Origin of the sequence: Micromonospora luteifusca, assembly GCF_016907275.1 — a bacterium.
Classification (GTDB): domain Bacteria; phylum Actinomycetota; class Actinomycetes; order Mycobacteriales; family Micromonosporaceae; genus Micromonospora; species Micromonospora luteifusca.
In genome coordinates, this window is the sequence record NZ_JAFBBP010000001.1 from 2,531,677 (window position 1) to 2,587,560 (window position 55,884).

The window sequence follows — 55,884 nt, forward strand, 5'->3', positions numbered from 1 at the left end:
CAAGGAGGCCGTCGGGCAGGCCTTCGACGCGTTCCAGGCGGCGGTGGGCAGCTACGCGGACGCCTTCGGCGGCGACGACATCGGGATGTTGCTCGGCGTCGCCCACCAGGCCTGTGTGGACGGGCTGACCGAGTGCCTCAGCACCAACCTCACCGAGCTGGAAAACTACGCCGCTGGCCTGCACTCGATGGCGGAGGGTTACCGGGCCGTCGAGGAGGGCGTCACCGACATCTTCCAATCAATTCTCGGCAAGCTCGGCGGCTGAGCCCGCCGCACGGGGAAAGGAGTCGCCGTGGGCCTGACGCTTCCGGGTGAGCTCGTGTCGTTGCTCTCGATGATCGGTTACGACTGGCCGGAGTCGGACGAGACCGCCCTGTTCCAGCTTGCCGGCGAGTGGACCGGCATGGCCGACCGGATCAACGGTTCGGTCGCCCAGTTGGAGTCGGCCGCGCGGACGGTGCTGGACACCAACCGGGGCGAGAGCTTCACCGCGTTCGCCGAAGAGTGGAACGACGGGGAGTCGGCTCCGCGCAACATCGCCGACGCCACCGACCCGACGAACATCATCGCCATCGGGCTGATGGCCGGGGCGGGCATCGTGCTGGCGTTGAAGATCCAGGTGATCGTGCAGCTCATTCTGCTGGCGATCCAGATCGCGCAGGCGATCGCGACCGCGGTGGTCACCTTCGGGGCGTCGCTGCTGGAGATCCCGATCTTCAAGATGATCACCGGGATGATCGTCGACCAGCTGATCGGCATGGCGGTGGACGCGGTGCTCAATGGCGGGTAAGAAGCGCGATGCCCCGACGCGGCAGGCCAAGGCGAAGGGCGCGCGAATCGTCTCGGCGTTCCTGGACAACGCGGAGGTCTTCCGGACCGCCAAGACCACCGGCGCCAAGGTCAACGAGCCGGCGGTGCTGCGGCTGAAATACCGGCCGGACTTCGACAAGAGGGACTTCGACCGCAAGGCGAGGGATCTGGTCCGGCTCGGTCAGGAGGGCAAGCTGTCCAAGGCGAAGTCGGACCGGACGAGCAACTCGGTCTACGACCGCAAGACCGGCAAGACCCGCAGCCGGACGAACGTGTTCCGCGAGCGGGTGCTCCGGCAGCTGACCAAGAACAAGAAGCTGACCCAGCAGCACGGCACCCGGGAGACCAACAAGTACCTGGCCAACAAGTCCCTGGTGGATCGCCTCTACGCGGGCCAGCGGGGCGGGATCACCGCCCGCGGCCAGGGCGTCGACCCGGACCACATCCAGGAGCTGCAGATGGACGGGGAGGATGCATACGATAATCTCAGGCTGATGGACTCCTGGACCAACCGCCAGATCGGCAGCGACATCTCCGTCGCGCTGCGGGACGTCCCCGAGGGCCACCCGATCATCGTGAAGTGGATTGACGAGTGAGCAGCCCCGACGCCACCGGCGTGCTGGCCGAGATCCGGGACAAGCTGGCGCTGCTCACGCGCCTGGAGGCCGAGCACGGCTTCGGCGTCGTCATCGAGGGGCCGGCTCCGCTGGAGCCCCTTCCCGACCTGCCTGGCGTCGCGGAGGTCTACGGTCTCGTCGGCCGGGTGGAGGGCGACAACTTCCGGTTCAAGCCCCCCAAGGAGATCACCAGCCCGGCGGCCTGGAGCGCCTACACCGTCGACCCGGACGATCCGATGGGCAGCCCGTTGGCCATCGGCCACGAGGTGTGGAGCGTTCCGCGAGGCCTACGCGGCGAGATCGAGGGCGGCGCCTCGATCTTCCTGGACACCGAGGACCTCGAGGTCTACTGGATGGAGCCGGACGCCTACATCTTCCAGTACGAGCACCCGGACGAGGACGTCGAATACACAGTCCTCGCCCCCGACCTCGCCACGTTCTTCAACGAGCGGGTGTTCGGTCCGGGCTACCCCGACCTGGTCGCGACCGTCCTCGGCCCCGGGGTCCGCGATGAGCGGCTCCGCAAGGGCCGGCATGCCGGAGAGTACGCCGACAACTGGCGGCGCCTGCTGATCACCGCTGGCCTGTCGTCCTGACCGACCCGACTCCTGTGACCACGAAGGATCGTCATGGCCGCTGATCCCCGGTTCCGTGCCCTGTGGCACGAGGACGAGCTCATCCCGTACCCGCGTGAGGCGTGGCTGGAGGGGGGCTTCGGCCCTGACCTGCTCCCCGCCGGCGACGAGATCCCGCTCGACGTGGCGGTCGTCTACACCGCCTTCCTCGAAGACGACATCGAGCTGTACGACACCATGCAGCTGACCACCGAGGACGGTTCGCTGGACATCCGGCTGATCGTGGTGGGCGCGGTCGCCGACAACCCCAACCTGCTCTACGTGCTGGACCCGCGCACCGGCGAGATCCTCCAGTTCGATCTGAACCAGAAGGACGTCCAGGGCGTCAACAGCAGCTTCCGCACGTTCGTCGAGTTCCTCTACCAGTTCGCGCTCTTCGTCGAGGCGGACGAGGGCAAGGCGGGCCGGGCGGAGCGGGCCGAGACGCTGCGGACGGTGCTGGAGAGCATCGATCCGGCCGCGTTCGCCCCGGACGCCTGGTGGCCGCTGGTGATCAGCCAGCTGAGGTGACCGCCCGGCAGGCCCGGATCGCCCGCAGCGTGGTGTGCACATCGAACTGGTGACCGTCGTCGCTGTCCCAGCCGCCGTCGCTGCGCTGGGTCCTGGTGAGCCGCTCGCGAGCCGAGACCAGCAACCAGTGCTCCTCGCCCACGTCGACCCGGCGCAGCGTGCCGGCCAGCCAGGCCACGTCCGCCGGGGACAACTGCGGGATCCGCTCGGCGAGCACCCCCTGGATCAGCGCCGACTCGTAGTACATCTCCTGCCGGTGCAGCACGGCCGCGCTCAGCCAACCGACGGCCACGAAGGAGGGCCAACTGCCGTCCGGGGCGAGCTGCACGGCGAGCGCCTGCGCGGCGGCCTGCACCACCCCGGCGTACGACCCGCCGACCCGGTGGTCCAGCGGCCCGGCGGCCCGGGCGTCCCGACCGCCCACGCTGAGCCAGAAGCCGGCGTTGGCGGTGAGGTAGAGGCGGGCCTCCGGGTCGCCCGGCCGGGCCCACTCCGGGGCGAGGTCGGCCAGCGCCGGGTCCTCGTCCCAGCCGCCGTCGGGCAGTTGGCGGGCGGCGAGCCAGTCCAGTGCGTGCCGGGCCGCCGGGCGGCCGAGGGCACCGAGGTCGTCCAGCTCGGCCAGGCGGAAGCAGGTCGCGTCGACGGAGCCGACGGCACCGTCGAGGACGGCCGGCCAGCCACCGTCGGGCGTCTGCCCGGCCTCGGCGGCGTCGAGCACCTCGTCGGGCACCGCGGCGCCGGTGCGCAGCCAGGAGAGACGCGCGCGGTCGACCGCGTCCCCGTGCGCTACGACGAAGCCGATAGCGGCGTCCATGTCCACCACGGCGGTCACGCTACCTGCGTAAAGGTCGTCGCGCCTCGGGGAATCGGCCGAGGCCGGGGCGGGTGAGTGGCCCGCCGCCGGCCCCGGTCGTCGCTCAGTACGCCGGCAGCGACGGGTCGATCTGCTTGATCCAGGAGAGCACGCCGCCCTGCAGGTGCACGGAGTCCCGGAAACCGGCCGCCTTGAGGGCGGCGAGCGCCTCCGCCGAACGGACCCCGGACTTGCAGTGCAGCACGATCTGCCGGTCCTGCGGCAGCTTCGCGAGGGCCTCCCCGGAGATGATGTCGCCCTTGGGGATCAGGGTGGCGCCGGGGATACGGACGATTTCGTACTCGGCCGGCTCCCGGACGTCGACCAGGAAGATGTCCTTGCCGGCGTCCTGCCACTCCTTCAACTCCAGGGCGGTGATGGTCGAGTCGACCGTCGCCTCCTGGGCTTCCTCGGAGACCGCGCCGCAGAAGTCCTCGTAGTCTTCCAGCAGGTCGGTGACCGTCGGATTCTCGCCGCAGAGCGCGCAGTTCGGGTCCTTACGGACCTTGATCTTGCGGTATTCCATTTCGAGGGCGTCGTAGACCATCAGACGGCCGACCAGCGGCTCACCGATGCCGGTCAGCAGCTTGATCGCCTCGTTCACCTGGATGGAGCCGATCGACGCGCAGAGCACACCGAGCACGCCACCCTCGGCGCAGGAGGGGACCATGCCCGGCGGCGGCGGCTCCGGGTAGAGGCAGCGGTAGCAGGGACCGTGCTCGGCCCAGAACACCGACGCCTGGCCGTCGAAGCGGTAGATCGAGCCCCAGACGTACGGCTTGCCGAGCAGCACCGCCGCATCGTTGACCATGTAACGGGTGGCGAAGTTGTCGGTGCCGTCGACGATCAGGTCGTACTGGGCGAAGATCTCCCGGACGTTCTCCCGGTCCAGCGCGGTGTTGTGGATCTCCACGTTGACCAGGGGGTTGATCTCGCGGATCGACGCGGCGGCGGACTCGGCCTTGGACCGGCCGATGTCGGACACGCCGTGGATGATCTGCCGCTGGAGGTTGGACTCGTCGACGGTGTCGAAATCGATGATGCCGAGCGTGCCGACCCCGGCCGCGGCGAGGTACATCAGGGCGGGCGAGCCGAGGCCACCGGCGCCGACACAGAGCACCCGGGCGTTCTTCAGCCGCTTCTGCCCGGTCACTCCGACGTCCGGGATGATCAGGTGGCGTGAGTAGCGGCGGATCTCGTCAACGGTCAGCTCGGCGGCGGGTTCGACGAGCGGGGGCAACGACACGGTGGACTCCCCGGGATCGGCGGTGTGAACCGCGCCATTGTCGCTCGCGGGAGCCCCACTCGGCCATGAGGGACGACACTGGTCCGCGATGCGGGAGCGGGAATAACCGACGACCCGGTCGATCAGGGGACGATGTCACCCGCATAGCGACGGCCGTCGAGGTAGGGCCAGGCGTTGGCGAGGCAGCCGTTCAGTCCGTACGTCTGCTGTTGCATCACCGGAGCAGCCTCTCCCGGGCCAGGGCAGGCCTCGTGCTCCTCGCCGAACTCGTGGCCCACCTCATGGTTGATCACGTAGGTGCGGTAGGTGTCCAGCGGCGCGCCGTAGTCGGGGACCGCCTCCATCCAGCGGGCCAGGTTGATGATGACCTGGCCGGGCAGGCGGCAGGAGGTGTAGCGCTCGGTGGTCAGCCCACCCTCGGCGCACATCCGCTCGGACGTGACCGGGGTGGCGAGGTAGATGGTGAAGTCGGCGGCGCCGGCATCGGTCACCCGTTGCACCCGCAGTTCGTCGGAGGCGATCCAACTGCGCGGGTCGGTCAGCACCTCGTCCACCTTGGCGGCGAATGCGTCTGCGTCCTGGCCGGTGCCGCGTTCGACAGTGACCCGGTAACGGCGCAGCGGCCCGTCCGTGCCGTGCACGGCTGTCTCGCCGTCGGCCACGGTGAACCGTCCCGCTCCGACCGACGGGTAACTGGTGGGCGCCGGGTGCGCGGGTGCCCCTCCGCCGTGCCCCATCTCGGCCTGGTTTGCGGCAGGAGGCTCGGCTGGCGGCTCGCCGCCCCGGTTCAGCGTCACGACGGTGGCGGCGGCGAGCACGAGCAGGCCGAGCAGCAGACTGCGGCGACGTCGCCGGTGCATCCGGACGATCTCGGGACGCGCACCCCCGTGCACCGGCCGGCCCGACGGGTCGGGCGGCGCGGGTGGGCCGTAAGGGGACGACGGCGTCATGACGTCGAGCGTGCCAGATTATTCGGGCATTTCCCCGTTTTTGCCGCTATTGACGCAAGCCGTCTGACGGAGGGCTAGACGGCCGGCGTGTCGGTGGTCGTTCAGAGGGCAGGGCCGGCGTACCGACGCCCGTCGAGGTACGGCCACGGGTTGACCCGGCACCCGTTGAGGAAGAGCGTCTGCTGCATCATCACCGGTGCCGGCCGGCCGGCACCCGGGCAGCGCTCGTGCCGGTGCCCGAGCTGGTGACCCACCTCGTGGTTGACCACGTACGTCCGGTAGACCGCCAGCGGCACGCCGGCCGAGACGAAGTGCGGCACGGACAGCCGCCACCGATCCAGATTGATGATCACCTGGCCCGGCGCCCGGCAGGACGTGTACGGCCGACCCCCGATGCGGATGTCCACCCCACCATCGGCGCACATCCGACCCGCCGTGCGGGCGGTGGCCAGGTAGACGGTGAAGTCGCGGGGCGCGTCCCCCGGCACCTGCTGCAGCCGCAGTCTGCCGCTGTCGACCCAGCTGCCCGGCCCGGCGAGCGCCACCTGGACCGCCTGCGCGAAGTCCGCGGCGCCCTCGTTGCTGCCCGACTCCACCGCGACCCGGTAACGCCGCAGCTCACCCGCCCGGCCCAGCACCGGGCCGGAACGCGCGTCGTAGCCGAACGTCCCCGTGCCGGCACTCGGGACCGCGCCCGACACCCGCAGCACCGGTGGCGGGCTGGACGGGACCGAGGCGGAGGGCGACGGACTGGCCGACGGCGGCAACGGCGCGGCCACCAGCGGCGGCAACGGCGCGAGCTCCTCGGCGGCCAACTGGTCGGCAGCGGGATGTCCACCCGGCCCCTCGGCGATCACGGTCACCACCGCGCAGACCGCCAACACCACCGCCACCAGTTGGGCGAACAGCGCGAAGCGTCGCTGACGGCGACCGGGGAGGGGGGCTGAGCTGGGCATCCAGCTCAGCCTGCCAGATCAGACCTCCCGACGGTGTCCCCCGTTTCGGCGAGCAGGCCGACCACCGCCCGGGCAACCAGGCGGGGCACCTCCAGCTGCGCCACATGACCGACGCCGTCGAGCATCATCAACCGGCTGTCCCGGATGACCCGGGCGGTCTGCGGCGCGACCCGCACGTCGACCAGACGATCCTGTCGACCGCCCACCACCAGGGTCGGTGCACGCACCGACGCGGCGAGGCGCCACAGCGAACCCGACCCCGGCAGATACGCCCGCAGGAAGCTGGAGACCAGCCCGCGGAACGTCCGGACGTACGCGGCGGCGTAATGCTCCGCCTCGTAGCGCACCCGGATCTCCTCCAGCGCCTCAGCCCGGCGCTGCTCGCAGATCCGGCTGAGGTCGGCGACGCAGGCCTCCAACACCTGCTGGGCCATCACCTCCGGGGCGAGCTGGGTGAGCCGTCGGGCGACCAGCCGTTCACCCCGTGGAATGGCGAGTACCGGCAGCATCCGCCCCTGCAGGGAGCGGCGGAAATCCAGGAACGGCAGCGCCGGGGAGATCAGCGTGAGGGTACGGACCAGGTCGGGCCGGAGCCCGGCGACCTGGACCGCGACCGCGCCGCCCAACGAGTTGCCGAACAGGTGCACGGGGCCCCGACCGGAGTGCTCGATCCAGCGGACGACCAGATCCGCGAAGGCCGGGATGGTGTAGCGGGGGCCCGGCTCGCTGCGGCCGAAACCGGGCAGATCGATGGCCTGACCGTCCAGCCGGTCGGCGAGCAGCCCGGCCAGGTCGGTCCAGTTCTGCGACGACCCACCCAGCCCGTGCACGTACAGCGCCGGCTCCGCACCGGCGGCGGTGGCCGGGGTGTCCCGCACGTACGTGACCAAGCCGTCGAGGCGGACCTCCCGGCCCGGCCACGGCGGCGGGACCCGGTCATCGGGGAGCAGATGGTCCGGCCAGAGGGTGGCGCGTTTCATCAATACAGTCTGCCCCGGCCCACTCAGGACAGCAGCGCCTCCAGCCGACGATTCACCGCCGCGAGCGTCGCCCGGACCACCGCCTGCCGCGGATCACCGGCGACCAGAGCCGAACCGGCGAGCTGCTCGACCCAGCCCTCACAGACGAGCAGCACCACCACGGTGGCCACCTCGCAGTTGCCGAACGGCACCACCGCCGCGTGCTCGACGAAGCAGCGCCCCCGCTCGGCGTTCTCGGCGCCACGCAGCAACTCGTCGACCGCGGCGGCCGCCGCCACCGCGCAGAGCCGCAGCACGTAGCCGTCCACGGCCGGGCCGGTGGCGTACCCGGAGGCGCTGTCGCCGTCGGCCAGCAGCCGGACCTCCACGTTGGCGTCCAGGCCGAAGGTGCTGACCTGCACATGGTCGATGACCACCCGCGGACCCGGCGTGCCGCCGGTGTCCAGCGGTCGGGACGGCGCCGACTCCGTCGTGGTCACCTGACCACCGGAGTACGACGTGCCGAGCGTCGCCGGGCTGCCGGTTGCGGCACCGGCCGGGGCGGCGGAGACCGATCCCGGTTCCTCGACGGTGGCGCGACCCCGGTGCGGCGCGTTCGACCGGCGCCGGCGCGAGGTGTCCGTGCCGGTCCACTGCTCGCGGTCTACCGGTGTGGCCTCCGCCCGACCACCTGACGGACGACCGACCGCCGTCGACTCGGCCGCCCGGACCTCACGGGTACGCGGGTCGGCACCGGCATCGCGCGGGGTTGCGCCCTGGGGCTCCGCGGTACGCCGCTCGGCAGATCGGGGCTCGGCAGATCGGGGCTCGGCCACGCGACGGCGAACCGGCGGGGGTGGCGTGGTGGGCAGGCCGGGCACGTTCTGTGGGGCGGCGGCCAGCCCCATCCGCTCCTGAAGCAGCCGGGCCACCTGTCGGCTCACCTCGGCCGGGTCGGCGCCGTCGGCCAGGTCCAGTCGCAGACTGTGCGCCCCTGCCGGGGTGCGGCGCAGCGCCGCGTCGCGGACACCGGCGACCTCCCGGACGGCGTCCAGGATGGCGTTGACGTCGAACCCCTCGGGGCGCTCCCGCAGTGGGGCTGGCTCGTCGTCACGGCGGAGGTGGGTGGCGATGCGGGCGAGTTCCGGGGTTTCGGCGGGTGGCTCCACGGCTGGCGGCTCCGGCACGACGGGCACGTCCGGTTCCGCGGGGACGCGCTGCGGCAACACCACCGCGCTCAGGTCCGGTTGTCGGACGTCGTCGGCCGGGTCGGTCGGCGGCGTCCGGTCGGTGGCGGATCGGCGAGCCGCGTAGGGGGAGGTGGACGCGGGTGCGGGCCGGTCACGGCGACCGGGCCCGTTCGTGGCGGGAGGCGGGACCGCTCCGCTGGAGGACGCCCTGTCATCGGCGGACGACGCCGTGCTCATCGGCGCGGGTGCGCGCGGTGGATCGACGGGAGACAGCCCGGGCGATTCGGGTGCCGCCGGCCGGAGCCGGAACGGTGCGGCCGGCCGGATCTCGGGCCGTGGCACACCGGGCGTCTCCCCCGCGTCGCCCCCGAGGGGCCGGCTGGCCGACTGGCTTGCCGGCCACGACGGGCGCTCCGCAGAGGCCGCGGGGATGCGGCCCTCGGACCAGTCCGGCCGCTCGGCACGGGAGGCGCTCGCCGCGGTGGTGGACGCACCGCTCACCCAGGAGGGGCGCTCCGCCACCAGGGGCGGGCCTGCCGGAGCAGGTGGCGCGTCGGCCACCGTGAGGGGTGGCCCGGCCGGCGCCGGGGGTGGCGCGGATGGCGCGGCGGGTGGCTCGGCTGGCGGGACAGGCGGCGCGGCTGGCGCGGCAGGTGGCGCGACTGGCGGGACGGACGGCGCGGCAGGTGGCCCGTCGGCTGAGGCCGGGTTGGCGGCCCAGGAGGGGCGCGTCGGCGGGGAACTGGTTGGCGCCGGATCGGAACCCCCAGCCCAGGACGGCCGGACCGACGGGACACTGGTCGACGCCTCGGACCCACCGGCCCACGACGGCCGGACCGGCGGGACACTGGTCGACGCCTCGGACCCACCGGCCCACGACGGCCGGACCGGCGGAACGCTGGTCGACGCCTCGGACCCACCGGCCCACGACGGCCGGACCGGCGGAACGCTGGTCGACGCCTCGGACCCACCGGCCCACGACGGCCGGACCGGCGGAACGCTGGTCGGCTCGGAGTCGGCTCCGCCAGCCCAGGACGGCCGATCGAGGCGGGGTGCGCTGGTCGCCTCTGATCCGGCCCAGGATGGCCGGTCGGCGGGCGGGCCGCTGGTCGGCGTCGGGCCACCGGCCCAGGCGGGGCGCTCGACGACCGGTGGTGTCAGACCTGACGACGACACCGGCGGCCCACTCGTGGGGGACGGGTCCGCGTCGGTTGCCCGCAACGGGCGATCGGCGGGCGGAACGGCTGCCGGTGCGGCCCAGGCAGGACGGTCGGACGGCGGCGCGCTGGTTGGTTCGGCGGGGCGCACCGGCCCGGCATCCGACGGGGACTCACCCCGGGCGAAGTCGTAGGGCTGGGACTGCTCGGCGCGCACCGGCTCGTACGGCTGGTGGGGCTCGGCGTCCCAGCCTGGCGCGGACTCGTCCCGGGCTGCGGCGCCAGCCGGCTCGTCGTCCTGACGGGACCAGGGCGGGGCCCATCCGCCACCCCAGCTCGGCCGGTTCCAGCTCGGCCCCGGCCAGTCCGGCTCGATGGCCGACGATTCTCCGGCACGAGGCGCGTCACCGGCACGGCGGGATTCTCCTGGCCGGGAGCTGTCGGCGGCGCGACCCGGGTCGGTCGCGTCGGAGTGCCCGGACGGTCCCGGACGCTCCGGTGGGAGCGGGTCCCGCCAGTCGCGTGGCCCGGCCGGTGGCTCGTCGGCGGCCAGCCGCTCGCCGGTCGGCGCGTGGAAGCCGGGCGGCACCTCGAAGCCCGACGCGGCGGTGCCGACGGGCGGCACCTGGACGGCCGGCGGCGCCGAGGTGGGCAATCCAGGCTCGCCCCAGCGAGCGCGGTGGGCGGCGGCTGGATCGGCGGTGGAGCGTTTGGCGGGGCCCGTGTCGGGCTCGCCGCCCCCCTGTTCCAGCGGAGGTACGGGACGTTGGGCGGGCACCACCAGCCGGTCGCTGGTCGCCTCGGGCCGGCCCTCCGCGGGCAGCCCGGGCGGCGCGCTCACCGGCGTCAAGCGCCCTGCGGGTGGTTCGAGACCCGGACGCCGGACACCGTTGGTGTCGTCCGGGTGGTGCGTGCCGTTGGTGTGGTGACCGTTGGCGCGGGTCGGCGGATCGAGGTCAGCCGGCTGCCCGACCAGGGGCGGCGGCAGATCGCCATGTCGGGTGGAAGAGGTGCGCCAGCCGGACGCGGGGTCGGGTTGCCAGTGTGGCGCCTCGTCCCGGGCATCCGCACGATCGGCGGCTCGGGGCCACCCACCCGCCGGGGGCGCCCACCCGCTGACGGGACGGCCCGGGTCGTCGTGCTGACCCGCTCCGTCACCGTGCTCTCCCGGGGTGGCGGCTCCGGGTTGCCCTGTTTCACTCACCGCGCGCTCCTTGGTCGCCCTCGCTGAGGCTACCGTGTGCCGAGAGTGGCGATAAGTTACAGCGGCGGGCCATTTCCACGACGGGGGTCGCGGGCTTCGCCCGGTCTGGGGGGAAAATGCCGGCTCGTACGGAGAACTCGGAGGATCCCATGACCGCTGCGGGGAACGGTGCACAGACCGCTGGCCGGCCCACCCGCCTGCCCCGCTCCGCGCGCCGAAAGCAGCTTCTCGCTGCGGCGCAGGAGGTGTTCGTCGCGCAGGGCTACCACGCCGCCGCGATGGACGACATCGCCGAGCGGGCCGGGGTCTCGAAGCCGGTGCTCTATCAACACTTTCCCGGAAAGATGGATCTCTACCTGGCGCTGCTCGACACGCACTGTGACGCCATCGTCGCTAAAGTGCACGACGCGATGCGCGGCACCATCGACAACAAGGAACGGGTCGGCGCCTCGGTGCGGGCCTACTTCGACTTCGTCGATCACGAGAGCGAGGCGTTCCGCCTCGTCTTCGAGTCGGATCTGCGGAACGACCCGGCGGTGCGGCAGCGGGTGGAGCGGGTCGAGCAGGGCTGCATCGCGGCGATCACCGACACCATCATCTCGGACACCGGGGTGAGCCGGGCGCACGCCGAGTTGCTCGCCTCCGGGTTGGTCGGCGCGGCGGAGACGGCCGCGCAGTTCTGGCTGGCCGGTGGCCGACAGGTGCCGAAGGCCGAGGCCGAGGCGTTGGTGGCCGCGCTGTCCTGGCGGGGCATCGCGAGCTTCCCGCTGCAAGGTGAGTCAGCCTGACCACCGACCCCGTGATCGGATAGCCTTCGCAGGGCGGTTCTTTCGCCCCAGTTGAGGAGGCACAGTGGAGGTCAAGATCGGCGTGCAGTACGCGCCGCGTGAGCTGGTACTGGACAGCGCTCAGTCGCCGGCCGAGATCGAGCAGATCGTGACCGACGCCTTCGCCGGCAACGGCGGCACGCTCTCCCTGACCGACGAGAAGGGCCGACGGGTCATCGTTCCGGTCGAGAAGGTCGCCTACGTCGAGATCGCCGAGGCGTCGCCCCGGTCGGTCGGTTTCACCGTCCGCTGACCGGTCCGGCCATCGCGGCAGGTCGGCGTTGACCCACCTGCCGCAGGCCGGCACCGGGGGCCCCGCTCGCCCGGGGTGGTCGCTTCTCCATCCCGACGGCCACCCGCGTGGTGTGCGCGGCAGCGGGCCTCCCGGGCAGCCAGGCACGGCCGGCCCGAGCCGGCCGTGGCGCAGTGCGCGGGGTGCGTGTGGCCCGCTCGGTCCGCACCTCGGCACTTCCAGCACACCGGTGACGCTCGGATGAAGTCGTCGGTTTTCGCGTCACCGCCCTCTGCGATCGTGTGACTCAGATCACAATCGCCGCCCCCGCGTGGCACCTGGCCGGCCGGGAATCGGGACGGGGCCATGCCTGTTCAGGTAGCATGGAGCAGTTGCCGTGGGCGCCGATCTGATCGAAGCTCAGCCCGCGGCGCGCGTGCGGCCCGGTCCGGCTCGGCAGTCTGCCGCCGACCGTGTGGCCCGCGTCACACCGATAGCGCCCTGAGGACATGACGGGCGCACCCACGAGAGGGCACCCCCACATCCACATGAGCGAGCTGACTCAAGATTTGATGGACGGCCAGGAACTGGCCCCCACTGCCCCGGTTCGACCGGAGGCCCCCACGTTCGCCGCACTCGGCGCCCGTGCCGAGACCGTCGAGGCCCTGGCCGCGGCGGGCATCACCCGCGCCTTCGCCATCCAGGAGTACGCAATCCCGATCGCGCTGCGCGGCGTCGACCTGATCGGTCAGGCGCCCACCGGCACCGGCAAGACCCTCGGCTTCGGCGTCCCACTGCTCGACCGGGTCTTCGCGCCGGGCGAGGGCAGCGACGGCGTCCCCCAGGCACTGGTCGTCGTCCCCACCCGTGAGCTGGGCATCCAGGTCGCCAAGGACCTGGCCGCCGCCGGCCGGACGCGAGGCGTCCGGGTGCTGCCGATCTACGGCGGCGTGGCGTACGAGCCGCAGATCGACGCGCTGCGCAAGGGCGTGGAGATCCTGGTCGGCACCCCCGGCCGGCTGATGGACCTGCAGAAGCAGAAGCACCTCCGACTGGACCGGGTGCACGCACTCGTCCTCGACGAGGCCGACCGGATGCTCGACCTGGGCTTCCTCGACGACGTCGAGAAGATCCTGGCAATGCTCCCGGAAGACCGCCAGACGATGCTCTTCTCGGCCACCATGCCGGACCCGATCGTCACCCTGTCGCGGCGTTTCCTGCGTCAGCCGATGACGATCCACGCCGGGCACACCGCCGAGACCGGCCCGTCGCCGCAGACCCAGCAGCTGGTCTACCGCACCCACTCGATGAACAAGGTCGAGGTGGTGGCGCGCATCCTCCAGGCCGAGGGGCGCGGATTGACCATGATCTTCACCCGCACCAAGCGGGCCGCCGACCGGGTTGCCGAGGACCTCGACTTCCGCGGGTTCGCGGTCGCCGCGGTGCACGGTGACCTCGGCCAGGGTGCCCGCGAGCGGGCGCTGCGGGCCTTCCGGGCCGGCAAGATCGACATTCTGGTCGCCACCGACGTGGCGGCCCGAGGGCTGGACGTCACCGGCGTCACCCACGTCATCAACTACGACTGCCCGGAAGACCAGGACACCTACACCCACCGCATCGGCCGTACCGGCCGGGCGGGCGCGACGGGTGTCGCGGTGACCTTCGTCGACTGGGACGACATGCCGCGCTGGCGGATCATCGACAAGACCCTCGGTCTGGAGATGCCCGAGCCGCCGGAGACGTACCACACGTCGCCGCACCTCTACACCGACCTGCACATCTCCACCGAGGTCAGTGGCACGCTGCCTACTGCCGAGCGCACCCGGGCCGGGCTGTCCGCCGAGATCGAAGAGGATCTGGGTGGGACGACCCGCTCCCGTCGGGGCGACAGCGGCCCTCGGGGCGGCCGACGCGGTGAGAGCCGGGGCGAAGGCCGCGGTGAGGGTCGGGGCGAGCGCCGTGGTCGGGGCGACAGCCGTCGTGACCGCTCCGACGCCGGCACGCCGGCCGTCGCCGAGGCGCCCGTCGGCGACGCCGCCGAGGAAGGCACCCGTACCCCGCGCCGCCGGCGTCGCCGCCGGGCCGGCGATGCGGTCGTGGGCGAGCCGACCGCGGTGATCTCCGCCGACGCCGGTCCCGCCGAGCCGGCCGTCGCGTCCGACGGCGAGCCGTCGAAGCCGCGCCGCCGTCGGCGCCGCCGTGGTGGCGGTTCCGACGCGGGTACGCCGGCCGAGGCGACCGCGGACTGACCACCAGCCACACCTGACATCCCCCGCACCGCCTCGCGCGGTACGGGGGATGTTCCCTTCCCACCCCACCTGCCGAAAATGGAACGATGCCGGAACCACTGGACGCCGCCCTGACCGAAGTTCGGGCGTTGCTGCTCGACCCCGCGCTGACCCGAGCGGTCGCCGCCGGACGACGCCGTGGGCGCCATCCCGTGGTGATTCGGGCCGAACTGCGGCCGGTGACGCTCAAGGCCGGCCCGCGGCTGCAGATCGCCACCTCCGACGGCACGCGCCCGTACACCCGCAATGTCGCCCTCGGTCCGGAGACGGTCCAGGCCATCGACGAGCTACTGGCCGAACCGTTCGGCAACTGGCACGTCGAGACGACCGACGCGACGCTGCAACTGCGGGTGACCAAATCCGGCGAGGCGCAGGTGCACCGTGCCGCGACGTCCCGCCCGGCGGCTACGACGGGTGGGAATGACCGGACGAAGGAATACCTGCTCGACCCGGGTGACCCGATCTTCGCCGAGATCGGCGGCTCGGCGGCCAAACGCCGGCAGGTGGACGCGTTCCTGCGTGCCCTGGCCGCGACCCTGCCCGACGAGCTGACCGGTCCGCTGCGGGTGGTCGATCTGGGTTGCGGCAACGCGTACCTGACGTTCGCCGCGTACCGCTATCTGACGAGTCGCGGGCTCGACGTCCAGCTGATCGGTGTGGACGTCCGGGAGGACCAGCGGCGGCGCAACACCGAGCTGGCGCAGCGGCTGGGCTGGGCCGACCAGGTCAGTTTCGTGGCCGGCACGATCGCCGACGCTGTCGTCGACCCCGCCCCCGACCTGGTGCTGGCACTGCACGCCTGCGACACCGCCACCGACGAGGCGCTGGCCCGCGCGGTGCGCTGGGAGGCCCGCTGGGTGCTGGCCGCGCCGTGTTGCCACCACGACCTGGCGAAGCAGCTCCGCGCTCACCCCGCCCCGGCCCCGTACGAGCTGCTGACCCGGCAGGGCATCCTGCGCGAGCGCTTCGCCGACGTGCTCACCGATGCGCTGCGGGCCGGGCTGCTGCGGGTGCACGGATATCGGGCCGAGGTGGTGGAGTTCGTGGACTCCCAGCACACGCCACGTAACCTGCTGATCCGCGCCCGCCGTACCGGCGCGGCGGCAACCGAGCCGCAGCGCGCGGAGTATCGCGAGCTGGTAAACCAGTGGCAGGTCACACCCCGGTTGGAGACGCTGCTGGCCGCCGGCGAGCAGCCGACCGACCAGCAGCCGGCGGCCTAGTCGGCCTCGGGGCTGCGGCTAGCGACGCCTCTCGCCGCGATCCCGACCACTGTTGCGCTCGCCGGCACCACCGTCGAGGACCGTCACCCGGTCGCCACCGCTGCGCTGGCCGGCCCAGTCGGCGTCGCCCTGGGGGGTCGGGAACGGCACCACCTTGCCCGTGCTGTCGGCGTTGCCGGCGGCGGTGAAGGCGTTCCAGGAGATGTCGACCAGCAGCTTCTTCACTTCCGCGTGCCGGATGGCGGCGTTGTGCTGCAGCGCCATCCGGGCGCCGAGCACCACGCCCAGCAGCGTGGTGGTGATGGCGCCGGTGGCTGCGAGCACCTGGAGGCCGGTCGCCGAGTCGGTGCGGAGCACCAGGATCAGCAACCAGATCCAGAACGTGGCAGCGAAGACGCCGGCCTTGGCGACGAAGAAGAGGCTCACCGCACCGGGCTGGTACGGCTGGGGACGGCTCGTTTCGGCCATGGTGCTCCTCGGGGTGGCGGTCGAACACGGCAGGCGAACGGTTCTGGTCGGCATACACCCTGACGGATGCGAAGTCCCGCCGGCGGGACAGTTTGTGCGATCAGTCAGTTGTTTCCGGCCCCGGGGGTACTACCCTCGGAAGGCGTATCGTCCCAGTGCCCGGCAGGGAGGAACAGACACACAGGGATGGGATCCGCCGACACATCACCGCAGATGGCCTTCGCCCGCTTCGTTCGGCGCGCCATCGACGATGCTCGCGACGAACGTGGCTGGACCGTGACCGATCTCGCCGCACACACGGGCGTGGGCCGCTCCACCGTGTTTCGCTGGCTGGCCGGTGACTGGCAGGACTATCCCGAGTTGGCCAAGGTGCGCGGCTTCTGCGCCGCACTGGACCTGCCGGTCGCTGCCGCGTTCCGCGCGCTCGGGCTGCCCGACGCCGGCCCCGCGCCCCGCCGACGCCATGACGACGGCCCGGTCGAGGCGGACGTCCGCGCCATCCTGGATCGGCTGGCCGACCCGACGGTCCCCGCCGAGGAGAAGCACCACATCCGCGATCTGCTCCGCTACCTGGCCCGCCGCCCCATCCGCCGCGCCGGCTGAGTCGACCGGCTCAGGGGACGATGAGGGTGAATTCGGCGGTGTGGACGTCGGCCCCCACCTGGAAGTCGAAGTAGAGGCGGTAGCGGCCGGGGCCCGTGGTGGTCAGCCAGAACTTGACCTGGCCGTCGACCAGCTCCGGCTCCGGGTGCACGTGCAGGTAGCCGAGGTCGCCTTCGCGTAACGCCACCAGGTGCCCGTACGCCCCGAGGTAACGCTCCAGCGGGGCGGCACCGCCAGCGCCGTCGACCCGGAAGGTCAGCGGCACGGTCGCTCCGGCCTGCGGGGTGCCCTGGTAGCCGACGGTGAACCGGTCCACGGTCGTCGAGGTGGCCGGATCCGGCAGCGGGCGCGGCTGGTAGCCGCCCGGTGCGACCAGGTCCGTGCCGAGAGTCACCGCCGTCTGCGCGCCGTTGTCGGCGACGACGGTGAAGTCGGCGTACGCGCGCCAGACACCGGACTGCGGGAGGGTCAACGGCACCGACCAGGTGCCGTCCGTGGCCATGGTCGGGTGCAGATGCTGGTAGCCGGTCAGGTCCCGGCGGACGACGATGAGGTGCATCGGCTTGTCGTGCACGATCGCGAATCGGGTGACCGGCCGACGTTGCACGTCGCGCACCTGGAAGCGGAGTTGACCGGGGCGACCGGCCACGAACTCGGTGCCGAGGGGGGCCAGGGTGAACCCGGCCGAGCTGACCGCCAGACCACCTGGCTCGGTCGGCGCGCCCTGATCGGTGCTCGTGGCGGTGCCGTGGTTGTGCGGCCCGATGCCCGGCGGGTCGGTGTGCCCGGCTGCCACCGAGGGGCTGCCCGTGGCGGCGCCGTTGGTGTTCAACCGGCCGAGGCCGAAACCGAGCAGGACCGCCAGCACCAGCCCACCGACCACCAGCGCCAGCCGGAGTGTGCTCCGATCCGGCGCGGCAGAGACCTCGTCCAGCGCCGCCGGCGCGGCGGGGACCTGGTCAGACGCCGCCAGCACGGCGGAGACCTCGTCAGACACCACCGGCACGGCGGAGGGGTGCTGGTCGGTCATGCCGCCCACGGTACCGCCGCGGTGGGCTTGTCCAGGCCGACGCCCGGACGGCGTGGCGCCCGTCGCATTCGGCGGCGCCCGGGAACTTTCCCGCCCGACCGGACGAGGCTGGGGTCACAGGTGCGAGCAGCACGGCCATCCGACCCTGACCGCCGCGAGCGGCAGCGAGCCAGCAGGCCACCGCGACCGGCAGCGGGTCAACCGGCCACCGCGTGCGGCAGCGAGTCAGCCGGCCACCGCGACCGGCAGGGAGTCAGCCGGCCACCGCGAGGGCGAGTGGGAGCACGTCGGGTGCGCCGGCCCGGCGCAGTGCCCGGGCTACCAGCGTCATCGTCCAGCCCGAGTCGATCAGGTCGTCGACGAGCAGCACCGGACCGTCCAGTCCGGCGAGTGCGTCGGCCAGGTCGGCTGGGACGGTGAAGGTGTCGTGCAGCGCGCGTACCCGTTGGGCGCTGTTGCCGCGCGGCCCGCCGGGGCCGCCCGGACCGGCCGGGGTGACCTCGCCGAGAATCGGCAACCGGCCCACGGCGGCGATCCGCTCGGCGAGCGACCCGACCAGCCGGGGCCGTCGCCGCGAGCCGACCGCGACGACCGCCACCGGCCGGCGCGGCCACGGGTCGTCACCGTGCGCCCACGCCTTCAGCACCTCCACCACCGCACCGGCGACGTCGTCGGGCAGCGGTGCGTCTGGCGCCTCCGGGCCGACGAGATCGCGCAGCCGACCACCCCAGCCCAGGTCGGAGAGGCGCCCGACGGCCCGGCCCGGCAGTGCCTGCTCCCCGGGGGCGATCCGGCCCTTGAGGGGTACGCCCACCGCGTCGAGCCCGGTCGGCCAGAGCTTCTTCGGCGCGATCTCCACGCCGGGGCGGCCCAGGAAGGTCTGCGCGGCGGCGAGCGCGGCCGTCGACACGTCTCCGGAGAAGAGTGGGTCGGCGCACCTGTCGCACCGGCCGCAGTCGGTTGCCCCGGTGTCGTCCAGGCGTTCCCGTAGATACCGCATCCGGCAGTCGGTCGTGGTCGCGTACTCCCGCATGGCCTGTTGCTCGACGGTGCGTGCCTCGGCGACGCGCCGCAACCGGGCATCGTCGTAGACCCAGGGCTCACCGGTGGCGAGCCAACCACCGCGCACCCGGCGGACCGCGCCGTCCACGTCGAGCACCTTGAGCATCAGCTCTAACCGGGCCCGGCGCAGGTCGACGAGAGGTTCGAGGGCCTGGGTGCTGAGCGGGCGGTCGGTGTGCAGGGCGGCCAGCACGGCACGCACCTGCTGCTCCGGCGGGAACGCCAGCGAGGCGAAGTAGCGCCAGATCGCCGCGTCCTCCGCCCCGGGCAGCAGCAGCACCTCCGCGTGCTCGACTGCACGGCCGGCGCGGCCGACCTGCTGGTAGTACGCGATCGGCGAGGGCGGCGCGCCGAGGTGAACGACGAAGCCCAGGTCAGGCTTGTCGAAGCCCATGCCGAGGGCGCTGGTGGCGACCAACGCCTTGATCTTGTTGTCGAGCAGGTCCTGCTCGGCGGCTCGCCGGTCGGCGTCCTCGACCTGACCGGTGTACGAGGCCACCGGGTAGCCCCGGGAGCGCAGGAACTCGGCCGTCTCCCCCGCTGCCGCCACGGTCAGCGTGTAGACGATGCCCGAGCCGGGCAGCTGGTCGAGGTGGTCGGCGAGCCAGGCCAGCCGGTGCGCCGGGCTGGGCAGGTCGAGCACGCCGAGGCGCAGCGACTCGCGGTCCAGGGTGCCGCGCAGGATGAGAGCGTCGCCCAACTGCTCCGCGACGTCCTGGGTGACCCGGGCGTTCGCGGTGGCGGTGGTCGCCAGCACGGGGGTGCGCTCGGGCAGCTCGGCGAGGAACGTCCGCAGGCGTCGGTAGTCGGGCCGGAAGTCGTGCCCCCAGTCGGAGACGCAGTGCGCCTCGTCGACGACCAGCAGCCCGGTGGTCGCGGCCAGCTTCGGCAGCACACCGTCGCGGAAGTCCGGGTTGTTGAGCCGCTCCGGGCTGATCAGCAGCACGTCCACCGCACCGGTCTGGATCTCGGCGGTGATCTCGTCCCACTCGTCGAGGTTCGCCGAGTTGATCGTGCGAGCCCGGATGCCGGCCCGGGCAGCCGCCTCGACCTGGTTGCGCATCAGCGCCAACAGCGGCGAAACGATGACGGTCGGGCCGTGCTCGCCGCGCTCGCGCAGCAGGGCGGTGGCCACGAAGTAGACAGCCGACTTGCCCCAACCGGTCCGTTGCACGCAGAGCACCCGGCGCCGGTCGACGACCAGTGCCTCGATTGCCCGCCACTGATCCTCCCGCAGCCGGGCGTGATCGCCGGCCAGCCGGCGCAGCACCGCCTCGGCCCGCTCCCGTACCGCTGCTCGATCGTGGCTCATCCGGCATTTCTACCAGCCCTCGCCGGTGAACCCCCACGATCAGCGGGGCTCGGCTGGCCCCGCCTCCATCGCGGCGGGGCGGGCGGCGGGCGGGGCGGGCGGCGGTAGGAAGAGCAGGACGCCGCGGAGCGCATCGATAGTCGCGAGCGGCAACGGGCAGCGCGCGGCCAATTCCTCCATCGACGCGTACGGGCCGCGTACCCACCGGTCCATCGCCACCTGCCGGCGTTGCGCTTCGGTGAGCCCGGGCAGTGTGGCGAGCACCTGGTCGGGTACGGCGTTGACGTCGATGAGCCCACCGTCATCGAAGGCGCGGGCCAGATCCGGTCGGCCGATCGCGAACTCGTAACGCGCCGATGGGTAGCGGTGCAGCAGGTTCCGCGCCTGCTGGCGGCGCACCCGGAGCTCCTCTTCGCGCGCCTGGGCCACGAGCCGCCGCCCGGTGAAGCGCCCCCAGACCCATCGGTTGAGCAGGACCACGTGCGCGGCGCCCACCAGCCAGCAGAGACTGAGCACGCCGAGCCAGAAGAACGCCTCGGCCGCCGAGTCCTCCGTCTCGAGATCGTCGGTGGCCATCATGAAGACCAGCACCGTCGCGGTGACGAGATAGCCGAGGGCCGCAAGGCCGAGCCGCCCACTGCGCCGCCGCACCGCGTACGCCAGCATCACCAGCCAGGTCAGCGTGCCGAACGACAGCAGCGGCAGGAGGGTGCCGGCGACGGTGGCCGTGGTGCTCACCCACGTCGGCAGCGGGTGCCGCTCCCGGCGCGGCTGGTCGACCCCGAACGGGGAAGGCGGACCGGCGGGCAGACCGTCCAACGCGGGGTACCGCGGCGAGGGGAGATCCGCGTACGGCGGGACGGCCGCCTGGGGCGGCGGGGGCGGCGCGTGAAGCGGCGGGGCGGCGGCCTGGGGCGGCGGGGGCGGCGCGTGAAGCGGCGGGGCGGCGGCCTGGGGCGGCGGGGGCGACGCGTGGTCCGAGGCGGCTGGTGCAGCGGGGGGTGGGACGGTCGGGTCGGGGGTCGGGGCAGCCGGAGGTGAAGCGGCGGACGGTTGCGCCGGCACCAGGGGCACCCTGCTCACCGCCTGCCGCGCGGCGGAAGCCGAAGCGGGCCATCCCGTTTCCGGGACACCGGCGGTGAGGGTCGGGTCGGCGCGCAGGATCCGCCCGTGCAACTCGCGGAGCGCCTCGCCGGGCCCGATGCCGTATTCCTCCCGGAGCAGGCTGTCGATGTCCCGGTACGCGGCCAACGCCTCGGCCTGCCGTCCGCTGCGGTACAGCGCCAGCATGTACTGGTGGCGCAGCCGCTCCCGGACCGGGAACTCGGCCACCAACTCGACCAACTCGCCGACCAGCTCGCGGTGCCGCCCGCTGTCCAGTTGCAGCTCCGCGCGAGTCTCCAGGGCGACGGCCCGCAACTCCACCAGGCGGTGCCGGGCGGCCTCGAACACTCCCCCGGAGAAGCCGGTGAACGGCTCTCCGCGCCACAGGTCCAGGGCGGCGGTCAGCTCGGCCAGCGCCTGCTCCGTACGGCCGGACGCGTGCCGCTGCCGGGCAGCCTGGACACCCCGGTCGAAACGGACCGCGTCCACCACCTCGGGGTCCACCCGCAGCAGGTAGCCGGCATCGGTCAGGCTCAACACCTGCCCCGGCGTACGCGGCGAGCGGTCCGGCTCCAACACCCGGCGCAACCCGGCGACGTACTTCTGCACCACGTTGGGGCCGTTCGCGGGCGGATCGTCCGGCCAGACCGCCTCGACGATCTGCCCGGTGGCCACCGGACGGCCCGTGGAGAGCAGCAGCACGGCCAACACCGCACGCTGCTTGCCGGGACCGAGGTCGATCTCACGGTCGGCGTACCAGGCCCGCTGAGGCCCGAGAATCTCGAAACGCAGCGTTCCTGACATGCGAATTTCCGCTCCTGACACCCCCGACGATCGCCGGACGGCAGTGCCCGGCAGCCGGACGGCAGCATATCGGCAGCCGTACCGCCGTGCCCGCCGAGAACATGGTCATCGGCACAAGCCACGCAGCGAGAAAGAGAAATGTGATGACACAGGCAACGGGCAGCGCGAGCACCATCCGACGGACGGTCGGCGCGTTCGCCGCCATGCTGGCCACGACCACCCTGCTCGGGGGGTGTGGGCCCAAGAGCGAACCGGCCTCGGCACCCCGGAGCGGCCCGAGCGCCAGCCCGACCGTCGACCCGAAGCAGGCGCTCCTCGACGCCGTCCCGGACGGCACCGAGGGGACGTTCCAGTTCAGTGGCAAGGACTCCTCCAACACGCACAGCGGACGGGTCGACCCGGCTTCGAAGGCGGTCGAGATCAACACCACTGGCGCGCCGGACGACGGCATCACCACGAAGATGTCGTTCCTGCTGATCGGCGAGGAGGTCTGGTTGAAGGCGAAGTTCAGCGGCCAGCCGGGCCTGCCGAAGTTCCCGGACAAGTGGATGAAGCTGGACCGCACGAAGCTGGCCGACAGCGGCACCATCCCGGCCTACGACGGTGCGGACCAGGGCAACGCCGGCCCGCTCATCGAGGCGGCCACCTCCGTCAAGGAGCAGAGCCCCGGCCAGTACGTCGGCGTCATCGACGTGAGCGCTGGCAACGCGGCCCAGGTGCTGGAGGAGGGCGAGGCGGCGGCGCTCGGCGAAGCTGCCAAGACGGTGCCGTTCACCGCGGTCGTCGACGCGGACAAGCACCTGACCTCGCTGACGCTGAAGATCCCGGCCGCCGGCAAGGCGAAGGCGTACGACTACGTCGTCACCTACGCCGACTACGGCACCACCCCGAAGATCAGCGTGCCGGCCGGCGCCGCCGTGACGAACGCCCCGAAGATGGCGTACGAGATGTTGAACGGCTGACCCACGACGCAGGAGGGCGGTGGCCACACGGGGGGCCGCCGCCCTTCAGTCGTTCAGGGCACGAGCATGCGCCCATGGGCTCGTGCCTGCTCAGCGGCCGAGGACCGAGCCTCCGTTGACACCGAGGACCTGGCCGGTGACGTAGCCGGCAGCCGGGCTGGCGAGATAGCGGACGGCCTCGGCGATGTCGTCCGGCAGCCCGGCCCGCCCGACCAGGGTCGCGGCCACCCGCTTCGCGTGCCCCTCGGCGGTCATCCGGTCACCGAAGAACTCGGTTTCCGCGACATAGCCGGGGCTCACCACATTGACCGTGATCTGTTCCGGGCCGAGCTGTGCGGCCAGGTCGTACGCCCAGCCGTGCAGGGCGGCCTTCGCCGCCGAGTACGCCCCAGCGCCGCCGCGCTGGGCGGCGATCGAGCTGACCAGGATCACCCGGCCGCCCGGGCGGCGCAGGGCGGGCCGAAGCGCCTCGGTGAGCAGCACGGCGGTGAGCACGTTGGCGTCCAGGTTGGCCCGCCAGTGCGCGGCGACCCCGGCCAGCGTGCCGGTGTCTCCGCCCAGATAGCCACCGGCGTTGTTGACCACCACGTCGACCGTCCGGCCGTCGACCGCGGCGAGTACGCGGTCGAGCTGCGGCGACTCGGTCAGGTCAGCGGTGACGGCGGTGACGGCGTCGGCCCGACCGCAGTCGAAGGAGATGCGTGCGGCGGCATCCGTCAACACGTCCGCCCGCCGCCCGACGATCAGAACGTCGTACCCGTCCGAAGCGAGCACCCGCGCGACGGCCGCACCAATCCCGGTCCCGCCCCCACTGACAACCGCAACCCGCGAGTCCATCTCCTCGACCTCCCCTGCACAGAACCCCGTCGATCATGAAGTTAGCGACATCCGGCGCGGCGTGTCGCGGCAATAACCCCATGATCGACGGGGGTCGCGGTGGGGGTCGCCGTGGGGGGTCAGCCTGGGGGGGTGCGTTGGGGGCGGAGGGCGCGGGTCAGGTGGGACAGGCGGGGGGCGAGGCTGGTCAGGCCTCCTGGGAAGAAATAGACCGCCAGGATGAAGACCGTGCCCAGGACGAACAGCGGCTGGCTCAGTGGACGGCTCAGGACCGCCGGCAGGTTGTCGACCGCGTCGGAGGTGCCGAAGGCGGTGAGCCGATGGTCCAGGTACATGTAGAGGACACCGCCGAGCACCGGCCCCCACCGGGTGCCCGGCCCGCCGAGCACCACCATCACCAGCAGCGACAGGGTCAGCTCGGACGAGGTGATGTGCGGCGACGCCCCGCCGACGATCAGGACATAGACCACCCCGCCCGTCGACGCCAGCCCGCCGGCCAGGGTGAACGCCACCAGCTTGTAGCGGTAGGGGTCCAACCCGAGGACACCGATCCGCCGCTCGTCGTCGCGCAGCCCGGCGAGCACCCGACCGGTCGGTGACCCGCTCACCCGGTGCACCACGAAGACCACAAGCGTCAGGTACGCCAGCGCCAGCCAGTACAGGTTGACCGTGTTCGTCACCCCCACCAGCCCGGCGGGCAACCCGGACACGTCCAGCGGCAGGCCCTCCTCGCCACCGGTGAGCCCACCGAAGTCGCGTGCGACCAGGATCGCCCCCACCTGCGCGAAGGCCAGCGTGACCATGGCGAAGGCGATGCCCACGGTACGCAGCGCCACCGCACCGAGCAGCGCGGCGAGGATCGTGCCGCCGGTGATGGTCAACAGCGCCGCCTGCCACAGCGGGAGGCCGGCCCGGGTGACCAGGACGTCGGTGCCGTACACGCCGGCCGCGAAGTAGAGCGCGTGCCCGAAGGAGAGCATGCCGGTCCGGCCGAAGAGCAGGTCGTACCCGGCGGCCAGCCCGCCGAAGATCAGGCAGATGGCGAGTAGTTGCAGGGTGCCGGGCGAGTTGACCGGCCCCTCGAAGATCCCCGGCAGGGAGATCGTCGAGTACGGCAGGATCACGAGGACGACCAGCGCGACCAGCGGCAGGAACGGGCGCAAACGCTGCCACCGTCCCCGTTGCGGGGTCAGCTCGGCGGGTACCCGCGCGGGAGGCGCGTCGAGGGTGGAGTTCGTCATGCCGTTGCCACCTTTCCGGCGATGCCCTGCGGGCGCAGCAGCAGCACCACGGCGAGCAGACCGACCACGCAGATGTCGCCCAGCCCGGACGTTCCGTAGTAGTTCACGAACTGCTGCACCAGCCCGACCACGACCGCCGCGTACGCGGAGCCGACCACCGAGCCCATCCCGCCGATCACCACCACGATGAACGCGAAGATCAGCAATGAGCTGCCCTGCCCCGGCGAGACAGTGCCGAAGTAGACCCCGCCGAGCGCACCGGCGAGCGCGGCAGCCGCCCCACCGATCGCGAAGACCAGAGTGAACGCCTTACGTACGTCGATGCCGAGCGCCGTCACCATCTCCCGGTTCTCCACCCCGGCCCGGATCACCAGGCCGTACCGGGTCCAGCGCAGGAACGCCAGGATCGCGCCGAGCACCAGCACCGCCGCGATGATCAGCAGCAGGCCCCCGTTCGGCACCTGCGCGCCGAGGATCCCGGTCACCTGCCGGGTCCAGTCCGGGCGCGGGAACGGTCGGGCGTCCGCACCCCAGGTGGCCTGCAACAACGCCACCCCGGCCAGGGACAGACCGACGGTGACCAGCACCTGCTCGATCGTGCGGGAGTAGAGCGGGCGGATCAGCACCAGCTCGACCAGGATCGCCACCAGCGTGCCGGCGGCCACCCCGAAGGCGACCGCGAGCACGAAGCCGAACCCGTCGGGGCCGGCGCCCGGCAGGTTGCCCGCCGCCCACCAGGTCCCGTACGCGCCCACGCCGAGGAACAGCCCGTGCGCGAAGTTGAGCACGTCGGCCAGACCGAAGACCAGGGACAGACCGGACGCGACCAGGAAGTACAGCGCCGCCAGGCCGAGCCCGGTCAACGCCAACAGGATCACGGTGCCCATCAGTGCGCGTCCTTCCCGGCCACCGAAGCGCGGTCCGACCCGGCCGGGCGGTGCGCCTCGCCGGTGCCCACGCCGAGCAACGACTTGGTCAGCGCGGTTTCCAACAGCAACTCGCGGGCATCGCCGGTCCAGGCCACCTTGCCGGCAGCCAGCACGACCGCATCGCGGGCCAGCCGGCGTACCACTGCCAGGTTCTGCTCCACGAGCAACACCGGCACCGACTCCGCGACCCGTTCCAACACCTCGGCCACCTCGGTCACCACCTTCGGCGCCAACCCCTTGGTCGGCTCGTCGACCAGCAGCAGCCGGTTGTCGTTGAGCAGCACCCGACCGATCGCGAGCATCTGCTGCTGCCCGCCGGAGAGCGAGCCGGCCCGTTGCCGTCCGCGCCGGTCCAGCTCCGGGAAGAGCGCGAAAACCTTGTCGTACGCCGGGCTGGTGCCGCGCCGCTCGGCGAGCCGCAGGTTCTCGGCGACGGTGAGGCCGGCGAACACGCACCGGTCCTCCGGCACGTAGCCGAGCCCACCGCGGACCAGCCGGTGCGTGGGCCGCGCCAACAGGCTCTGCGCGCCCATCCGGATGGTGCCGCGGACCTCCCCGGCGGGCGGGGTGAGGCCGACGATCGCACGCAACGTGGTGGTCTTGCCGACGCCGTTGCGGCCGAGCAGGACGGTCACGCCGGTCGGGGCGACCGTGAAGGACACCCCCTGGAGGATGTGCAACCCGGAGATCCGGACCGACAAATCCTCCACACTGAGGATCGGTTCCATCAGAGCGACTCCCCCAGGTAGGCCTCTTGCACGGTGGGGTTGCCCATCACCGTCTCCGGGGTGTCGCAGGCCAGCAGTGCGCCGTGGTGCATGACGGCGATCCGGTCGGCCAGTTCGAGGATGACGTCCATGTGGTGCTCCACCATCAGCACCGCCCGGCCGCTGTCACCGGTCAACGACTTGATGACGGCCACCAACTCGGGCACGTCCTCCGCGCTGACCCCGGCCATCGGCTCGTCCAGCAGCATCACCCGCGGTTCACCGGCGAGCAGCAGGGCGATCTCCAACTTGCGTTTCTCGCCGTGGGCCAGGGTGCCGGCCAGTGCCGTACCCCGATGGGCGAGACCGACCCGGTCGAGCGCCGTGTCGGCGGCGACGGCGACCTCCCGGTCGGCCGCCGCCCGCCGCCACAGTGCCATCGAGCCCCCGCGGTGCGCCTGCACGGCGAGCCGGACGTTCTCCCGCACGCTGAGCGAGCCGAAGACCGAGGACGCCTGGAAGGTACGGCCCAACCCGAGGCGGGCCCGCCGGTGCGGCGGAAGCGCCCCGATGTCCTGCCCGTCCAGGATGATCCGACCCTCCGTGGCGCGGCGCAGGCCAGTGATCAGGTTGAACAGTGAGGTCTTGCCGGCGCCGTTCGGCCCGATCACGCCCAGGAACTCCCCGGGCGCGAGGTCGAGGTAGACGCTGTCGACGATGGCGACCTCACCGATCCGCCAGGTCAGACCGCGGGTGGCGAGCATGGGTCAGCCCTTCATCGCCACGGCCGGTGGCGCGGTCTCGTCACCGGTGAGGCTCTTCTGCGCGGTCGCCGTGAACGCGGTGCCGCTGCCGGTCAGCTTGGCCTGGAACATCGGCTGAAGCAGTGCGTGGTCGGCGGCCCGGATGGTCATCTTGCCCTTGACCCCATCGAAGCTCCAGTCCTCCAGAGCGGTGACCATCTTGTCGACGTCGTCCCCGCCCTCCTGCACCGCGCGGACCACCATCTGGGCGGCGGCGAAACCGTCCGGGTGGAACAGGTCGATGGTGCTGACCTTGGCCTTCAGTGCCTTGCTGGCCTCGGTGTCGCTGGCACCGTCGAAGTAGTGCGACAGGAAGGAGATCTTCGTGCCGGCGGCACCGAAGGTCGGCCAGGAGGAACGGATGTCCAGGCCGGTGACGACCGTGGTGGACGAGAGCACGCCCTGCTGGTCGAGGCTCTGCCACATGGCCGGGGCGGTGGTGCCGGCCCACGCCACGAAGAGCAGGTCCGGCTTGGCAACCTTGATCTGGCTGGCGAACGGGGTGAACTCGGTGGCGCTGGCCGGCGCCCGGACACTGCTCACGGTTGCGCCCGCGCCGCCGATGACGGTCTTGACGGCCGCCTCGTTGGCGTCGCCGAACGCGCCGTCCTGGGCGAAGACCACGACCTTCTTACCGGCCGGGTCGCCGATGAAAGACTTGGCGGTGACCACGTCCTGGTAGGACTGCCGGCCGGAACGGAACGTGTACTTGTTCGCCCCGGTCACCGCGTCGGTGGCGGCCGGGCCGGAGATGAACAGCACCTTGTTCTGCGCCGCGATCGGCGCGACCTGCAGCGCCACCCCCGAGGCCGTGGAGCCGGCAATGATCTTCGCGCCCTTGCCGATCAGGTCCTTCGCGGCGGATACCGCCTTGGCCGGATCGCCCGCGTCGTCGACCTCGGTCAACTCGATCTTGCGGTCACCGACCTTGCCGGTGCCCATGGTGGCAAAGTCGAGCCCCGCCTTGAACCCCTCGATGTACTGCTTTCCGTAGCTGGCCAGGGCTCCCGACTGGGAATACACCAGGCCGACCTTGACCGGCGCGGCACTGTCGCCGCCGCCGGTGGCGGTGTCCTGCGGGCTGCCACAGGCCGTGGCGGCCAGCGCCGCCGCCATCATCGTGGCGGCGGAGAGGAACACCCGCCGCGTCGTCCGGACCGTCATTGCGACTCCACATGAGGACTCGGAGGGAGAGAACTTCTTCGTGTCGGCTCACGCTAGAAGTGACGTCACCCACGAGCTATGTGGCGGAAGCACACAAGTAACAGGAATGAGGTGGCCCGGGGTTACAACGGGCCGCACGACCACTCGGAGACCTGCCCTCCCGGTGGCCCGAACCCCCACGGACCACGCGAGGTCTGTGTCGGGCCGCGCCATCCCGCCGCGCTTGATCGACACCCCGCCGGCCACCCCGTCGCCGCCCCGCCCCGCTTGATCGACACCATGTCGGCGGTATCGCTGCATCAATCGGGCTGGACACCGCTACATCGGCGTTATGGCGCGGTGGCGGCGAGGCCGGCGCGGGCGGCGACGGCGGTGTCGGGCTGGTCGGTGAAGACGCCGTCGAGGCCCAGGCCGAGGAAGAGTTCGTACTCGGCGGTGATGTCGCCACGCGCGTTGGGGTCGGTGCCGATTCGGAAGTTCATCGGGAGGAACTGGTTCTCCGCGCGGAACGTCCAGGAGTGCACGAGTAGCCGCTCCCGGTGCGCGTCGCGCACCACGTTCGTCGGGGCGAGCAGTGCACCGGCGGCGTCCCGGGGCACGATCAGATTCTTGTTCGCCCCGATGCCGTCGGCGTACCCGGCGATCCACTTCAGGCCGGCGGGTGAGGCCAGGTCCTGGTAGCTGCGGGTGTCGCCGGCGACGGTGAAGTCGTACGGGCGGCCGGTGGCGTCGAGCAGTTGGATCAGCTTGACGTCGGTCAGCCGGCTCAACCGGCGCAGGTTGGCCGTCTCGAACGACTGGATGAAGACCGGCGAGTTCTTCCGGTCCAGTTTGTTGTGGCGCAGCACCCGGAGCAGCGGTTCCTCCAGCGGCAGGCCGATCGAGGCGAAGTAGCTCGGGTGCTTGGTCTCCGGGTAGATGCCGATGGTGCGGCCCCGTGCCCGCCCCTCGGCTCGGGCCAGGTCGATGACCTCCTGGAGGGTGGGCACCTCGAAGCGGCCGTCGAAGGCGGTGTTCGGCACCCGTGCCTGCGGAAGCCGTTCCTTGGCCCGCAGCGTCTTCAACTCGGCGAGGGTGAAGTCCTCGGTGAACCAACCGGTCACCGCGACGCCGTCGATGGTCTTCGTCGCCTTGCGGGTGGCGAACTCCGGGCGGGCGGCCACGTCGGTGGTGCCGGAGATTTCGTTCTCGTGCCGGGCGACCAGCACGCCGTCGGAGGTGGAGACCAGGTCGGGCTCGATGTAGTCGGCACCCATCCGGATCGCCAACCGGTACGCCTCCAGGGTGTGCTCCGGCCGGTAGCCGCTGGCGCCGCGGTGGCCGATCACGATCGGTCGGTCGTTCGCCTGGGAGCGGTCCGCGTCGGTCACCGGTTCGGCTTCGGCCATCGTCGGCACGGCCACGGCGAGCAGTACGCCGGCCAGGCCCAGGGTCGAGAGGGTGCGTCGCATCGCCGTCTCCTGTCGTCGGGGGAAGCCGCCTCAGCAGACCTCCTCGGATTGACCGGCAGTTGGTCGATGGCTGTCCGGGAGGTGAATCTCCGGAATGGGCGTTCCCGCTCCCAGCGGCGGACGGAAAAGGAAGATTGTCTGGTGCGCCGGCTTTTCCGCAACCCCGTGCGGCTGGTGCCGTTCGCGTTCCTGGTGCCGATCCTGCTCGGTACCGGGTTGCTCATGGCGCGCTGGGCGACCATCGATCATGAGCGCCCGCCGGTGGTCACCGCGCTCTTCACCGCCACCTCGGCCGTGTCGGTCACCGGCATGGCGATCAACGACACGCCCAACTACTGGTCCGACTGGGGACTGCTGGTGATCACCCTGCTCACCCAGCTCGGCGGTCTCGGCATCCTCACCGTCGCGGCACTGGTCATCCTGGTGGTCTCCAGTCAGCTCGGGCTGCGCAACCGGCTCCTCGTGCAGGCTGAGACGGCGGAATTCGGCGTCGGCGATGTTGGGCGGCTGCTACGCCGGATCGCGGTGACCGTCTTCGCCTGCGAGGCGGTGATGACGGCACTGATCGCCGGTCGACTCTGGCTGGCCTACGACTACCCACCCGGGCGGGCCCTCTGGTCGGGTGTCTTCCACGCCGTGCAGGGTTTCAACAACGGTGGCTTCTCGCTCTACTCGGACGGTCTGCTGGCCTTCAGCCGCGACCCGTGGGTGTCGCTGCCCCTGGCGGTCGGCACGATCATCGGAGGGCTCGGGTTCCCCGCGCTGTTCGAAGCGGTCCGTGAGTGGCGCCAGCCGGCGCACTGGGCGGTGTCGACCAAGTTGACCATCTGGGGCAGCGCGGTGCTGCTGCTGATCGGCTTCGCCGGTCTGCTTGCCGCCGAGTGGACCAACGCGAGGACGATCGGCCAGTACGACGTACCCGGCAAGATGCTCGCGTCGTTCACCCAGATCGCGTTGAGCCGCACCGGCGGCTTCAGCGTCCTGAACATCGCCGCCCTGCACGAGGAGAGCTACCCCCTGCTGATCGTGCTGATGTTCATCGGTGGGGGCAGTGCCAGCACGGCCGGAGGCATCAAGGTTTCCACGTTCTTCCTGCTGGCATTCACCATCTGGGCCGAGCTGCGCGGCGAGCCCGACGTGACGGTCGGGCATCGGCGGGTGGCGAACGCCAGTCAGCGGCAGGCGGTCACCGTGACACTGCTCGGCGTCGCGCTGATCGCCCTCGGAACGATGACGTTGCTGCTGCTCACCGAGGGCGTCCGCTTCGTCGCGGCCCTGTTCGAGGTCACCTCCGCGTTCAGCACCACCGGCCTGTCCACCGGTCTGGCCAGCGAACTGCCTGCCGGCGGTCAACTGACCCTGACCGTGCTGATGTTCATCGGCCGGGTCGGGCCGCTCACTCTCGGGTCGGCGATCGCCCTGAACACGCGACGCCGGCTCTACCGCTATCCCCAGGAACAACCCATCGTCGGCTAGCAGGGAAGGAGCGGCGCGGTGTCGGCAAAGAGAGCGGACGGCGGCGGCGTCGTGGTGATCGGGCTGGGTCGCTTCGGCTGCCATCTGGCCGGGTCGTTGGCCCGGATGAACCGCGAGGTGTTGGCGATCGATCGCAATCCGGCGCAGGTGCAGCGCTGGTCGGCGCAGCTCGACCGGGTCGTCCAAGCGGACTCGACCGAGGAGGGCGCGCTGCGGCAGCTCGGGATCACCAGCTTCGGTCGGGCGGTGGTGGCCATCGGGGCCTCGGTGGAGGCGAGTGTGCTCACCGTGCTGGCGCTGGTCGAGCTGGGCCTGCCACAGGTCTGGGCCCGGGCGACCTCACAGAAGCACGCCAAGATCTTGTCCTCGGTGGGCGCACACCACGTGATCTTTCCGGAGGCGGAGACGGGGGACCGGGTCGCGCACCTGATCGTCAGCCAACTGCTGGACTTCATCGAGTTCGACGACGATTTCGCCATCGCCACCGTCCGGGTGCCGGAGTCCCTGGTCGGGCGCACCCTGCTCGACCTGCGACCGGAGGAGCGCTACGGGGTTCGGGTGGTCGGCGCCAAACTGCCGGGTGAACGTTTCCGCTACACCTCGGACGACACCGCGCTCCCGCACGGTGGGGTGCTCATCGTCGAGGGTGGGATCGACCAGGTTCAGCGGTTCGCGGGGCAGCGCTGACCTGGCGTCTGAGGCCGGTGTGCCTGTCTCCGGACAATGCCCCGCTCCGCCTGCCAGCGCATAGCGTTCACTTCAACTCATAGCAACGGCGACGTCAAGATCGTTGCGTTAGCATTACGTCCGATGCAACGATTTTAGCGGCTTGACCTGCTTAAACGCCGCCGCATCGCAACAAGCGACTTGAAGGGCATTGGAAAGCAACGTAGCGTTTCCGATGTCAGAAAGAACGGGTCGCAAGGAGAACGTCATGCGGAAGTTCGACAGCCCCACCCCTATCTCCACCGTCCTGGACATCCCCGCCGGCCGTGTGCGGTTCATCGCCGCCGACCGCGTCGACACCGCGGTCGAGATCCTCCCCGCGGACGCCTCGAACGGCCGCGACGTGCAGGTCGCGGAGCAGACCACTGTCGAATACAGCGACGGCGTTCTGCGGATCGAGGCTTCGGCGAAGAACAGGTACTTCGGCAGTTCCGGATCCATCGAGGTGACGGTCCAACTGCCCGCCGGTTCCCGGGTCGAGGCCAAGGCGGCCAGCGCCGAACTGCGGGGCGTCGGACGGTTCGGCGACGTCGCCTTCGAGGTCGCACACGGCCACATCAAGCTCGACGAGGCCGCCAGCGCCCGACTCACCACTGCCGCTGGTGACGTCTCGGTCGGCCGCCTCAACGGCCCCGCGGAGATCAGCACCAGAAAGGGCGACATCCGCGTCACCGAGGCCGTGCGCGGCACGGTCGTCCTGCGCACGGACGCCGGCGAACTGTCGGTCGGCGCCGCCCACGGCGTCTCGGCCGCCCTGGACGCCAGTACCGGCTTCGGCCGGATCCACAACGCGCTGAAGAACACCGAAGGCACCGCCGACCTGAACATCCACGCGACCACCGGCTACGGCGACGTCGTCGCCCGCAGCCTCTGAAGGGCATGATCATGACCAACCTGGCCATCTCAGCGAACGGGCTGCACAAGTCCTACGGCGACAAGATCGTGCTCGACGGCATCGACCTGGCCGTCCCCGAAGGAACGATCTTCGCGCTGCTCGGCCCGAACGGGGCGGGCAAGACCACCACCGTCCAGATCCTGTCCACGCTGATCCCCGCCGATGGCGGCACCGTCCACGTCGCCGGCCACGACCTGGCCCGAAAGCCGGACGACGTACGCGGCGCGATCGGCGTCACCGGGCAGTACTCGGCCGTCGACAAGCTGCTCACCGGCGAGGAGAACCTGCTCCTCATGGCCGACCTGAATCACCTGTCCCGCCGAGATGGCAAGCGCAAGGCCGCCGGGCTGCTCGAACGGTTCGACCTGGTCGACGCGGCAAGCAAGCCCGCCAGCACCTACTCCGGTGGAATGCAGCGCAGGCTCGACCTCGCGATGACCCTGGTCGGCGACCCCCGCCTGATCTTCCTGGACGAGCCCACCACCGGGCTCGACCCCCGCAGCCGTCGCTCCATGTGGCAGATCGTCCGTGAACTGGTCGCCAACGGCGTCACCATCTTCCTCACCACCCAGTACCTGGAAGAGGCCGACGAACTCGCCGACCGCATCGCCCTCCTCGACCACGGACGCCTGATCGCCGAAGGCACCGCCGAGGAGCTCAAGCGACTCATCCCCGGCGGCCACATCGAACTCACCTTCACCGACACGCACCTGCTCGACGCCGCTCGGCACCTCCTCGGAACAGGAGTCGCCGACCCCGAGGCGCTCAGCCTGCAGGTGCCCAGCGACGGAAGTGTCCGCGCGATCCGCGAACTGCTCGCCCGCCTGGACGAAGGCTCGATCGACATCGACGAGATGAGCGTCCACACCCCCGATCTCGACGACGTTTTCCTCACCCTCACCGGCCGCCAGAAGGAGACCACCCGATGAACACCCTCACGCTCGCCATGCGTGACTCCTCCACGATGGTCCGGCGGCAGCTCAAGCGCCTGCTCCGCTACCCGTCCATGACCGTGCAGCTGGTCGCGACGCCCGCCATCCTCCTGGTCCTGTTCGTCTATGTCTTCGGCGGCACCCTTGGCGCGGGCATCGGCGGCGGTCGCGACGCCTACGTCGACTACGTCGTCCCCGGCATCCTGCTCATGGCGGCAGCCACGGCCGCGACCGGAACCGCCGTCATGGTCGCCACCGACATGACCGAAGGCATCATCGCCCGCTTCCGCAGCATGCGAATCTCCCGGGCCTCGGTCCTGACCGGCCACGTCATCGGCAGCCTCGTCCAGCAGTTGCTCAGCATGGCCGTTCTCATCGGCATCGCCCTCGCCATCGGCTTCCGCCCGAACGCCAGCGCAGTCGAGTGGCTGGCCGCCGCCGGAGTGCTCACCCTGCTCGTCCTGGCCGTCACCTGGCTGGCGGTCGCTCTCGGCCTGAAGTCCTCGACCCCCGAGGCCGCCAGCAACGCGCCGATGCCCCTGATCCTGCTTCCCTTTCTCGGCAGCGGCTTCGTCCCCACCGACTCCATGCCCACCGCCCTCCGCTGGTTCGCCGAATACCAGCCCTTCACCCCGATCATGGAAACCGTCCGCGGCCTTCTGCTCGGCACCCCGATCGGCAACAGCGCCGTCATCGCCGCCGCCTGGTGCACCGGAATCGCCCTCGTCTCCTACCTCTGGGCCAAGAACACCTTCAACAAGGCCTGAACATCAGCACACCAAACGGGGCCGTCAGACCAACTGGTCTGACGGCCCTGAATCGTGACAACGCGCTGACCGTCGCCGTCAGCGACCGTCGCGGCTCTCGGTCAATGTGACGCTTTCCCCCGGCCACCGCCACCGTGCCCCTCGCCCTTGCCCGGCTTCGCAGGGCCCTTTGCGGGCTTCGGGGGCTTGGCCTTCGCCGCACCGCCGCCCGCACCGGAGCCGCCGCGCACCGTCGTCGCCTCCGGCGGGACCTTCGTCGTGGCGGCCTTGCTCGGCGGGGCCGTGGACGGCGCACTGCCGGCGACCCCGGAGACGCGGACCCCGCAGGTCGACTCGCCGAGCCGGAACTCCACCGGCAGCGGGTTCGCCCCGCTGTACGTCCCCGTGAGCGTGAGCTTCTCGGTCGCACCGGGTGCCAACGTGTTGCGCTGGGCGGTCGGCCGAATCAGCACCGTACTTCCCTGCTGGTGCACCGGCGCGGGCTCGGCCTTCGTCACCGTCTGCTGGCCGGGAAAGGTGAAGCTCATCGCCCAGTCCCGCAGCTCACGATCACCGGTGTTGGTCAGCGTCAGCTCCGCGGCGAAATCGGTGCCGGAGTCCGCACGCAGCGCGTACGCCACCTCGCAGGGCGCCGCCGTCGGCAGGCCCATCCGGGCCTCGGTCGTCGGCCGGCCCTCACCGCTGGCCGGGGTACGTGAGGTGAACCCCCACATCGCCCCGGTGACCGCGATCAGCCCGACGGCGGCCACCCCCGCCTCAACCCGCCGGCGCCGGCTCACCCGCTGCCGCGTCCGCCGGTCCCGTTCACGGGTACGCGACAGCGGCAACGCGTCGGTCGCCGCCGACCAGGGCAGAATCGTGGTACCCACACTGCCCAACATGGCGGGATCCAGGGGTCCACCGGCCGGGGAGACCGGCACCGCCGCGAGCATTCCGGCTGCGTCCGCGAGGATCCGGGTCAACTCGGTGGTGGCCGGTCGGTCGGCGGGCCGCTTGGCCAGGCAGCACCCCACCAGGTCGGTCACCTCGTCGGGCAGCCCTGCGACGGTGGGCATCGGCTCCGGGTCGTTGTACATGTGTGCGCGCAACATCTGGGTGGTCGTGCTGGCCCTCCACGGCAGCCGCCCGGTGAGCATCCGGTAGAGCAGCAGCCCGACGGCGTACACGTCGGTGGCCGGGGAGACCTGGCCGTTGTCGAGCCGTTCCGGAGCGAGGTACGCGGGAGTGCCCAGCAGCGCGCCGTCCGGCCCCTTCTCGCTCTCGCCAACCAGCGCGGAGATACCGAAGTCGACCACCTTGACCCCGGTCGACGTGAGCATGACGTTGCCCGGGGTGACGTCGCGGTGCACCACGCCGCGGGCGTGCGCGGTGGCCAACGCCGAGCTGACCTCCGCGGCGATGGTCACCGCCTCCCGCCACGGCAGTTGGCTCTCCCGGCCCAGTCGGCTGGCCAGCGAAGCGCCGTCGACCAGCTCCATCACGACGTAGGGAACGGTCAGACCGACCTGCTCGGACTCGCCGTAGTCGTACACGTTCGTGATGTTGGGGTGGCAGAGCCGCGCGGCGGCCTGCGCCTCGATCCGGATCCGGTGGCGGAAGGCCCGGTCGCTTGCCAGCCGCGAGGCCAGCACCTTCACCGCGACCTGGCGGCCGAGCACCTCGTCGTAGCCGCGCCACACCACCGACATGCCGCCCGCGCCGAGCTGCTCGATCAGTCGGTACCGCTCATCGAGGAGCTGCGCGCCGTTTCGGTCCCCACCACCCATGGTGACCGTTGTTGCCCAGGATCAACCGGCCTACACCTGGAGTGTCGGAATCGGTCAGAGCTGTCACCCGTTCAGGCGGTCGCCAGTAGTTGGTCCACCGGGGCATAGTCGTCGGTCAACACCAGAGCCCCGCCGACGAATTCCGTCAGCGCCGCGCCGGACAGCAGGCTGACCTTGGGATCCACCTCGCTCAGCCGGGTGCGGACGGCGTCCAGCGGCAGCGGCGCGTCGGAGCCGACGATGAGGAAGTTGGAACCCTGTTCCTCGGCGAGCGCCTCCGGTGGGGCGATCAGCGCGACGTGCGTGAACTCGGCGGCCACCGTGGCCAACTCGGCGCGGATGAACCGCAGCGGCGGGTAGTCGATGACGTTCTGCACGTACACGCCGCCGGGGCGGGTCACCCGCCGGACCTCGGCGGCCATCTCCCGGGTGGCCAGGTGCCAGGGCACCACCAGGTGACCGAACGCGTCACCGACCACCAGGTCACGGCTGTCCGTCGGCTCGCCGGCGACCAGCATCCGGGCGTCGCCCACGACCGCCCGCAGGTCCGGCCCGGTGCGTACGCCCAGCTCCCGCTCGCCCAACTCGACCAGCCCGCCGTCGATCTCGAAGACCACGTTGTCGGTGCCCGGCCGGGTGGCGGTCAGGTAGCGCGGCACGGTGAACCCGCCGCCGCCCAGGTGCAGCGCGTCCAACCGCTGCCCGGTCGGCGCGGCCACGTCGGCGACCGCGCCGATCCACTTCGTGTACGCGTACTCCAGGTGCTTCGGGTCGGCCAGGTCCACGTACGAGTGTTGGGCCGAGTTGAGCAGCAGGGTCCGTCCGTTGGGCCGGTCCGGGTCTGACGTGACCCGGGCGCAGTGGTACGCCGTCTCGATGTCGCACGGGTTCGGTGCGACGGTGGTCAGCCCCGCTCCGACCAGGCCGAGCACGGCCAGCACGGCCCTGGTCCGGGCGGGACCGGGCAGCTCGGTGGGCTCCTGCCGGCGCAGGTACCAGCCGAGGCCGATGCCGACCAACCCGAGCGCGACCGCCAGGGTCAGCAGGATGACCGTGCTGCGCAGTGCGGCGACCAGCACGAAGCCGGTGAGCAGGGTCGCGGTGATGCCGCCCAGGGTGCCGATCCCGGAGAGTCGGCCAACCACCTGGCCGGTGCGGCGCAGATCGGCGAGTTGGAGCTTCACGACCAGCGGGGTGACCGCGGCCAGCAGCGCGGCCGGTACGAACACGGCCAGGGCGACAAGCAGCAGGATCGCGCTGGCCGCGCCGCCCCGCAGCACCTCACCGGCGTACCGGACGACGGGCAGGGTGATCGCGGTGGCGATGCCGGCCAGCACCAGCGCCGGTGCCAGCAGGCCACGCGGGTTGCGCCGGTCGGCCAGCCAACCACCGGACCACGCCCCGTAGGCGATCGCGGCCAGCGCGATGCCGATCACCGAGCTGGTCACCTGGAGGGTCACCCCGACGTACGGGCCGACCAGGCGCAGGGCGACGGTCTCCAGCACCAGCACGGCGCCGCTGGAGAAGAAGACCAGGAAGGCGGCCAGGCCGTTGGGCAGGGCCCGGCCGGTGACGGACACGGGCGGGGCCGAGGAGGCCGGCGGAGCCGCCACGTCGGACGGTGGGGTGTTCATCGTCGCGATGGTACGCAGGGAAATGCTGGCTCGGGTCAGTACAGCGATAGATGAACGTGGTTCGTGTGGGACGCGGCGGGACTGCCACTGCCGCTGTACGAACGCCACCCGGTGCCGGGGTGCCAGATCTGCCGGTACCAGATCACGTAGAGCACACCCAGTCGGTCGGCGTTGCGCACGTGCCAGGCGGCGAGGCTGTCGCCGTACGCCTTGTCACCGCCGGTCGCGTTGCGGTCCTCGAAGCCGTTCGTGGCGGCCGCGAAGTCACAGGCCCGCCCCTTCGGGTGCTCGCCGCCGCCACCGGTGCGCTTGCAGGAGACGTGCCGCTTGTAGCCGGCCGCCTGGGTCTGGTTGAGCGCGTTGAGGGTGCGTGGGGTGATGCAGCCGGAGGTGGTCGGGTCCTTCACGGAGCAGGATTCCGACGGCCAGGATCCGTCGGGGTTGCGTGGCGCGGGCTTCGCCGAGGCGGAACTGCCGCCGCTGAAACCGTTGCTGCTGCCCGAGCTGACCTCGGCGAGTGCCGCCTCGGCTTCCTTCTTCTTCTTCGCCATGACGGCGAGCTGCTTCTGCTGCTCGCGGACCTCGGCGTCGATGGCGACCTTGGCCTGCTGCGCCTGCTGCCGGGCTTCGACGAGGTCACGCAGCCGCTTGCTGTCCCGTTGGGCCATCAGCTCAAGGTCGCTCGCGCGCTGCAGGAACGACTGCGGCGTGGCGGTGTTGAGCAGCATCGCGACCGGGCTGAGCCGGCCCGCGCGGTACGACTGCGCAGCCACCTCGCCGACCTGGGCGGTGAGCCCGACCAGGCGACCCTCGACCACCGTCAACTCGCCGGTCAGCGCCGTCTGGCGACGCTTGGAGTTGTCCAGTTTGGCCTTGGCTTCGATGTGACCCTTGGCGGTCAGCTCCAACGCGTCCTGCAGCTTCTTGCTGCCGCCCTCGCCGGGTTCCGCGTACGCGGGCACGGCGGTGCCGCCGAGCATCAGCGCGACGGCGGCGAGCAGGGCGAACAGTGCGCGGCGACCGAGCCGCGGGCTGAGCCTGGTCCTGGGCACGCAAGCGTCCTTCCGTCGACCGCCGGCCCCCGGGTGAACAACTGCGCGGCGGCGTCCCCGCCGGCGCCGGTCGGCGGCCTGCTGGCGGAGACCGCCGGTCACGATACCGGACTGTGGGCCGGTGACCAGCCCCCTGACCTTCGGACTACGTCAATGTCGACGGAGTGTCCTGACGCCGTTGCGCAGTGCGCGGATCAGTGGCTGAGGAGGGCGTCGCGCACCTCGGCCCAGACCTGCTCGTTGACCGCGACGAGCAGACCTCGGCCGTCGTCGGCGGGGTGGTAGTCGACACCGTCGAACCGGCGGGCAACGCCACCGGCCGCACGGACCAGCACGGTGCCCGGCGCGTGGTCCCAGGGCAGGGTGCGCCAGAAGAGCACGAACTGCTGCTCGCCGTTGAGGATGTCCAGATACTCCCGGCCGGCGCAGTGCTGGCCGGGCAGCAGCTCACCGAGCCGACGGCCGCCGGCGCGGACCCGGTCGCGGGTCTCCGGCGGCAGGAACTGGGTCATCGCCGCGCCGCGCAGCTCGCCGAGTGGCGGCACGGTGGCGGTGCCGTCGACCGGTCGACCGTTGAGCAGGGTGCCGTCGTCCGCCCAGCCCGCAGCGAGAGTGTCGGCGAGCGGGTCGAGGATCCAGCCGGCGGTCGGCAGCCCGTCGGTCAGCAGCGACACCATCAGGGCGAACGGCCGGCGACCCGCGGCGAAGTTGGCGGTGCCGTCGACCGGGTCGACCAGCCAGACGTCCCCACTGTCGCGCAGGTGCCGCAACAGCCCTGGATCGTCGGCGACGCCCTCCTCACCGACCACCGTCGAGCCCGGTCGCAGCCGACGCAACCCCGCCGAGAGCAACTCCTCGGCACGGCGGTCGGCGATGGTGACCACCTCGCCGGGCGCCTTCTCCGACACGTCGGCGTCGTCGAGTTTGCGAAACAGTGGCAGCACGACCTGGTCGGCGGCCTCCCGGAGCAGGTCGCCGACGTCGTCGAGCAGGGTGTCAGCCACGCGGCGGCAGCCTGACCACGCTGACGAAGAACTCGTCGATCTGACGGACCACCGAGATGAAGCGCTCGAAGTCCACCGGCTTGGTCACGTAGGCGTTGGCGTGCAGCTGGTAGCTGCGCAGGATGTCCTCGTCGGCCTGCGAGGTGGTGAGCACCACCACCGGGATCCGACGCAGTTCCGGGTCGTTTTTGATCTCTTCCAGCACCTCCCGGCCGTCACGGCGGGGCAGGTTGAGGTCGAGCAGGATCAGGTCGGGCGCCACCGCGTCCGCGTACTGGCCCTCCCGCCGCAGGTAGGCGAGCGCCTCGGCGCCGTCGGAGACGACGGTCAGCCGGTTACGCAGCTTGTGCTCCTCGAACGCCTCCTGGGTCATCAGCACGTCACCCGGGTCGTCCTCCACGAGCAGGACCTCGATCGGGCTCTTGCCATCCGCCGGCGCGGTCATCCCACCGTCTCCCTCATGTCACCCGTTCTACCGCTTTCCGGCGCCTCGTCGGCCCGGTCCGGCCGGTCCGAGGAGTCGGACTGCTCCGTCGGAGCTGCCGGAACCTCGTTCGAGGGCGTCGCGTCGCCCGCTGCCAGATCCTGCGGCTGCTCCGACGAGTCGACAGCGGCCGCCGCCGCGGCCTCGATGTCCCCGGGAAGCGCCGGCAGGGTGAACCGGATCGCGGTGCCCTCCGGCACGTCGGTGTCCACCCAGACCCGACCGCCGTGATATTCGACGATCTTCTTGACGATGGCCAACCCGATGCCGGTACCCGGGTACGCGTCCTTCGAGTGCAGCCGCTGGAAGATCACGAAGATCTTGTCGGCGAACTCCGGCTCGATCCCAATGCCGTTGTCCTGGCAGCTGATCTCCCACTCGGCACCCACCAGCCGGGCCGAGATGTGCACCTTCGGCGGCACGTCCGGGCGCCGGAACTTGATCGAGTTGCTGACCAGGTTGGCCAGCAGGTTGGTGAGCAGTGGCTCCTCACCCGAGATCACCGGCAGCTCGGACCAGGTCAGCTCGGCGTCGGCGTACTGCCGGGCGGCTTCGGTCTGGCCGGCCACGTCGCCCATCACCTTGTTGAGGTCGACCTCGACGAAGCCGGTGGTGAGACGGCCGATCCGGGAGAACGCGAGCAGGTCGTTGATCAGGCGCTGCATCCGCTGCGCGCCGTCCACCGCGAAGGCGATGTACTGGTCGGCCCGCTCGTCGAGCTGCCCGGCGTAGCGGCGCTGGAGCAGCTGGCAGAAGCTGGCCACCTTGCGCAGCGGCTCCTGCAGGTCGTGCGACGCCACGTACGCGAACTGCTCCAGGTCACGGTTGGACCGGGTGAGCTCCTCGGCCTGCTTCTGGAGCTGACTGTTGACCCACTCGATGCGCTCGCGGGCAGCCCGCACCTCGGCCAGATCGGCGGCGATCTTCTGGCGCATCGCGTCCACGTCCTCGCCGAGCCGGAGGAACTCCGGCGGGCCGACGGCGGCGATGCCGTGTTGGTAGTCGCCCTCGGCGACCTCGCGGACCTGGTTGGCCAGCCCGGTCAGGGGGCGGATCACCATCCGGTCCAGCGAGAGCAGCAGCACCGCGCCGGCCACGACCACCACCAGGGCTGCGACGATCAACAGGACGACCAGCACGTTGCTGCTGGTGCGCACGTTGTCGGCGGACTGCTCCCGAGCGGTCAGGATCTCCTCCTGGAGGTCGTTCACCGCCGAGCGCACCTCGTCGAACTGCTGCCGGGCCCGTTCGGTGACCAACGCCTGGCCCGCGCTGGTGCCACTCTGTTCGGTGGTGGTTATCACCGGCTCCGCCACCGACTGCCGCCACTGCGCGGTGCGCTCCTCGACGATCCGCAACTCCTGGCCGATCTGCGGATAGTCGCCCAGCAGCATCCGCATCCCGGCGACGACGCTCTTCTCCTGCTCGAGCCCTTCCCGATAGGGGCTCAGGTCGGCCGGATCACCGCTGACCGCGTACCCACGGATCGCCGTCTCCTGGTCGAGCAGCGCGTTGAGCAGCTCCTGCGACTGCACCCGCAGCGGGCCGGTCTCGTTCAGGACGGCGTCGATCTGGGTCCGGTTGCGAGCGGCCATCGCGGCTTCCGCGCCGGCCAGGGCGATCAACAGCACACCCACCACGGTGAGCAGGGTGATGACCCGACGGCGCAGACTCCAGCCGCCGACCACCGGCGTCACCGGCCACCACCCCGGCTGACCAGCAGCATGGCCACATCGTCGGCGAGCGGGCCGCCGTTGATGTGCTCGGCCCTACCGACCAGCCAGGCCGGCAGCTCGGGCAGCGACACCGCACGGTTGGCCGGCTCGTCCAGCAACCCGCTCAGGCCCGGCACGTCGAGCCGCTCGTCGCCGGCACCCACCCGCCCCTCGATCAGGCCGTCGGTGTACATCAGCAGGGACCAGTCATCGGTGTCGAACTCCAGGTCGTAGGCGATCGGCCGGCGGGGTCGTACGCCGAGCAGTCGGCCGCCGGGCGCGGGCACCGGGGCGACCCGGCCGCCGGAGAGCAGCAGCGGCGGCGGGTGCCCGGCGAGTCGGACGGTGGCCCGGTTGGCGTCCAGGTCGAGTCTGGTGGTGGCGACCGTCGCGAAGATCTCCTGCAGCCGGCGCTCACTCATCAGCACCTGCTCCAGCGCGGGCAGCACCTCGTCGTCCGGCACTCCGGCGAGCACCAGTGCCCGCCAGGCCACCCGCAGCTCCACACCGAGGGCGGCCTCGTCCACCCCGTGCCCGCAGACGTCGCCGACGATCAGATAGAGGCGGTCCGGCCGGGTCTGCACCACGTCGAAGAAGTCCCCACCGATCAGCGCGGCGTGCCGCCCGGGCCGGTAGAAGGTGTGCACCGCAACCTGGTCGGTCGTCATCAGCGGCTGGGGCAGCAGGCCACGTTCGAGGCGGGCCGACTCGGCCTGGCGCAGCTCGACCTCGCGCAGCCTGCGGGCGTTCTCGTCGGCGCGCTTGCGCTCCACGGCGTAGCGCAGCGCGCGGGTCAGCAGCACCCCGTCGACCTGGCCCTTGACCAGGTAGTCCTGTGCCCCCTCGGCGACCGCCACGATGCCCAGGTGCTCGTCCGAGCGGCCGGTCAGCACGCACACGGCGGCGCCGCTGGACATCTCCAACACGTGGCGCAACCCGTCCAGCCCCTGTGCGTCGGGCAGGCCCAGGTCGAGCAGGACGCAGTCGACGCCGGTGATCCGCTGACGTGCCTCGCTGAGACTGGTGGCGACCAGCAGGTCGATCATCGAGTTCGTCTCGGCGAGCAGCTCACCAACCAGGAAGGCGTCACCCTCGTCGTCCTCCACCAGCAGCACCCGCAACCGTTCGCCGGGCGGCAGGTTGGCGTGCCGCGCCAGGCCACCGTGGGGGTACGGCACAACTGGGGAACCGGCCAAGCCGGCCCCCCGGTGCGGCCGGGTCACCGCCGCGAGACGCGGGAGTTCGCTGGTGATGTCGGGCTCCTTCCGAGTGCCCTGCTGATCCTGTATTAGACAACGGTCGCACACAACACGACGCCTGCGGCGCGGGCGGGGATGGGCCGCATCACTGCCCGCCGAATGACAAACCGGGCGGACGGTGGGGGTAGGGCGTACCGGCCATCCCATCCGGGGCGGCGGACGGGCAGGATGGTGCCACCCCAGGCCCCACCACCCCCCGAGGAGTTCCCGTGGGCGCACCCACCACCCCGGCCACGACGGGCACGCCGGCCCGTCCGACTCGGGGCGTACCCCCTGCCGACCGTGCGTTGACTCGACCGCACCGGCGGCTCGTGGCCGCTGCGGCGGCGCTGGTGGCGCTGGCCGCCGTCGGCGCCGGCAGCCTGCTCGACCTGCGCACGCCGACGCCGAAGCCGGCGGACGCGCCGGCGGGTGAGTTCAGCGCCGCCCGGGCGTACGAGGACGTGCAGGTGATCGCGGCCCGGTCGCACGTCGCCGGCAGCCCGGCCAACGACCAGGTTCGCGCGCACGTCGAGCAGCAGTTGCGCGGGCTGGGCCTGGAGACCGAGGTGCAGGACACCGTGGCGCCGGAGGCCGGCCAGCTCAGCGGGGCGGCGGGCGGGGCGACTCTGGCCCGCGTCCGCAACGTGGTGGCCCGGCTGCCCGGCACCGACTCGACGGGCCGGGTCTTCCTGGTCGCCCACTACGACTCGGTGCAGACCGGGCCGGGCGGCAACGACGACGCGGCCGGCACGTCGGCCATCCTGGAGGTGGCCCGCGCGCTGAGCACCGGCCCCCGGCCCCGCAACGACATCGTCTTCGTGCTGACCGACGCCGAGGAGGCGTGCCTCTGCGGCGCGGCCGCGTTCGCCGCCAGTCACCCGCTGGCCGCCGACGGCGGTGTGGTGCTCAACCTGGAGGCGCGCGGCTCCACCGGGCCAGTGATCATGTTTGAGACGTCCCGGAACAACGCGAATCTGGTGGACGTCTTCGGCCGGTCCGCCCCGCACCCGGTCGGCACCTCGTTCGCGGTGGAGATCTACCGCGCGCTGCCCAACGACACCGACTTCACCGCGTTCCTGGACCAAAAGTTCGTCGGGCTGAACTCGGCCTACATCGACGGCGGCGCGATCTACCACACGCCGTTGGACACTCCAGCGGCGATGGACCGGGGCAGCCTCCAGCAGCACGGGGACAACGCGCTGGGCCTGGCCCGGGAGTTCGGCCGAACCGACCTGACCGACCTGCGCTCCGGGCACGACGCCACCTACTTCCCGGTCCCCGGCGGGCTGGTCCGCTACCCGGGCTGGCTCACCCTGCCGCTGGCCCTGCTCGCGGTGGCCGCGGTGGCCGCGCTGGGCTGGTTGACCCGGCGACGGGGTCGGGCCAGCACCGGCCGGCTGGCCGCCGGCTTCGGGCTGGCCCTGGTGCCGATCGTCGCCGCGCCGGTCGCCGCGCAGCTGCTCTGGCTGGCGATCACCACGATCCGACCGGGGTACGCGGAACTGCTCGACCCGTACCGGCCGATCTGGTACCGGTTGGCCGTCCTGGCGCTCGCCGCAGCCATCCTGTTCACCTGGTACGCGCTGACCCGCCGCCGGATCGGCCCGGCCGCCCTCGCCGTCGGCGGGTTGGCCTGGTTGGCCCTGCTCGGGGTGCTGCTCGCCGTGGCGGTGCCCGGCGGGGCGTACCTCACCACCCTGCCGGCGCTGGCCGGTGCCCTCGGCGGGCTGGTCGCGCTGCGTACCCGACAGACCGGGCCGTGGCCGGTGGTGGCGGTGACCGCCGCCGCGGCCGTCGGCGTGATGATCCTGCTGCCCACCGTGGTGCTGCTCTTCCCCGCGCTGGGGATGGCCATGGGCGGGGTGGCTGCGCTGGTCGCGGTGCTGCTCGGCCTGACCGCCCTGCCGGTGGTCGACCTGCTGCACCCGCAGGCCGGCGGCCAGCGTGGCCTGCGGGCGTTGCAGGCCCGCCGGCTCGGCGTGCTGCCGGCCGCGGCCACCGCCGTGGTGGCGGTCGTGCTCGCCGGGGTCGGGCTCGGCGTCGACCGGTTCGACGCCGCCCACCCCGCGCCCACCCATCTGATGTACGCCCTCGACGCGGGCACCGGCCAGGCCCGTTGGCTCAGCCACGAGAGCGACCCGCAGTCGTGGACCGACGGCTACGTGGACGGGGTGACCGACGTCGGCGACGACTTCCCCGGGCTCGGCGACGGTGAGCTGCGGGCTGGGCCGGCACAGCCGGCGAACCTGCCGGCGCCGAAGCTGGAGGTGCTGGCCGACACCAGTTCCGGCGGCGAACGCACGCTGCGACTGCGGCTCACCCCGCAGCGAGCGGCCCGGCTCGCCACCCTGCACGTCGACACGTCGACCGCCACCGTGCTGCGGGCCGAGGTGGCCGGACGGTCCGTGCCGGTGGAGCCCCGCGAAGGCAAGTGGGGCTTCGGGCTGGTGTTCCACGCCCCGCCGACGGAGGGCATCGAGGTCGCGTTGACCCTGCGGCCGACCGGCGGGCAGGTGGCGCTGCGGGCGATGGACGCCAGTGACGGCCTGGATACGCTGCCCGGCTTCCGCCCCCGGCCGCCGGCCGTCGGCGTCGTCGGGTCGCACAGCTCCGAGATGCTGGCGGTCGCCCGCACCTATCCCCTCTGACGCCGGTGGCCCGGCGGAGTCATTCTCCGCCGGGCCACCGCTCTTCGGCGTCAGTGCGGCGCGGCCGGGCCCAGGTCACTCGGGTCGGTGTTGCCACCACAGATGATCACTGCCACCCGCTCCCCCGCCTGCGGCACGTACGCGCCGCCGACCAGCGCGGCCAGCGCGGTGGCACCACCGAACTCGGCGGCGACCCGCAACTCCGACCAGAGCAGCCGACGCGCCCGCACCAGGTCCTCGTCACTGACCAGCACGGAGACCACCCCGGTCCGGCGGGCGGTGTCGAACGCGATGTCGCCGATCCGGCGGGCGCCCAGCGAGTCCGTGGCGATACCGCCCACCTCGATGTCGACCGGTCCGCCCGCCTTCAGCGCGGAGTGCAGGGTGGGGATCTGCTCGGGTTCGACGGCGACGACGCGTACCGAACCGTCGAACCAACTGGCGATGCCGGACACCAACCCGCCGCCGCCGACCGCCACCAGCACCGTGTCGATCCCGTCGACCTGCCGTTCCAGCTCCCGGCCGACGGTTCCCTGACCGGCCACCACCTCCGGCTGGTCGTACGCGTGCACGACCAACGCGCCGGTCTCCCCGGCGCGTTGGCTGCTCGCCGCCAACGCCTCCGCGTAGTGCTGGCCGACCTGGCGCACCTGGGCGCCCAACCCGGCCAACCGCTGCACCTTGACCGGCGAGGAGGTCACCGGCACGAAGACCTCCGCCGGCACGCCCAGCGACCGTGCCGCGTACGCGACGGCAAGGCCATGGTTGCCGCCCGAGGCGGCGATCACTCCGGCCGTCGGCAGCTGCCCCTGAAGCATCCGGTTGAACGCGCCACGCGGCTTGAACGAGCCGGTGTGCTGGTGCAACTCCAACTTGAGACTGAGCTGCCCGGGCACGCCCAGGTCAGCACCGTCGACGGCGATGACCGGGGTCTCCCGGACCCGCCCCTCGACCAGTGCGGCGGCCGCCTCGACGTCGCTTCTGTCCACCATGGGGAAACGCCCTTCACTACGGCCAGAGGCCAGCCGACTGGCGTCGGTGAGCCCGACAAAACATCCTAATGAAACCGCGCACTCGGGCTTGGGCTGGCTCCGACCCGCGCGTGCACTGACCTCGCCAGACGCGGCGCGCAGGGTTACCGAAGTGGGCGAACAACTGCCCTGGCCAGCGCTTCGGCGGACGCGCGCGAAGCCGGCTCTGCGTCCGGCCCCTGGGCGTAGTAGCGCAGGAACGCCTCGTGGAAGCAGGCGCCGATCAGTAGCGACGCGGCAGCTTCCGGGTCCGCGCCCGGGTTGAGGCGACCGATGTCCTGCTCAGCTCGCAGGTACGTGGCGAAGACGGCGACCGCTTTGTCGGGGCCTCCGCCGTGCCGGCTCATTGCCACCCGGTGCGCCGCCATGCGCTCGGGGTCGGCGAGGAGCGCCCCCAGCATCGGGATCGACTGCTGGTAGAAGTCCAGGACCGCGTGCGCGAGTTCGGCAAGGTTTTCCTCGACGTCGCCTGCACCAGGGAGGACCGAGACCCGGGACGAATTGGGCATTTCGCCGCCAGCATCGATGATCGCCACCACATCGCCGACGTAGCGGTATCCCGGCGGGCGGATACCGCTACGTCGGCGACGTGGAGTGGATCAAGCACTCACCGCAGCCGGCGGCCTGGTCGCGTCGTTAGTTGTCGGCACCAGAGAGGGAGAGGTAGCGGCTGAGGTAGAGGGGCCATCCGGTGTCGCTGTCGACTCCGTCTCGGACCGACTCCCAACCCGGGCCGTGCCGGTCAAGGTGCCGGTGTTCCAGCTCGATCCGGGTCTGGGCTGGAGTCTCGGCGACGAATACGACTTCGACCTCGCTGGTGAGGTCCGGGTCGGTTTCGACCTGCCAGGTCGGTCCGATGTCCCAGCTGAAGACGACCCGGGTCGGCGGCTCGTACGCGAGAATGCGTGCCCACCGGCATTCGCTGCCGTCGGCACCCCGGTCGTAGATGTGCCCGCCGACCTTGGGCTCGAACACGGTCTCGGCGATGGGGACGTGGAGCAGGTTGTGCTCGCGTGGCTTGAAGTCGCCGAAGCGCTCGGTGAACACCGCGAAGGCCCGTTCGATCGGCGCGTTGACGACGACCTGCCGGCGAACCACCGCCGAAGCTGCTTGCGTCATGAACTCTCCTCGGTCTCGTCGACGATGTCTTGATAACCGTCCAGCGCCCGGCGCCAGAAGGTGTCGAGCTGGTCCCGTAGAGCGGCCAACCCAACCGGACTGAGCCGGTAGACGCGGCGGGTTCCCACCGCCTGGTCGACGACCAGGCCCGCACCCTTGAGCACCTTGAGGTGCTGCGACACGGCTGGTCGACTGATGGGCAACTCATCTGCCAGCTCCCCCACGGCCCGGGGCCGCTCGGCTAGGCGCTGAACGATGGCGAGCCTGCTGGGATCGCCCAGCGCCTCCCAGCCCGGATGCACTCCGTAAGTCCCCACGAACGAAAGCTACGACTTACCAATGCGGTCGTCAAGGCGAACCACTGAACGGCCCGTGGCTCCGGCCTGTTGCCCCCGCCCGGCCATCTCGTCAACCGGCTCCCACTCAACCCCGGGCACCGTCGGTCGCGTCTCACTCTGCATCCGCACGCGAACGCGAGGCGGACGCGACCTGGAGGTGGCGTGAGCCGGCACGAGGACGACGAACAGTTCCGGCTGTTCGTACAACGACAGTGGGGGCCGTTGCTCCGAACGGCCTACCTGCTGACCGGCGACCGAGGGGCAGCCGAGGACCTGACGCAGTCGGCGTTGGAGAAGACCCATCGGCGCTGGGGGCGGGTGCTGCGCAGGGACGCGCCCGAGGTCTACGTACGCCGGGCGATGGTCAACACGGCGATCTCCTGGCGGCGTCGGCGGCGGCCGTTGGAGGTGCCGCTGTTGACCTCCGACAGCACGCCGACGCTGGACGCCTACGCGCAGGTGGAGGAGCGGCAACTGCTCCTCACCCTGCTGCGGCGGTTGCCGCCCAGGACCCAGGCGGTCCTGGTGCTGCGCTACTTCGAGGACCTCAGCGAGGCGGACACCGCCAAGGTTCTCGGCTGCTCCATCGGCTCGGTGAAGAGCCAGGCGTCGCGCGGGTTGGCGCGGCTGCGGAACGAGTTGGCCCCACCCGTCCCGCAGTCCCCGGTACGGCTGCTCGAGGAGGAAATCGCATGACCGATAGCTTCGCGAATTCAACGCTGAGCCCGGCGCTACGACAGGCCACCCACGGCGTCGACGTACCCGAGGACCCGTGGCCGGGATTCGCCCGGCGCGAGCGACGGCACCGGCGGACGCGGCTCATTCGGGCGGCGGTGGCCGCCGCGGTCGGGGTCGCGCTCGTCGGGGTTCAGGCCAATGTGGTGCCCCTGCCCGGGTGGGCGCCGGGCATCGCGGTCGCCGCCGCCCCTGCAGCGCTGCTCGACGCACCACCCCGGGGCTCGCTGGCCGGTGATCGGGCCTGGCTGGAGACGCTGCGGACGCGGATCAGCACCGACACCCCGTTGGGCGGTGGGAGCCGGGACGGGATCTGGAAGGTGGGCGATCGTGACCGGATTCGTCTGCTCTACGGCAGTGACCAGCCGGGCCACCGGGTCGCGCTGGTCGCCGTGCCACTGCGGTTCGGCCTGCTGACCAAGGAGGCGCTGGTCTGGTACGTGGGTCCGGCCGGGACCGGCGCCCAACAAATGCACTACTCCGGCCACAGTGAAAGTGTCGACGACCCGGTGATGACGCTGATGCAGGCCGAGCCCGGCCGGGACGCATTCGCGGTCGTCGTCGGGCCCGTCGATTCGACCGTGACGATCAGTGGCGAGCCGCGATACACGCCGAGGGGGACGCTGGAGTACCAGGACCTCGCCAGGCAGGACGGCAGCGGGGTCGGGTTTGCCGCCCTGCCCGCCGCGCCGCTTCCGGGCGAACCCGTCGTCCGGGTCAGCCATGGCGACCGGGTGCTCTTCCAGGGCGGCTTGGGCGGCGGCCCGTACGCCGGTATCGACCCGACCGGACCGGAGATGAACGCCCTGCTCGCCGGCGCCCGACGGGGTGCCCGAGGCACACCGATGGACGACGCCAACCTGCGCAGCTACATCGAACTGGCGCTCGTCGACAGTCGCCTTCCGGCGGCCGGGACGACGGTACGGCTACGCTGGTCCGGCAGCGAGCACGGCCAGGCCGCCGCGCTGCTCACCGTGCAGCCCGCTGGCGGCGGCGTGATCGCGTACGCCAGGCACGGCGACGAGCGAACTGGTTGGTGGACGGACCTGCGGCTGCTACTGCCGGCCGAGGGTGCCGACCGGCGGCCGATCGGCTGGCGGATCCGGGAAGACAACGGCACCCGCCCGTCGACCGAGCAGGTGCGGGTGATCGCCCCACCGGACGCGACCCGAGTCACCGTCACGGTCGGCGGCGCACCTCCGGCTCCGGTCACCCTCGACGCCTCGAACGCCGGCACCACGCGGATTCCGCCGGACCAGTCGGCCACCTTCACCGCGTACGCCGCGGGCGGTCGCGTCCTCGGCACCACTCCGTTGCCGCCGGTCGAGGCCGAGATGTCGGGCCTACCGGGCGACAGCCCGGCCACCCGGGTGACCCCCTGACAAGGACCGAGAGCGGGACGTGCCCCCTACCCCCTTGATCGACACCACGTCGCCGACGTTGCGGTGTCCGCCCGTCGGGATACCGCAACGTCGGCGATATGGAGTGGATCAAGCGCTCGCCACGGACCGTCACAGGCTCCGGTTGCTGGCATGATCGCGCGGTGGGGATTCTCTGTGACTACTTCTCAGCTCCCACCGATGAGGCCGCCGCCAAGGTCATCGACGTCCTAGGCGGTCCCCGCGTTGCGTCAGATCCGGGCTTTGATGTGGTTGAGCTGAAGGGGATCCAGCCCTTCGTGCAGTTCGGGAAGCTGGAAGAGTTATTGACCGGCATCGACTACAAGGCCGTGACGGAGAATCCGAGGTGGGTTCACGACGTCGCCGTCCGTGATGACGGCGAACTACTGGTCGTCTCGCTGACTGACGAGGTCCAAGCCGCGCTGGCTGGCGCTTCGGAGAGCCAGCTCCGCGAGGTAGCGGTGCCCTGGTCACAGATCGAGGAATTCTGGGGGCATGCGGAGCCATCCGACCTGGCCGAGGTTCTGATCGAGTTGGCGGGCCTGGCACGCAGAGCAACAAAACGCAACGAGAGAATGTACTGCTGGGTCTGTCTCTGATCTCTGGTTGGCGATTGAAACCTGGGTAGCCGCCAAGCTCGATCCGTGTCCCGCCCTACTGGCCATCCCGTCGGCCTTCGGCCCCACCTGCTCGGCTCTGCTCGGAAACACACCCTTCGCTACAGCCGGTCGGCCATCGTCGGTGAGCCCGCGCCGATCAACGCGCGCGACGGGCACGCCGCCCATCGAGCCGGATCGTCCACGGCTCGATCCTGTCAACCCGCAGATGCGTCTCGCTCCACGGATCCCGCCCCAGCGTGTCGCGGACCTCGTCCTCCGACGCGGCGACGACGACGAGCACCACGCGATGCTCGTCCGCCAGCGGCCCACCGAGGACGACGAAGCCCGTGTCGACGAGCTCATCCATGAACGACGCGTGCGCAACCCAGTCAGACTGCTCCTCCATCGGCCGCCTCGGGTCCCACCGGGAACCGCTGCGGCGCAGGATGACCAGGAACGTCGCCATGCTCGGACGCTACTGCACGACGAGACGTCCGCCATGCCCGCTCAGACGCCTCTGGCCCCGTCGATGGCTTGTCGCAGCAGGTCGGCGTGCCCGTTGTGGCGGGCGTACTCGGCGACCATCTGATGGTGGACGTAGCGCAGCGACGCCACATCCCCGTCGGGAAAGGTGAACGTGTCATCCATGGCGGCCGAAGCCACGGCCTGACGTGCCAACTCGGTCTCCTCGACCAGGCGGGCGTAGTCGGATTGCGCGCTCGCCGGGTCGACGTCCTCGAAGTCGGCGTCGCGCCACTCCGGCGTGGAGTAGAGCGTGTCCAACGATTCGCCGCGGAAGAGCGTCCGGAACCAGACGCGCTCAACCTTGGCCAGGTGCCGGATCAGGCCGAGCAGCGAGAGGTTCGAGAAGGCCAACGGCGCCCGCGCCAGTTGCCCGGCGTCCAGGCCGGCGCACTTGTGCAGCAGCGTGGCGCGCTGCCAGTCGAGGAGACGACGAAGTTGGTCGGCCTCGGGTGCGACGAGAAGGTCGCTGGGACGGCTCACCTCGGGGGCGGTCCACGTCATCGGGCCATGATGGCACGCGCTGGAGCATCGCTCCAGCGCAAAGATCGACGACCCGGACTCGACCCGACTCGACCCGACCCCGGCGGCGGGGGCGGCGGGGGCGGCGGCGGCGGCGGCGGCGGCGGCGGCGGCGGCGGCGGCGGCCAAGGTCCCATGCGGCTGCACTCGCTGATGCGACAATTGTGATGGTTTGCCCAGCGTCAGGAGACGACGATGACCGAGCGCGAAACCGCGATCAGAGACCGGGCCCAAGAGGTCAATAGGAACAACCTGTCTCCCGAGACTCACCGCGGACAGCCGCACGCCGAGGGCCCCCGTTTCACTAGCCGGTCAATAGACAAGCAGCTAGGTAGGGCGACTCGCTACGCCCGGCTCGCCGCAGCGTTCGGTGGAAAGATCCCGTTGATTGGCCTGCCAATCGCCGTCGGCAACGTCATCTACGACATCAAGGAGGGCAAGTCACCCAGTCAGGCGATCGTTTCCGGGGCCTTGAGTACGACCGCCGGTACGGCAACCGCCGTCATCGTGGGCACGGCTCTCGGCGGTGCCGCAGGAAACGTGCCGGGTGCGATCGCCGGAGGCCTGGTCGGATTCGGTGTCGGCGCCCTCTCGGGCCTGGCCGTCGACGCGGCGTGGGAGAAGTGGATGCCGACGGAGATCGAGAAGTTCATGGACGACGCGTTGCGGAAGGGCTGGGACGCTGTCACCCCTGGCTGACGGCATCGCGTTCGGATACGGGATTGACCAATTTCTGGGCATTGTTGACGTCGCCGGGCAGAGTATCGAGCCAGTGGGTGAGGCGGGCCCCCTCGCGGGTCATGATCTCTGGGTCGCGTAGGGCGTTGGCCAGCAGGGACATGCCTTGATAGGCGCCGACGAACGTCGATCCCGGCAGGGCCGTCATTGGGCCGACACACACCTCGCCACGCTGACCACGACGCAGCCCGACCACTCGCCGAAGATGGCGGTCGTCCGGCTCACCCGAGGTAGCACAGCACGTCGGTGGAGTGCACGGATCCGTCAGCTACCGATCCGTGCACTCCACCGGGAACCGCCGTACTGCGCCACCTGGTCACACGGTTCACCAGGGATCGGTTACGAACCGACAGCGGCAACTGCCACCGGCGCAGGACCGCCGGGTTGCGACACCGGACGGCACCATAATGGCCACATGGCAAAGTCGATGACCGACGGACAGTGGCAGCAGTTCGTCTCGTACGGCACCCGCACCGGCAAGCTCGCGACGACACGGGCCGACGGCTCGCCGCACGTCGTCCCCGTGTGGTTCGTACTCGACGGCGACGACGTGCTGTTCAACACCGGCAAGACCTCGGTGAAGGGCCGCAACATCGCCCGAGACGGCAGGGCCGTGCTGTGCGTCGACGACGAGACCCCGCCGTACGCGTTCGTGACGCTTCGGGGCCGCGCGACGATCAGCGAGGATCTGTCCGAGATGCGGCGGTGGGCGATCCGGATCGCCGAGCGCTACATGGGGCCGGACCTGGCCGAGGCGTACGGGACGCGCAACGCCGTGCCGGGCGAGCTGCTGGTGCGCCTGACCGTGGACAAGGTCGTCGGAAGTACCGGCGTCGCCGACTGAGCGCCCGCGCGGAATGTGATTCTGGCGCGAGCAGGCGCGGCGTGGCATGACCGGGCCGCTTGATCGACACCAGGTCACCGAACTGGCGGTATTGGATCGACTGGGACACCGCATTTACGGCGATGTGAAGTGGATCAATTTGGAGGGCGCGCTACTTCCAGCGGAAGTGGACGAAGAGGCGGCCGAAGTTCTTGGAGTCCTTCTCCACGCGGTGGTAGAGCTGCTTGACGTCCTTCTGGTCGAGGAACCGCAGCACCCGCTTCTTGAGCTGGCCGGAGCCCTTGCCAGGGATGATCTCGACGAGGGTGGCCTTCTTCGCCACCGCCTCGTCCATGATCCCGCGTAACGCGCGATCGATGTCCTGGCCCTTGTTGAAGATCTCGTGCAGGTCCAGCTTGAGCTTCATGCCGCAGCCCCCGGCCGGTCAGGTCCCATGTCCGCCATCCTAGGGCCCGGCGGTCCACCCGCCGGACGACGAAGGGGCGGCCCCGAAGGACCGCCCCACCACGTCACCGGTGCACGCTCAACGCGTGCCGCCCAGGCGGGTCTCCACCCGCTCCAGCGCCGTCCGGTAGTCGTCGTTGGTCGCGTACATCGCGGCAGCGATCCGCAGGTGCCGCAGCGCGTCGGTGTGCCGGTTCAGCCGTTCCAGCGTCCGACCGAGCACGTGGTGCGCGTAGTGGTCGCTCGGGTCCCGCTCGACCAGCTCCCGCAGATGCTCCTCGGCCCGGTTGAGCTGGGCCGACTGGAAGTACGCCCGGGCCAGCAACTGCCGGACCGCCGCGTTGCCGGGTTCGGCGGCGACGATCGGCTCCAGCAGTCGGGCCGCTCCGCTCGGGTCACCGGTTTCGAAGAACATGGTCGCCCGCCGGTAGTCCGCCAGAAGATCCATCTGCCCACCTCCTCGGGTCGCACCGTCACCTGTTCCGACGCTGGCACAACGCTGGGCGTTTGGCGACTGTTCCCGGGAGCCGGGGAGCCCCGGGGCCGAAATCGGTCAGGTGCGGGCATCCCGGCGTCCGACGGACAGTTCCCAGGCGCGCACACCGCCGACGATGCCGGCGGTGTTCGGCACCACCACCACGTCGTCGCCCATCCGGGCGAGCTGCTCGGGTCGGATCAGTCGGGAGTTGCCCCCGCCCAGGTAGAGCCGGTCCCAGCGGAAAACCGGGCGCAGCCCGTCCACCACCTGCCGGATCCGGCGGGACCAGAAGGCGTCGCCGAGCCGCCGGCGTTCCGGCTCACCCACGTACGTGTCGTAGGTGGTGCCCCACCGCACCGGCGCGTGTGACAACTCCAGGTGCGGTGCGAGCACCCCGCCGTCGAAGAGCGCGCTGCCCAGCCCCGTCCCCAGGGTCAGCACCAGCTCGCAGCCGGTGCCGGCGACCACCCCGGCACCGTGCACCTCGGCGTCGTTGAGCACCAGCGCCGGCACCCCGAACGCGTCGGCCAGCGCACCGCGCGCGTCCCAGCCGGACCACTCGGCGAGCAGATCCGGGTCGACCCGGCTGCGTGGGCCGTTCCGGGTCACGTAGTGCGGTGTGGTCACCACCACCCCGTGC

General features: G+C 71.4%; 55 protein-coding genes and 1 pseudogene (2 of these 56 cut by a window edge). 22 read left to right on the forward strand and 34 right to left on the reverse strand.

Going from position 1 to position 55,884, the window contains the following annotated elements:
* The 5 genes in view from JOD64_RS11190 to JOD64_RS11210 are tightly spaced (at most 33 nt apart) and all read left to right on the forward strand, a layout consistent with a single transcriptional unit that may run on beyond the window.
* On the forward strand, positions 1-265 hold the 3' portion of the coding sequence (locus JOD64_RS11190) for a hypothetical protein (RefSeq protein ID WP_204942168.1). Its footprint begins 62 nt before the window's first position; 265 of the gene's 327 nt are visible here — the last part of the coding sequence; its start codon lies beyond the left edge, outside the window; the stop codon is at positions 263-265.
* A 27-nt stretch (positions 266-292) separates the two neighbouring features.
* Positions 293-790 (forward strand): WXG100-like domain-containing protein, encoded by a 498-nt coding sequence (locus tag JOD64_RS11195; RefSeq protein ID WP_307813331.1) that lies wholly within the window; start codon positions 293-295, stop codon positions 788-790.
* A complete protein-coding gene (locus JOD64_RS11200) occupies positions 780-1,406 on the forward strand; it encodes a hypothetical protein (RefSeq protein ID WP_204942169.1) in 627 nt (208 codons plus the stop codon). The genes JOD64_RS11195 and JOD64_RS11200 overlap by 11 nt, the downstream gene beginning before the upstream one ends.
* Positions 1,403-2,023 (forward strand): hypothetical protein, encoded by a 621-nt coding sequence (locus tag JOD64_RS11205; protein ID WP_204942170.1) that lies wholly within the window; start codon positions 1,403-1,405, stop codon positions 2,021-2,023. Before JOD64_RS11200 ends, JOD64_RS11205 begins: the two co-directional genes overlap by 4 nt.
* A 33-nt stretch (positions 2,024-2,056) precedes the next feature.
* Positions 2,057-2,572, forward strand: coding sequence for an SUKH-4 family immunity protein (locus JOD64_RS11210; protein WP_204942171.1), 516 nt, complete (start codon positions 2,057-2,059; stop codon positions 2,570-2,572).
* Here the strand turns inward: JOD64_RS11210 and JOD64_RS11215 are convergent.
* From JOD64_RS11215 to JOD64_RS11240, 6 genes and pseudogenes are all read right to left on the reverse strand, one after another.
* Positions 2,556-3,404: a prenyltransferase/squalene oxidase repeat-containing protein gene (locus JOD64_RS11215; RefSeq protein ID WP_307813333.1), complete on the reverse strand. Its 849-nt coding sequence runs from the start codon at positions 3,402-3,404 to the stop codon at positions 2,556-2,558. The two genes, JOD64_RS11210 and JOD64_RS11215, sit on opposite strands and share 17 nt — an antisense overlap.
* An 85-nt stretch (positions 3,405-3,489) precedes the next feature.
* The gene (gene moeZ, locus JOD64_RS11220; protein WP_204942172.1) at positions 3,490-4,671 is read right to left on the reverse strand and encodes an adenylyltransferase/sulfurtransferase MoeZ; all 1,182 of its coding nucleotides are present in this window, start codon (positions 4,669-4,671) and stop codon (positions 3,490-3,492) included.
* Positions 4,672-4,793: 122 nt separating this feature from the next.
* Complete coding sequence (locus tag JOD64_RS11225) at positions 4,794-5,621, reverse strand: DUF3152 domain-containing protein (RefSeq protein WP_204942173.1); 828 nt, start codon at positions 5,619-5,621, stop codon at positions 4,794-4,796.
* A gap of 101 nt (positions 5,622-5,722) precedes the next feature.
* Complete coding sequence (locus JOD64_RS11230; RefSeq protein ID WP_204942174.1) at positions 5,723-6,577, reverse strand: DUF3152 domain-containing protein; 855 nt, start codon at positions 6,575-6,577, stop codon at positions 5,723-5,725.
* A 5-nt stretch (positions 6,578-6,582) separates the two neighbouring features.
* A complete protein-coding gene (locus JOD64_RS11235) occupies positions 6,583-7,557 on the reverse strand; it encodes an alpha/beta fold hydrolase (protein ID WP_204942175.1) in 975 nt (324 codons plus the stop codon).
* A gap of 23 nt (positions 7,558-7,580) precedes the next feature.
* Positions 7,581-9,272: pseudogene (locus JOD64_RS11240) on the reverse strand (hypothetical protein); the annotation flags it as partial.
* A 1,964-nt stretch (positions 9,273-11,236) separates the two neighbouring features.
* Here JOD64_RS11240 and JOD64_RS11245 point away from each other — a divergent pair.
* The 4 genes from JOD64_RS11245 (at position 11,237) to JOD64_RS11260 (ending at position 15,657) form a co-directional block, all read left to right on the forward strand.
* Entirely contained in the window at positions 11,237-11,875 is a 639-nt protein-coding gene (locus tag JOD64_RS11245) for a TetR/AcrR family transcriptional regulator (RefSeq protein ID WP_204942176.1), read from the forward strand.
* Between the two features lie 64 nt (positions 11,876-11,939).
* On the forward strand, positions 11,940-12,167 hold the full coding sequence (locus JOD64_RS11250) for a DUF3107 domain-containing protein (protein ID WP_110563159.1): 228 nt from the start codon (positions 11,940-11,942) through the stop codon (positions 12,165-12,167).
* 527 nt (positions 12,168-12,694) lie between these two features.
* Positions 12,695-14,395, forward strand: a complete 1,701-nt coding sequence (locus JOD64_RS11255; protein ID WP_204942177.1) for a DEAD/DEAH box helicase — start codon at positions 12,695-12,697, stop codon at positions 14,393-14,395.
* Positions 14,396-14,481: 86 nt separating this feature from the next.
* Positions 14,482-15,657, forward strand: a complete 1,176-nt coding sequence (locus JOD64_RS11260; RefSeq protein ID WP_204942178.1) for a class I SAM-dependent methyltransferase — start codon at positions 14,482-14,484, stop codon at positions 15,655-15,657.
* 18 nt (positions 15,658-15,675) lie between these two features.
* Here JOD64_RS11260 and JOD64_RS11265 read toward each other — a convergent pair whose 3' ends face one another.
* Complete coding sequence (locus JOD64_RS11265; RefSeq protein ID WP_204942179.1) at positions 15,676-16,125, reverse strand: hypothetical protein; 450 nt, start codon at positions 16,123-16,125, stop codon at positions 15,676-15,678.
* 186 nt (positions 16,126-16,311) lie between these two features.
* Between JOD64_RS11265 and JOD64_RS11270 the strand changes: the two genes are divergently transcribed.
* Complete coding sequence (locus JOD64_RS11270; RefSeq protein ID WP_204942180.1) at positions 16,312-16,728, forward strand: helix-turn-helix domain-containing protein; 417 nt, start codon at positions 16,312-16,314, stop codon at positions 16,726-16,728.
* 10 nt (positions 16,729-16,738) lie between these two features.
* On the opposite strand, the gene JOD64_RS11275 is transcribed toward JOD64_RS11270, so the two are convergent.
* From JOD64_RS11275 to JOD64_RS11285, 3 genes are all read right to left on the reverse strand, one after another.
* Positions 16,739-17,758, reverse strand: coding sequence for a DUF8832 domain-containing protein (locus JOD64_RS11275; protein ID WP_239559477.1), 1,020 nt, complete (start codon positions 17,756-17,758; stop codon positions 16,739-16,741).
* 253 nt (positions 17,759-18,011) lie between these two features.
* On the reverse strand, positions 18,012-20,132 hold the full coding sequence (locus JOD64_RS11280; protein ID WP_204942181.1) for a RecQ family ATP-dependent DNA helicase: 2,121 nt from the start codon (positions 20,130-20,132) through the stop codon (positions 18,012-18,014).
* Positions 20,133-20,171: 39 nt separating this feature from the next.
* Entirely contained in the window at positions 20,172-22,040 is a 1,869-nt protein-coding gene (locus tag JOD64_RS11285) for an AfsR/SARP family transcriptional regulator (RefSeq protein WP_204942182.1), read from the reverse strand.
* Between the two features lie 143 nt (positions 22,041-22,183).
* On the opposite strand from JOD64_RS11285, the gene JOD64_RS11290 reads away from it, so the two are divergent.
* Complete coding sequence (locus JOD64_RS11290) at positions 22,184-23,002, forward strand: hypothetical protein (protein WP_204942183.1); 819 nt, start codon at positions 22,184-22,186, stop codon at positions 23,000-23,002.
* Between the two features lie 90 nt (positions 23,003-23,092).
* Here JOD64_RS11290 and JOD64_RS11295 read toward each other — a convergent pair whose 3' ends face one another.
* The 7 genes from JOD64_RS11295 to JOD64_RS11325 all read right to left on the reverse strand — a co-directional run bounded on the left by JOD64_RS11295 (position 23,093) and on the right by JOD64_RS11325 (position 30,134).
* Positions 23,093-23,839, reverse strand: coding sequence for an SDR family NAD(P)-dependent oxidoreductase (locus tag JOD64_RS11295; protein WP_204942184.1), 747 nt, complete (start codon positions 23,837-23,839; stop codon positions 23,093-23,095).
* A 119-nt stretch (positions 23,840-23,958) separates the two neighbouring features.
* Positions 23,959-25,080 carry a branched-chain amino acid ABC transporter permease gene (locus JOD64_RS11300; RefSeq protein WP_204942185.1) on the reverse strand — a complete coding sequence of 374 codons (1,122 nt, stop codon included), beginning with the start codon at positions 25,078-25,080 and terminating at the stop codon, positions 23,959-23,961.
* Complete coding sequence (locus JOD64_RS11305; RefSeq protein ID WP_088987511.1) at positions 25,077-25,967, reverse strand: branched-chain amino acid ABC transporter permease; 891 nt, start codon at positions 25,965-25,967, stop codon at positions 25,077-25,079. The genes JOD64_RS11300 and JOD64_RS11305 overlap by 4 nt, the downstream gene beginning before the upstream one ends.
* Positions 25,967-26,737 (reverse strand): ABC transporter ATP-binding protein, encoded by a 771-nt coding sequence (locus JOD64_RS11310; protein WP_204942186.1) that lies wholly within the window; start codon positions 26,735-26,737, stop codon positions 25,967-25,969. The genes JOD64_RS11305 and JOD64_RS11310 overlap by 1 nt, the downstream gene beginning before the upstream one ends.
* Positions 26,737-27,480 carry an ABC transporter ATP-binding protein gene (locus tag JOD64_RS11315; RefSeq protein ID WP_204942187.1) on the reverse strand — a complete coding sequence of 248 codons (744 nt, stop codon included), beginning with the start codon at positions 27,478-27,480 and terminating at the stop codon, positions 26,737-26,739. The genes JOD64_RS11310 and JOD64_RS11315 overlap by 1 nt, the downstream gene beginning before the upstream one ends.
* Before the next feature lie 3 nt (positions 27,481-27,483).
* Complete coding sequence (locus JOD64_RS11320; protein ID WP_204942188.1) at positions 27,484-28,683, reverse strand: substrate-binding domain-containing protein; 1,200 nt, start codon at positions 28,681-28,683, stop codon at positions 27,484-27,486.
* A 329-nt stretch (positions 28,684-29,012) separates the two neighbouring features.
* On the reverse strand, positions 29,013-30,134 hold the full coding sequence (locus JOD64_RS11325) for a glycerophosphodiester phosphodiesterase (protein WP_204942189.1): 1,122 nt from the start codon (positions 30,132-30,134) through the stop codon (positions 29,013-29,015).
* 141 nt (positions 30,135-30,275) lie between these two features.
* On the opposite strand from JOD64_RS11325, the gene JOD64_RS11330 reads away from it, so the two are divergent.
* The 5 genes from JOD64_RS11330 (at position 30,276) to JOD64_RS11350 (ending at position 34,930) form a co-directional block, all read left to right on the forward strand.
* Positions 30,276-31,610 carry a TrkH family potassium uptake protein gene (locus JOD64_RS11330; protein ID WP_204942190.1) on the forward strand — a complete coding sequence of 445 codons (1,335 nt, stop codon included), beginning with the start codon at positions 30,276-30,278 and terminating at the stop codon, positions 31,608-31,610.
* A gap of 18 nt (positions 31,611-31,628) precedes the next feature.
* Positions 31,629-32,297, forward strand: coding sequence for a potassium channel family protein (locus tag JOD64_RS11335; protein ID WP_204942191.1), 669 nt, complete (start codon positions 31,629-31,631; stop codon positions 32,295-32,297).
* Between the two features lie 247 nt (positions 32,298-32,544).
* Positions 32,545-33,210 (forward strand): DUF4097 family beta strand repeat-containing protein, encoded by a 666-nt coding sequence (locus JOD64_RS11340; protein ID WP_204942192.1) that lies wholly within the window; start codon positions 32,545-32,547, stop codon positions 33,208-33,210.
* Positions 33,211-33,221: 11 nt separating this feature from the next.
* Complete coding sequence (locus JOD64_RS11345; protein WP_204946015.1) at positions 33,222-34,160, forward strand: ATP-binding cassette domain-containing protein; 939 nt, start codon at positions 33,222-33,224, stop codon at positions 34,158-34,160.
* On the forward strand, positions 34,157-34,930 hold the full coding sequence (locus JOD64_RS11350) for an ABC transporter permease (protein WP_204942193.1): 774 nt from the start codon (positions 34,157-34,159) through the stop codon (positions 34,928-34,930). Before JOD64_RS11345 ends, JOD64_RS11350 begins: the two co-directional genes overlap by 4 nt.
* Before the next feature lie 101 nt (positions 34,931-35,031).
* Here the strand turns inward: JOD64_RS11350 and JOD64_RS11355 are convergent, their stop codons facing one another.
* The 7 genes from JOD64_RS11355 to JOD64_RS11385 form a co-directional block, all read right to left on the reverse strand.
* Positions 35,032-36,696 carry a serine/threonine-protein kinase gene (locus tag JOD64_RS11355; RefSeq protein ID WP_204942194.1) on the reverse strand — a complete coding sequence of 555 codons (1,665 nt, stop codon included), beginning with the start codon at positions 36,694-36,696 and terminating at the stop codon, positions 35,032-35,034.
* Between the two features lie 71 nt (positions 36,697-36,767).
* Positions 36,768-38,330, reverse strand: a complete 1,563-nt coding sequence (locus tag JOD64_RS11360; protein ID WP_239559478.1) for a fused MFS/spermidine synthase — start codon at positions 38,328-38,330, stop codon at positions 36,768-36,770.
* A gap of 35 nt (positions 38,331-38,365) precedes the next feature.
* The gene (locus JOD64_RS11365) at positions 38,366-39,310 is read right to left on the reverse strand and encodes a coiled-coil domain-containing protein (protein WP_239560577.1); all 945 of its coding nucleotides are present in this window, start codon (positions 39,308-39,310) and stop codon (positions 38,366-38,368) included.
* Positions 39,311-39,576: 266 nt separating this feature from the next.
* Positions 39,577-40,386, reverse strand: coding sequence for an inositol monophosphatase family protein (locus JOD64_RS11370; RefSeq protein WP_204942196.1), 810 nt, complete (start codon positions 40,384-40,386; stop codon positions 39,577-39,579).
* Positions 40,379-40,831: a response regulator gene (locus JOD64_RS11375; RefSeq protein ID WP_204942197.1), complete on the reverse strand. Its 453-nt coding sequence runs from the start codon at positions 40,829-40,831 to the stop codon at positions 40,379-40,381. Before JOD64_RS11375 ends, JOD64_RS11370 begins: the two co-directional genes overlap by 8 nt.
* Positions 40,828-42,567, reverse strand: coding sequence for a sensor histidine kinase (locus tag JOD64_RS11380; protein ID WP_204942198.1), 1,740 nt, complete (start codon positions 42,565-42,567; stop codon positions 40,828-40,830). Before JOD64_RS11380 ends, JOD64_RS11375 begins: the two co-directional genes overlap by 4 nt.
* Positions 42,564-43,763 carry a PP2C family protein-serine/threonine phosphatase gene (locus JOD64_RS11385; protein WP_204942199.1) on the reverse strand — a complete coding sequence of 400 codons (1,200 nt, stop codon included), beginning with the start codon at positions 43,761-43,763 and terminating at the stop codon, positions 42,564-42,566. The genes JOD64_RS11380 and JOD64_RS11385 overlap by 4 nt, the downstream gene beginning before the upstream one ends.
* A gap of 290 nt (positions 43,764-44,053) precedes the next feature.
* Between JOD64_RS11385 and JOD64_RS11390 the strand changes: the two genes are divergently transcribed.
* Positions 44,054-46,474: a M28 family peptidase gene (locus tag JOD64_RS11390; RefSeq protein WP_204942200.1), complete on the forward strand. Its 2,421-nt coding sequence runs from the start codon at positions 44,054-44,056 to the stop codon at positions 46,472-46,474.
* Between the two features lie 50 nt (positions 46,475-46,524).
* Here JOD64_RS11390 and JOD64_RS11395 read toward each other — a convergent pair whose 3' ends face one another.
* The 4 genes from JOD64_RS11395 to JOD64_RS11410 all read right to left on the reverse strand — a co-directional run bounded on the left by JOD64_RS11395 (position 46,525) and on the right by JOD64_RS11410 (position 48,941).
* Positions 46,525-47,466: a threonine/serine dehydratase gene (locus tag JOD64_RS11395; protein WP_204942201.1), complete on the reverse strand. Its 942-nt coding sequence runs from the start codon at positions 47,464-47,466 to the stop codon at positions 46,525-46,527.
* Positions 47,467-47,609: 143 nt separating this feature from the next.
* The gene (locus JOD64_RS32925; protein WP_204942202.1) at positions 47,610-48,041 is read right to left on the reverse strand and encodes a TetR/AcrR family transcriptional regulator C-terminal domain-containing protein; all 432 of its coding nucleotides are present in this window, start codon (positions 48,039-48,041) and stop codon (positions 47,610-47,612) included.
* Positions 48,042-48,141: 100 nt separating this feature from the next.
* Positions 48,142-48,624, reverse strand: a complete 483-nt coding sequence (locus JOD64_RS11405) for an SRPBCC family protein (RefSeq protein ID WP_204942203.1) — start codon at positions 48,622-48,624, stop codon at positions 48,142-48,144.
* Positions 48,621-48,941 (reverse strand): ArsR/SmtB family transcription factor, encoded by a 321-nt coding sequence (locus JOD64_RS11410; protein WP_204942204.1) that lies wholly within the window; start codon positions 48,939-48,941, stop codon positions 48,621-48,623. The genes JOD64_RS11405 and JOD64_RS11410 overlap by 4 nt, the downstream gene beginning before the upstream one ends.
* Positions 48,942-49,124: 183 nt before the next feature.
* Between JOD64_RS11410 and JOD64_RS11415 the strand changes: the two genes are divergently transcribed.
* The 3 genes from JOD64_RS11415 (at position 49,125) to JOD64_RS11425 (ending at position 51,696) form a co-directional block, all read left to right on the forward strand.
* Entirely contained in the window at positions 49,125-49,658 is a 534-nt protein-coding gene (locus JOD64_RS11415) for a SigE family RNA polymerase sigma factor (protein ID WP_204942205.1), read from the forward strand.
* The gene (locus JOD64_RS11420) at positions 49,655-51,079 is read left to right on the forward strand and encodes a hypothetical protein (protein WP_204942206.1); all 1,425 of its coding nucleotides are present in this window, start codon (positions 49,655-49,657) and stop codon (positions 51,077-51,079) included. Before JOD64_RS11415 ends, JOD64_RS11420 begins: the two co-directional genes overlap by 4 nt.
* 98 nt (positions 51,080-51,177) lie before the next feature.
* A complete protein-coding gene (locus JOD64_RS11425) occupies positions 51,178-51,696 on the forward strand; it encodes a hypothetical protein (RefSeq protein ID WP_204942207.1) in 519 nt (172 codons plus the stop codon).
* Between the two features lie 157 nt (positions 51,697-51,853).
* On the opposite strand, the gene JOD64_RS11430 is transcribed toward JOD64_RS11425, so the two are convergent.
* Positions 51,854-52,162 carry a YciI family protein gene (locus tag JOD64_RS11430; protein WP_204942208.1) on the reverse strand — a complete coding sequence of 103 codons (309 nt, stop codon included), beginning with the start codon at positions 52,160-52,162 and terminating at the stop codon, positions 51,854-51,856.
* 41 nt (positions 52,163-52,203) lie between these two features.
* Complete coding sequence (locus JOD64_RS11435) at positions 52,204-52,887, reverse strand: DinB family protein (RefSeq protein WP_307813335.1); 684 nt, start codon at positions 52,885-52,887, stop codon at positions 52,204-52,206.
* 48 nt (positions 52,888-52,935) lie between these two features.
* Between JOD64_RS11435 and JOD64_RS11440 the strand changes: the two genes are divergently transcribed.
* Positions 52,936-53,439 (forward strand): hypothetical protein, encoded by a 504-nt coding sequence (locus JOD64_RS11440; RefSeq protein ID WP_204942209.1) that lies wholly within the window; start codon positions 52,936-52,938, stop codon positions 53,437-53,439.
* Here JOD64_RS11440 and JOD64_RS11445 read toward each other — a convergent pair.
* Positions 53,426-53,626 (reverse strand): hypothetical protein, encoded by a 201-nt coding sequence (locus tag JOD64_RS11445; RefSeq protein WP_204942210.1) that lies wholly within the window; start codon positions 53,624-53,626, stop codon positions 53,426-53,428. The two genes, JOD64_RS11440 and JOD64_RS11445, sit on opposite strands and share 14 nt — an antisense overlap.
* A 267-nt stretch (positions 53,627-53,893) precedes the next feature.
* Between JOD64_RS11445 and JOD64_RS11450 the strand changes: the two genes are divergently transcribed.
* Positions 53,894-54,322 (forward strand): PPOX class F420-dependent oxidoreductase, encoded by a 429-nt coding sequence (locus JOD64_RS11450; protein ID WP_204942211.1) that lies wholly within the window; start codon positions 53,894-53,896, stop codon positions 54,320-54,322.
* Between the two features lie 151 nt (positions 54,323-54,473).
* Here the strand turns inward: JOD64_RS11450 and JOD64_RS11455 are convergent, their stop codons facing one another.
* The 3 genes from JOD64_RS11455 to JOD64_RS11465 form a co-directional block, all read right to left on the reverse strand.
* Positions 54,474-54,728 carry a Smr/MutS family protein gene (locus JOD64_RS11455; protein ID WP_007465523.1) on the reverse strand — a complete coding sequence of 85 codons (255 nt, stop codon included), beginning with the start codon at positions 54,726-54,728 and terminating at the stop codon, positions 54,474-54,476.
* 117 nt (positions 54,729-54,845) lie between these two features.
* Positions 54,846-55,214 (reverse strand): tetratricopeptide repeat protein, encoded by a 369-nt coding sequence (locus JOD64_RS11460; RefSeq protein ID WP_204942212.1) that lies wholly within the window; start codon positions 55,212-55,214, stop codon positions 54,846-54,848.
* A 105-nt stretch (positions 55,215-55,319) separates the two neighbouring features.
* Positions 55,320-55,884, reverse strand: the 3' portion of a protein-coding gene (locus JOD64_RS11465) for an ROK family protein (protein WP_204942213.1). Its footprint extends 206 nt past the window's final position; 565 of the gene's 771 nt are visible here — the last part of the coding sequence; its start codon lies beyond the right edge, outside the window; it ends in the stop codon at positions 55,320-55,322.

Bases quoted from the DNA above. Each gene is read 5' to 3' on its own strand.
- JOD64_RS11420 (WP_204942206.1), top strand. From the start codon at position 49,655: ATGACCGATAGCTTCGCGAATTCAACGCTGAGCCCGGCGCTACGACAG.
- JOD64_RS11290 (WP_204942183.1), top strand. From the start codon at position 22,184: ATGACACAGGCAACGGGCAGCGCGAGCACCATCCGACGGACGGTCGGC.
- JOD64_RS11345 (WP_204946015.1), top strand. From the start codon at position 33,222: ATGACCAACCTGGCCATCTCAGCGAACGGGCTGCACAAGTCCTACGGC.
- JOD64_RS11235 (WP_204942175.1), bottom strand. From the start codon at position 7,557: ATGAAACGCGCCACCCTCTGGCCGGACCATCTGCTCCCCGATGACCGG.
- JOD64_RS11245 (WP_204942176.1), top strand. From the start codon at position 11,237: ATGACCGCTGCGGGGAACGGTGCACAGACCGCTGGCCGGCCCACCCGC.
- JOD64_RS11425 (WP_204942207.1), top strand. From the start codon at position 51,178: ATGGAGTGGATCAAGCGCTCGCCACGGACCGTCACAGGCTCCGGTTGC.
- JOD64_RS11365 (WP_239560577.1), bottom strand. From the start codon at position 39,310: ATGCTCGGCGGCACCGCCGTGCCCGCGTACGCGGAACCCGGCGAGGGC.
- JOD64_RS11275 (WP_239559477.1), bottom strand. From the start codon at position 17,758: ATGACCGACCAGCACCCCTCCGCCGTGCCGGTGGTGTCTGACGAGGTC.
- JOD64_RS11320 (WP_204942188.1), bottom strand. From the start codon at position 28,683: ATGACGGTCCGGACGACGCGGCGGGTGTTCCTCTCCGCCGCCACGATG.
- JOD64_RS11270 (WP_204942180.1), top strand. From the start codon at position 16,312: ATGGGATCCGCCGACACATCACCGCAGATGGCCTTCGCCCGCTTCGTT.
- JOD64_RS11265 (WP_204942179.1), bottom strand. From the start codon at position 16,125: ATGGCCGAAACGAGCCGTCCCCAGCCGTACCAGCCCGGTGCGGTGAGC.
- JOD64_RS11350 (WP_204942193.1), top strand. From the start codon at position 34,157: ATGAACACCCTCACGCTCGCCATGCGTGACTCCTCCACGATGGTCCGG.
- JOD64_RS11255 (WP_204942177.1), top strand. From the start codon at position 12,695: ATGAGCGAGCTGACTCAAGATTTGATGGACGGCCAGGAACTGGCCCCC.
- JOD64_RS11455 (WP_007465523.1), bottom strand. From the start codon at position 54,728: ATGAAGCTCAAGCTGGACCTGCACGAGATCTTCAACAAGGGCCAGGAC.
- JOD64_RS11280 (WP_204942181.1), bottom strand. From the start codon at position 20,132: ATGAGCCACGATCGAGCAGCGGTACGGGAGCGGGCCGAGGCGGTGCTG.
- JOD64_RS11310 (WP_204942186.1), bottom strand. From the start codon at position 26,737: ATGGAACCGATCCTCAGTGTGGAGGATTTGTCGGTCCGGATCTCCGGG.
- JOD64_RS11360 (WP_239559478.1), bottom strand. From the start codon at position 38,330: ATGAACACCCCACCGTCCGACGTGGCGGCTCCGCCGGCCTCCTCGGCC.
- JOD64_RS11450 (WP_204942211.1), top strand. From the start codon at position 53,894: ATGGCAAAGTCGATGACCGACGGACAGTGGCAGCAGTTCGTCTCGTAC.
- JOD64_RS11325 (WP_204942189.1), bottom strand. From the start codon at position 30,134: ATGCGACGCACCCTCTCGACCCTGGGCCTGGCCGGCGTACTGCTCGCC.
- JOD64_RS11295 (WP_204942184.1), bottom strand. From the start codon at position 23,839: ATGGACTCGCGGGTTGCGGTTGTCAGTGGGGGCGGGACCGGGATTGGT.
- JOD64_RS11440 (WP_204942209.1), top strand. From the start codon at position 52,936: ATGACCGAGCGCGAAACCGCGATCAGAGACCGGGCCCAAGAGGTCAAT.
- JOD64_RS11260 (WP_204942178.1), top strand. From the start codon at position 14,482: ATGCCGGAACCACTGGACGCCGCCCTGACCGAAGTTCGGGCGTTGCTG.
- JOD64_RS11355 (WP_204942194.1), bottom strand. From the start codon at position 36,696: ATGGGTGGTGGGGACCGAAACGGCGCGCAGCTCCTCGATGAGCGGTAC.
- JOD64_RS11230 (WP_204942174.1), bottom strand. From the start codon at position 6,577: ATGCCCAGCTCAGCCCCCCTCCCCGGTCGCCGTCAGCGACGCTTCGCG.
- JOD64_RS11315 (WP_204942187.1), bottom strand. From the start codon at position 27,480: ATGCTCGCCACCCGCGGTCTGACCTGGCGGATCGGTGAGGTCGCCATC.
- JOD64_RS11445 (WP_204942210.1), bottom strand. From the start codon at position 53,626: ATGACGGCCCTGCCGGGATCGACGTTCGTCGGCGCCTATCAAGGCATG.
- JOD64_RS11285 (WP_204942182.1), bottom strand. From the start codon at position 22,040: ATGTCAGGAACGCTGCGTTTCGAGATTCTCGGGCCTCAGCGGGCCTGG.
- JOD64_RS11405 (WP_204942203.1), bottom strand. From the start codon at position 48,624: ATGACGCAAGCAGCTTCGGCGGTGGTTCGCCGGCAGGTCGTCGTCAAC.
- JOD64_RS11430 (WP_204942208.1), bottom strand. From the start codon at position 52,162: ATGGCGACGTTCCTGGTCATCCTGCGCCGCAGCGGTTCCCGGTGGGAC.
- JOD64_RS11210 (WP_204942171.1), top strand. From the start codon at position 2,057: ATGGCCGCTGATCCCCGGTTCCGTGCCCTGTGGCACGAGGACGAGCTC.
- JOD64_RS11375 (WP_204942197.1), bottom strand. From the start codon at position 40,831: ATGACCGCGCCGGCGGATGGCAAGAGCCCGATCGAGGTCCTGCTCGTG.
- JOD64_RS11200 (WP_204942169.1), top strand. From the start codon at position 780: ATGGCGGGTAAGAAGCGCGATGCCCCGACGCGGCAGGCCAAGGCGAAG.
- JOD64_RS11225 (WP_204942173.1), bottom strand. From the start codon at position 5,621: ATGACGCCGTCGTCCCCTTACGGCCCACCCGCGCCGCCCGACCCGTCG.
- JOD64_RS11340 (WP_204942192.1), top strand. From the start codon at position 32,545: ATGCGGAAGTTCGACAGCCCCACCCCTATCTCCACCGTCCTGGACATC.
- JOD64_RS11305 (WP_088987511.1), bottom strand. From the start codon at position 25,967: ATGGGCACCGTGATCCTGTTGGCGTTGACCGGGCTCGGCCTGGCGGCG.
- JOD64_RS11300 (WP_204942185.1), bottom strand. From the start codon at position 25,080: ATGACGAACTCCACCCTCGACGCGCCTCCCGCGCGGGTACCCGCCGAG.
- JOD64_RS11395 (WP_204942201.1), bottom strand. From the start codon at position 47,466: ATGGTGGACAGAAGCGACGTCGAGGCGGCCGCCGCACTGGTCGAGGGG.
- JOD64_RS11460 (WP_204942212.1), bottom strand. From the start codon at position 55,214: ATGGATCTTCTGGCGGACTACCGGCGGGCGACCATGTTCTTCGAAACC.